Origin of the sequence: Nonomuraea sp. NPDC003709 (assembly GCF_040610775.1) — a bacterium.
GTDB classification, from domain to species: Bacteria; Actinomycetota; Actinomycetes; order Streptosporangiales; family Streptosporangiaceae; genus Nonomuraea; species Nonomuraea angiospora_A.
On sequence record NZ_JBEXMW010000020.1, the window covers coordinates 54,096 to 110,144 of the forward strand.

The window sequence follows — 56,049 nt, forward strand, 5'->3', positions numbered from 1 at the left end:
CCACACGGCGAACACGATCGCGGCGGAGTCAGGTGCGGGGCCTCAAGGGCCTGATGGTTCGGATGGGCCATGACAATGTGCGCGCCGCGACGATCTATCAGCATGCGGTGCGCGGGGCGGACCCAGATGATCACGCAAGCGATCGACAAGCACCTGATCGGGAACGAACGGGCACGCGGTGACGGCGAGGACGACCCGCCTGGCGTGCTGGTACCCGCTGAGTGATCACCGGTCCTAATGGCACGCTAATGGCACGAGAAGATCAATAAGCTCGAACAAGATCAAAGCTCGATCCTGTGCTGGTTGGCCTGGGCTTTCTGCCGTGGAGCGGGTGACGGGAATCGAACCCGCGCTGCCAGCCCGGGAAGCCTTTCAAGATCACACGGCTTGAGCTGGGGAAACGCTGACCTGGGCAAATGCCAGCCGAGCGACCATGAGTCTCCGTGACTCCCCGCTATGCACCAACCTGACGGACACGCAACGGGCACGGCCAAGGGCCCACGATCAGAACTCGCGTGCCACCGACGCGACCGTCCGCTTACCCACCGGCCAGCCGTCGACTTCGCTGGTCGCCACAACCGCCATCTCACCATGCTGGAGCACTGCTGACGCACACGCTCATGCCGCCGCTCGGCCTACTGCGTGCGCAAAAGTCGCACGTCGGATCGAGCGCGCCCGTGCGGCTGGCGGGCTTGGCATTCGCCGTTCAGCAACAGGAGAGTCAGTCGTCGAACTCGGAAACGTTCGCCTCGGCGGTTGCGACGAGCCGCCGCATGCGGTCGGCGTGCCTTCCAGGGCAGGGGCCTTACAGTCTCCCGGCCACCCGCTGAGCCACGGAGGCGATGCGCCCGCAGCGCTCGCGCGGATCAAAGCGCTGAACATCATTGGGCTGAGTCATCCACAGCGTCACCAGGAATCGCCCCTTCCGGAGCACCAGCGCGCCGGCCGATCGGGCATAGGGTCGGGTCACGCAGTACGACTCCTCGCCCGCAGGACGGGTCAGCGGCTGCCCGCCGTCGAGCGGCCTGGTGAACTCGATAGAGTGCGCGGGCGCGGCGTCGGCCATGTAGCTGATGACCTCTACCTGCAGTTTGTATCGGTCGGTGAGGTAGTTGTGCCCCGTGCTCCGCTCGCACCGTGTGTAGACGTAGGCGTACTCGTTCTGGTCGGGGATGCCCGTGCCGATGCTGAAGTTCGTCCTGCCGGCCGCGCTGCCGAACTCCTCCCCGACGAACGGCGCGGGCGGCCGGTGGAACAGCGTCCGGAAGTCCTTGGCCTCGATGAGGGCGCAGGCGGGCGCCGGCTTCGCGGTGATCAGAGGGCTGTCATAGGCGATAGAAGGGATGCCCGCCGGATCCGCCGAGCGTTCCACCAGGTTGCCGGCGATCGTCTCCAGCAGCGCCCGCTTGAGCTTCTCCTGCTGGGGTCCGCGCTGTAGCGACAACTCCACTTGAACGACCGTGTTCTTCAGCCGTAGAACGTAGTGCAGGTAGTCGATGGTCTCGTTCACTCGGCTCGAGCTGCGCTTGCGCTCCCGCACTGTTACGTCGCCGATCGCCGGCCTCGTGCTGTAGCGATCGAAGGAGTAGTCCATGGCGCGGGAACTGGTGTAGCTCTCCTGAAAAACCGCGATCTCCACTGGGGACTTCGGCCACAGCACGTACTTGCAGCTGTTCGGCGCGTCGGTCGGGACGAACAGCCCGCCCTTCTCGATCGGACCATTGCCCTGCCCGTCGAAGTAGGAGCGCCGGTACGATCCGACCAGGGGATTGGGGTGCAGAAGCAGCCCGAGCTTGTTCAGATCGGCGAACGTCAGCAGAGTGCAGGCTGAGATGACCGGTGAGCCGGCGTACCGGCGCGGCGAGCGGCCGGGTTTCGCCACCAGCGGCCCAGGATCGGCGATCCCCTCCGCCTCCTCCCCTTTCAGCTCGTCGTAGCCGTCACGCTCGACCGTCTTCAGCTTGGCGCCGCCTTCGGCGATGTCCCGCCCGGGCTCCGGCGAGGCGGTGCGGTCTCCCTGCGCGATCGGACGGACATCGCCTCGCAGCTTGGACACCGCCACGAAGCCGACGGCGATCACCAAGGCGGCTATCAGCAGCCCTGAGACGCCCAACAGCGCCGCCGTACACCCCGAATTCCTGCGCCGCCGCGGAGGCGGTGGCCCTCCGGGCGCATACGGCGGACCAAACGGGTAGGGCGGTTGCGGCTGCCGCGCATTCCCGTATACGCCCTGCGGCCCGCTTCTGGCATGGCGCGGTTGGCCCTGCGGCTGCCACGCACCGGGCCCGGCGCGGTAGGGCGGCTGCGCCATGATGCCTCCCTTCCCTGATCGCTACTGGCTCGGTCCACCGGCCTTCGTATAGGAGCCCGGCAAAGGGGGAGCGTAGCTCTCCAATGGCGACCAGCCGTAACACTTCCGGCTTTGGTGAAGCTTTCAGGCCAGGCTTTGCGGAGGAAGAACGAATAGCGGCGGTTTTCGCACCTCACACCCGTCCGCCGAGGACGTACGTGATGAACCGCCTGGGAGGTGCGCCACGAGGCGCCACCTTTCTCCCGCGACCTGGTCTTGTTCGCGCGACGCGCGCACCCCACGCGCCTGACGCTCCTATGTGCAAGGGCGTTGCGCGGAGTTTCGTCACAAGCTGCGCTTGCCGGGGGACAAGGCCGGGTGGGCGGCGCCAGCCGAGTTCAGGATGTTGATCCACTCAGGATGGTCGAGATTGGCGTTGTCCGGAGCGGTAGGGCTCATCCGGTAGGCCACGATGATGACGGGGACGTGGATGGTCTGCCTGGCCCGGTTGCATCTGGCCCAACAAAGATCAAGGCTCAGATTCCGACTTCGTCGGTCTACCTGGGCCTTCGTACGTGGAGCGGGTGACGGGAATCGAACCCGCGCTGCCAGCTTGGTAATTGCAGGGATCTCGCCTCATAAGAGCTTTGACCTGGGTCTGAGGCCGGTCATGAGTGACCGTGGTTGCCCCCTCGTCACCGCCTTTAATGGCACGCTAATGGCACGACGATCAAGGGCTTGGCCTCGGCATGCATAGCTCACTCGTCGTAGAGGAAGCTGCGAACCTCACGCGCGAGATTGGTCAAGGCCTCTCCAGGGAGAATCGGGGTGCGAACGGTGGCGGACCACATGTCGTCCGGATCCTCGCTCGGATTCGGAAAGCGAAGGGTCCAGCGGAGATCCACCCAGTAACCAGAGTGGATGGCTTCCAGCTGAAGATCAGCTCTATAGGACGTCCATGTCCGCGTTCCGCGCCACCCTTTGAAGTCGGTCACCAGGTTCTCGAGGAAGTCGGCGAGCCCGTCTCCCATGATTGTCTCCACAGTTACCTCGGCGTGAAGCGTGGCTGACTCGGCCTGAGCAAGGAAGAACATCAAGGCGTCGTCGTGTGGACGCTCGCACTGCGCGAGCCTGATGAAGGTCACTCCTGGGCCTGATATTTCGACCTCCGGAGTTGGACGTTCATCTGCCAAGCGCTCCACCATGACTGCTCCAACTCTGGTGAATCGAGGCGTTCAGTGTCTGTACAGGATCGTGATTAGCCGGGGATCCACCAGCAGTAGAGCAGTTGATCGCTCTCTTTGGCCCTTCGCGCTAGCGCGACGAACTCCTTGACCAGATCGAGCACGTGGTCACCGCCGTGGAAGCTGGAGGCATCTTCATTCATCCATCGCTGGGCCACTTCGGGCAGGCGGTCGTCATCGACCTCGGCCAGTGCGTCGCGGACGCTCACCGAGAGTTCTTCGATCTCTGGTCCCTCGCGATAGGGGGAGTCCTCCGGCAGCGCTAGCCATTCGTCTTCGGTCTTTGGAGCCCCTTCGGGCGGCGGGTACAAGGTGATGGTCTCGACCAGGTCGTTCGAGTAGGGGACGCCCTTGACGACGGCCACGAGTTCGCCGAAAGACCCGGTGGGATCGATCCACTTGGTTTCCACGACGTCGAACGCTGGAGCGTCGGGCAAGGGTTTGGCCGGTGCCCGTAACTGGCTCGGTCGCCAGGTTGCGGTGGCGCGATCGGGGGCGCGGTAGTAGTCGTGCATGGCGCTCATGCGTGCGCTCCTGTCGACGAGGGCATGATCGTGAGTCGGGCCGATGACAGGCTACGGGTGCGGGGATGAGGGTGGAAGTTCGGACAGGCGGCCGCTATCCGGTGAGCCGCTGCTGAGGAACGAAGCACTGGATCGTCGATCGCCCCCAACCATCAGCGGAGGCCGGCCCACACGTGGCGATCGTAGGGCTGCATCTGCGCGGCGGCGTGGTGCTGGGTCGGCGGGCTTGCTGGGTACGGCGGGTCCGACGGTCGGCGTGGCGGCCCGGTGCTGCTGCCGCCCGGGACCGGCCCCCAGGCCGCATGCTCGGGGCGGCGGGCAACGCGACGGGCCGCTGTGCGGGCCCTTGGGGTCGAGGAAGAGGCAGCGGATGCGGGTGCCGGAGTCCAGCAGGCGCCTTCGTCGAGCGCTCTGTGGGCGGACTGGTGCTGGGACCGCCCAAGTCCAAGGCCGGGAGACGGACGGTCGGCATTCCGCAGAGCATCGTCCGCGTCCTCCAAGAGCACATGGACACCTACGTCCAGGACGAGCCGGGCGCGCTCATGTTCCCAGCGGCCAAGGGCGGACCGATGCGCCGCAACGGCTTCAACACCCGCACTCGGTGCGGTGGATGTCGTCACGGAGATGGGCCTGCCGGGGTTCCATTTCCACGATCTGAGGCACACGGGCAACATGCTGGCCGCCGAGTCTGGCGCGGGGCTCAAAGAGCTCATGGCCCGCATGGGACATGACAACGTTCGAGCGGCCATGATCTACCAGCACGCTGTCAGGGGAGCCGACGAGGCGATCACCAACGCCATCGATCGGCAGCTCGAAGCGCGCGACGATGACGACGACAAGGGCACGGCGGGCGCGCTGGTCCCCACAGGGTGATCAAGAGCTAATGGCCCGCGAAGATCGAATCACTCCGCAAACAATCAAGGCCCGGGTCGGGATTCATATCCCCACCTGGGCCTTCACGATGAGAGCGGGTGACGGGAATCGAACCCGCGCTGTCAGCTTGGGAACTGGAAGGATCGCGGCACGTGAGGGTCCTGAGCTGGACGGAAAGCCGGTCGCGAGTGACCGTGGTTGACCCCTCGTTACCCTGTCTAATTGCACGCTAATTGCACGGTGATCAGCCAGCGACCTGGGGTTTCTCACGCGACGCGCACACCCTGCGCCCTGATCATCCCGTCTGCCGTCGACCCGCCCGAAGGGGAAGCGGGCCAGGGCCACGGGGACAAGGTGGAGCCCCCAACCGGAGGAACGACCTTGGCCCCGTGGCCCTGGTCTGCTCGGCTTGTCCCGGGTCGATGGCGGGCGGGATGATCAGGCTTCCACCTCAGCCACCCTCGGACCTCGTCTCACGCACCTCGATCATCCCGGAGCCGGAGTGCCCCGCCGGAGGCAACTTCTCTGTTTTGCTCGCAACGCGAATGGATCAGCTATATCTTGAGCCTTGGTTCGCGAAGCAATGCATAACTACCACCCTGCATCGCCATCTTCGACGTGGCATCTCGTTCAGGCTCGACGAGAGAAGCAGCGGGTGCATTGCGGAGCGAGTTTGTCTAAGCGCTACAGGTGTCTCGTCCGAGTGATGTCGAAGATCACTCGATTGGCGGGGTCCCTGGAGCGCTTTTTCGTTGTAAGGAAGGAGGGATAGTGAGCGCGTTCAGAGAACTCGGACGGACGGCCCGGTTCGCGGCATCGAACTGGGGCCGTACCGCCCGAATGTGCCTACTGCTGCTAGCGGTCGCTGTAGCAGTCGGCGCCTTCATCGCAGTCAGGAACTTGCCCTTAATCACTTGGTGACGAGTTCCATTCTGATGTTGCGTGCGTGCACGGAATCCGTGCACGCACGCAACGCACTGCTTTGAGGCTAGCGGAAGCGCTTGCAAGTTGGTCGCGAACCTCGCGAACTTCGCGACGCAAGACGGTACATCGCGAAGCAGGGCGATGCCCTGGCGGTCCGAGTGGCGGGCGCGCGCGAGAACGGCCCCCAGGCCGCACGCGCAGCGCGCGGCCCGCAAGCTCGGGCCGCGCGGCGGCGCGTGCGCCGCCGCCTTGATACCTACAAGAGCTATTCGGCAGTGTGCTGGCTATGCCTTGTGGCCTCGCGAGCTTCGGCGATGAGCTCCACGAGGTCGGCTACGAGCTTGGGGCTTGCGGCGATGGTCGCGTGAGCGGTCATGCTGTGTGGGCTGCCGTCGAGATCGATCACTGTGGCCCCGGCTTCGCGGGCGATGATGACGCCTGCGGCGGTGTCCCATGGGTTGTTGCTGAGCATGATGTTGGCGTCGATCTTGCCGTCTGCCACCCACGCGAGATCGATCGCGGCTGAGCCGAACATCCGTATGCGCTGGACGCGTGCGGCTAGCTCTTGGGTCAGAGCGAGTCGTGGTTTGTTTTGTTCCTGGGCGTTCTTGCCCACGGCGTAGTCGCCGATGGCGACGATGGCAGTTTCCAGGTCGCGGGCGTCGCTCACTTGAATGTGAGATCCGTTGGCTTGTGCGCCGGCCCCTTCGACGGCCGAGTAACTCAGGTTGAGGAACGGCAAATCGATCACCCCGAGCGTGGGCATGTCCTTGTCCACCAGGCCCAAGGACACCCCACACAACGGGATGCCGTGCAGGAAGTTCGCCGTCCCGTCCACGGGGTCCAGCGCCCACATCAGGCCATCGCCTGTCCGACTGACACCCTCCTCCTCACCAAGGAATCCGATCTCGGGTGTCTCACGAGACAGGAATTCCCGTATGGCGTGCTCGACGGCGTAGTCCACCTCGGTCGCCATGTCGCGGTCGCCCTTGGCGGTGACGACGCCTGGAGCCTTGGTTCTGATGATCGCGCTGGCGATCGATACAGCGCGTTCGGCGATGGGGAGAAGAGTTCGGGCGTCGATGGTCATACAGGTTTGCTCCGCTCCCACATATCCCTGAACACCTGGTCGAAGACGGGGAACAACCCCTCCGCGGCGGTGTTGTCTTTGATCACGAAGGTTGGCGAGTCGACTCCGCGGGACTGCGGTAGGTACGGCTGGACCACGCAGAGGGCCCGGTCAACGATCAGCAGGTTGAAGCGGATCGTCTCGTCGTAGACGTGGAGTTCGAGGCGCTGGGCCGAGGCGGTGTCGAGTCGATCGCGCAGCCTGGTCAGCATGGTGATGTTGAGGGCTGTGAGGGTCGTCAGAGTGTTGTCGGTATAGCGCTCTTCTGCTTCGCGGGCGCGGATCGCCTGGCCCTTGGGGTCGAGGAAGAGGCAGCGGATGCGGGTGCCGGAGTCCAGCAGGCGCCTGAGCTGATGGTCGGGGTAGCTCTGGCAGATGATGTTGAGCGACAGTCCCGCCGCGTTGATCTCCTTCGCGCTGTCGAACATTGTCGATGGGGGATACGCGGATGAGAAGGCGGAACGGCTGCTGAAGACCGCGGTTACGTCGGCCATCTGCGGCATCGCGCAGGCTGCAACGTCGGGGCCGGCGCTTCGGGCTGGCTCTGGCTGTGTCCTCGGCGTGGGGACTTCGACGGCGTTCGTGGAGAACAGCTCACGTGCCGACTTGCCCGGGAACATCGCTTCCAAGACGCGGCAGTGGCCGGAGTAGGGCAGACCCTTGAGTTCGCCGGTCAGCCATCGATGGAGCTGAGCGCGGCTCGGCCAACCACCCTGCAACGACGGGTCCACCTTCTTGGCGGCTTTGTCGTACTCCTTACAGAACGTGCTGTAGGTCTGCCAGTGGCGTTGCGTCAAGAGGGTCTTCAACAGGATCGGCTGGTCAGTCATGATCCGCGCCTCGGGCTGGGGTGCCATACATGCTCAGGTTAGCGACAGAGACGGGCTCGGACGAGACACAGAGGAGACGAACGGAGACGAGTCGATCACAGACGGTACTCGCGGGCGATCGAGACGTGACAGTCCCTCGGGCAATCCTCGTTGCATGACTGCGCGATGCGACTCTTGCTCGGGACGGGGCTGGAAATACGTCAGCCTTCGTCGGGCTGTTGTGGTGGCGGAGAACCCCGATGTCGCCGTCTCGGACGACAGGCACCAGGACGACTGCTGGCGGTGCAACGGGAGCGGAGAGGCCGGTGCGTTGTCGTGACGATGGACACCGACTGCTTCAGCTTCCATGTCGCTCCGCCGCAACCGGATCACATGCGCTTGGTCTGGCAACAGCCCCACAAGGCGGAGGACCTGGTTCGGGTGACCGCCTACACCTGTGACTGCAAGGACACGGTCTACGAACTGTGCCATGCGGCGGGCCACTCCTTCATCCGCCGGACTCGGCGAAGGGCCGGGACAACACAGGTCCATGAGACGTACCGATGGCTGCGCAAGGAGGCGCAAGGCGTCTGGATAGCCCTTCTCGAAGGTCGGGCCCGATAAGCGGGCGCGGCGAGGGGTGCGGAGGGGTGCCCATCTCGTCGTGCCTTGGGTTGGTGGGGGACTGCTGTCGCGCAGTCAGACAGTCCCTCACCAGTCCGTACGGTTCCTGTGCGCGAGGAGGAGACAGACCGTTCATCTCGAACTAGGCTTTACGACAAGTCGAGTTGTTGGATGGTCGTCATGTCCTCTGAAGAGTTCGCGCCACCGAAGTACGCCCAGATCGTGCAGACGATCAGGCAGAAGATCGCGGACGGGACCTATCCGCCCGGCTCTCTGCTGCCCTCCGAGACGCAGCTTGTCCGCGAGTTCAAGGTGAGCCGCCCGACGGTCGTCCGGGCCCTCCAAGTTCTTCAGCTCCGCGGGGTTATCGAACGAGAGCACGGCAAGGGGTCCTTCGTTAAGGCTGCCCCACCGGGCGCGTCCAACCAGAATCCCCGTCCGGGACGAGCCGTTCTGGACCGCGTGGAAGCCGACGAGAACTGCACGGTCATCGACGCTGGATCACTAGCGGCTACTGCTGGGATCGCGAAGCTGTTGGACGTACCGGAGGGGTCCACAGTGGTACGGCGCCGTGTTCTCTTTCGGGATGATGAGCGACCGACAGACCTGTTCACTGTGTGGTGTCCAGCGCATCAGGCCGAAGGAACGCAGCTCAGCGAGGCGCAGCCGCTCACTGCCGGCATCAGGCAACATCTCCAGGCGAGCAAGGGCCTCAAGCTCCAACATGTCGTCGAACGACTGACCGCTCGACACCCTTCGGCGGATGAAGCCAAGTTCATGGAAATCCGCAAGACTGCGCCAGTTCTCGGGGTGCTGGCCAGCGTCTTCAACGGCGGGGGGCGACCCGTGCTCGTCGTAGACCTCGTGCTGCCCGGAGACCTTCACGAGCTGGAAGACTCTTATTCGCTCTAGTTCAGAGCCCGTTTCTGCGGCGCTCCTGTTCCCTGCGCTCAGCCCGAGCCAACACGATTCTTCGCTTTAATGCGTTCTCTTCCTGCTGTGTCAGCTTATGTCTGGCTAGCTGTCGATTATGGGCTTTGATCTTGGCGATGTTAACCCCTCGACCGCCTGGTAATGGGCCTATGGGCTCATCGTCGGGTTCGCTTCTGAGCGACATGTCGCGGGCGTGATTGAGGTCGTACCGTAATTTCGAGATCTCGCACTCCTTGCACGGTCCCACATCGGCGCGACTGCCACATGGTCTCCGTGTGAGCCTTGGAGATCACGTGGAGTTGGTCGTCATTAAACCGGTCCATCCTCTTTGCCGCAATGGCTTATAGATGGATTTGTCATAGCCCATAAAAAGATCTTGAAGAAATCCCGCTAACTCATGTTGTCAAGTCCCTGACCTGCGGGTACCTTCATGACAACTCGACAAGACGAGTTAGCGACAAGACGACTAGCTAGGAGCAAGCCTCATGGCACTGCAAGGTCCCATCCCCGTCACGTTCGACATGGTCTTCCCGCACGGCTGCTACATCGTGGGCGAGGTCGAGCCCGTCAAGGACTTCGACGCCTCGACCAACGGGCGTTTCGTCCAGACCCGCGACAAGCAGAGCGGAGAGCTCGTCTGGCAGGTCAGCGTCATGGACGCCGACCCCACGCTCAAGGCGGCACAGAAGACCGTCTCCGTCAAGATCCTCAGCCCGGCGCAGCCGGTTCCTCCGGCTCCGATGGCTGGGCTGCCGTTCACGCCGGTCGAGTTCGACCACATGACCGCAACGCCGTACGTCAACCAGGCCGGGCGGCTGGCGTACTCGATCAAGGTCCGCGAGATGCGTGCTCCTCGTCCGGCCGGTAAGGCGACAGCCACTGCCAAGGACGCGGCGTGATGGGGCGGCGGAAGGCCCGTCCGGTCAGCACGATCGCTCTCAAGGTCGGACAGGGCGCTGATGTTCGGAACCATCCGTATCCGCAGCGGTCGCCGGTCCTGGGGCTTGTCTTCGGCGGCACACAGGTGCTCGTCACCACGTCGGCCAACGATCACGTCACCCTCGACGACGTCGAGTTCGCTCGGAGTCTGGCGCGGGAGGCTGCCATGTTCGCGGTTGCGGTGGAGCGCATGTTCCACGGTCTCCCGAACGGGCTGGGGGTGGCTGGTCGATGACGCTCAGCCCGTACACCTACGTCACCGTCTCCATGCGTCCCGATCGGCCCTCACGGGTCAGTGTCGCCTTCTGCTCGGCGGAGCTGCGGGCGCGCGCCTGGCTCGGAGACAGCGGCAAGCCCTGCTTCGACCTGGACGCCTCGGACGCCTCGGTGACCGTTTCGACCTCGGGGCCGGTGACCGACGACGACTTGGCCATCGCTCGCGAGATCTTCAACGCCGCCGCTCGATACCTGGCCGACTGCGAGCGGCTGCACTCCAGCCAGTCAGGCAAGGCCACCGCAGACGAGGCGGCCTGATGTTGAGCGGGGCCGCAGGAAGCGGCAACTTCCGGCGGCCCCTCGGTCTTCCGTACACGCGCGACATGCTTGGAAGGACTTCACCCTAATGCTCAAGAGGATGCCCGGCGACGAGCCGCACCGCATCGTCTCCACCACCCCTGACACGGCGGTGGTCTTCAAACCGGCCGTGGTGCAGACCCCGGCCATCATCACCCTGGTCATCTTCACCGCCCGGTTCGTAGCCGGCCTTTTCCGCCTCGTCTGGCGGCACCCCGTCGCGCTGGCTGCGATCTCCACTCCCGCAGGGCTCTGCCTCGTGTACGGGTGGCGCGTCGCGCTGCTGCTCGTCGTTCCGGCTCTCGTGGCCATGGGCGCCTGGGCGATCCTCGACAGGCCGACGTTCGCGCGGTGGATCGGCTGGCGGCTGGTCGCCTTCGGTCGCTGGTTCTGGATCTATCGGCGGCGCTGGCAACCGGTCATGACCGTCGCCGGGCTGGCTCGGCACATACGCGGGCGGGAGTACGTTCCGCGGCTGGTCAAGGTCACCTCCGACTCTTGGGCCGACAGGCTCACCGTCCGCATGCTCGACGGCCAGGCGGTCAAGGACTGGGCCGACAGGGTCGAGAACCTGTCCCATGGCTTCGGGTCGGAGACATGCCGCGTCTCGGTGGTCAAGGCCGGTCAACTCCTGCTGACCCTTCCGCACCACGATCCGCTGGCCACGCCGATGGCAGCGCTTCCGATTCCAGACACATCGACTGTCGGACCGGTCGAGATCGGCAGGCAAGAGGACGGCTCTCCGTGGCTACTCCGGCTGCATGGGACTCATGTCCTCGTCGCTGGGGCCACGGGGGCGGGCAAGGGCTCGATCATCTGGTCAGCGATTCGTGGGCTCATGCCTGCGATGCATGCGGGCCTGGTCGAGATCTGGGCGCTCGACCCGAAGCTGATGGAGCTGTCGTACGGCAAGGCACTCTTCGGCGGTCGGTACGCGGCCGATCCCGCCGACTGCGCTGACCTGCTCGACGAGGCCGTGAGTGTCATGCATAAGCGCGCGGCTCGTTTCGCCGGAGTACAGCGATCGCACACGCCTACCCTCGACGACCCCTTCGTCCTGGTCGTGGTCGACGAGGTGGCGTTCCTTACCGCTTACCAGTCCGACAGGCAGCTCAGGCAACGGATCTCCGCTGCCCTGGCCACGCTGACTACTCAGGGACGCGCGGTCGGCGTTGGCGTCCTGGCGGCTCTCCAGGACCCTCGCAAGGAGGTCATGAACATCCGCAACCTCTTCCCGGACAAGATCGCTCTTCGGCTCGACGAGTCGGAGCAGGTGGACATGGTGCTCGGTGACGGGGCGAGGGATCGGGGCGCGCTGGCCGATCGCATCTCTCCTCGTCCGGAGCAGGGCGCAGGAGTCGGATATGTGCGGCTGGAGACCAGTCCCGATCCGATCCGCGTCCGTGCGGCGTACGTCTCCGACGACGACATCCGCGCGATGGTCGGTGAGGCCCGATGACGCTGGCTCACTTCCTCGACGGCCTGCGCTGCGCTCTGTACGGCGCGCTGAATGTCCTCTGGCTCGACTCGCTGCGTGGCCTGGTCGAGTGCTCCGAGTGCGGACAGACCGCGCTCACGTTCCCCGAGATCGGAGAGGAGGTCCATTGACCGACCGCAAGACTCCGCGCGCCGTCCGCATGGCTCAACCGCTTGCCCGCGACGTGGCCGAGGAGATCGCCAAGCTCTACGGCGTCTGCATCCGGCCCGTGGCGCTCAAGCGGCTCGACATGACGACCGGCATGTCAGAGGTCGTCGATGTTCCGTGCGGCTCGCCGCTGGAGAGCAAGTGTCCTCCGTGCGCCAAGCGCAACCGGCAGCTCCGGATGGCGCAGTGCCGTGAGGGCTGGCACCTCGACGAGGAACCGATCATCACGCCCGACGAGACGACCGATGGACAGCGCTGGCTCGTCGAGTTCCGGGCCGACATGCAGGCCAAGCGCGACGAGGAGGAAAAGGCCGGCGGCGACACCTCCGACTTGGACGCCGTGCTCACCGGGCTCGACATCGAGATCAATGAGGCCGGGATGCGCGGCAACGTGCTGGGCCGAACGGGGTCCAAGCGGGTCCGCTCGACGAAACGCCGCCAAGACGCGCCCGACCTGCCCAAGCGGAAGATGGCCAGCACGACTCTGGGCCGGACCTTCGAGGCGGCGGACGGCAGGACCTACCGGCCCTCGCTGTTCGTCACGCTCACCCTGCCGAGCTACGGCAAGATCATGAACGGCGCTCCCATCGATCCAGACACGTACGACTACGTTCAGGCAGCTCGTGATGCGCTGCACTTCTCCAAGCTCGTGGACCGGTTCGTGCAGAACCTTCGCCGGGTCGCTGGCTATGACGTGCAGTACTTCGCCACGGTGGAGCCTCAGAAGCGGCTCGCTCCGCATCTGCACATGGCCGTCCGAGGCACCCTGCCGCGCGCCGAGATGAAGCAGATCGCGGCGGCGACCTATCACCAGATCTGGTGGCCCCAGGCAGATGAAGCGCGCTTCGAGGGCGAGCACCTGCCTGTCTGGAACGACGGCGTCGGCTACGTGGACCCTGACACGGGCGAGGTCCTGCCCACCTGGGACGAAGCTCTCGACCAGCTCGGCGACGAGCCCATGCACGTGATCCGCTTCGGCGATCAGGTGGACGTCAAGGGCGTGCTCGCTGGGTCGCCGGACGCTGACCAGTGCATCCGCTACCTGTCCAAGTATCTGACGAAGAGCCTCGGCGAGACCTTGGATGGTCAGGCTCAGCGGGAGCACGCGGCCCGCTTCGTCGATGCCCTGCGCTACGAGCCGTGCTCGCCGACCTGCCCGAACTGGCTGCGATACGGCGTGCAGCCCAAGAACGCCAAGCCGGGCATGGTCCCCGGCCAGTGCAGATCCAAGGCCCACAAGCCCGAGCACCTCGGCTACGCCGGTCGCCGGGTCCTCGTCTCCCGCAAGTGGAGCAACAAGACGCTCGCCGAACACAAGCAGGACCGCCGGACCTGGGTCCTTGAAGCGCTCGGCCAGGTCGACGAGCCCACCGATCCGCATCGCTACGTCTGGCAGCCGGTCAGACCGGGCGATCCCGATGTCGCTCCTATCGGCGTCCGGCTCCTCCGATCCATCGCCGAACGCCAGCGATGGCGCGCTCACCTGAGACAGCTCGAAGAACTTTCGGCAACTCCAAAGGCAGCCTGAGAGGAGGAGATCTTGGACCAACTGTTCACCGTTCCGGAAGCGGCCGAACTGCTCAGCACCTCGGTTCGCTTCGTCCGCCGACTGATCGCCGAACGCCGGATCGAGTTCGTGAAGGTCGGGCGGCACGTCCGCATCCGTGAGTCCGCACTGATCGCCTTCGTCGTCGCGGGCACCGTCGCACCGCTCACAAGCCATGACGTCACAGGGAGGGCTGCCTGATGGCCAAGGGCAACAAGCCGAACCACCGACGTTTCGGCAACATCCGTCAGCTTCCCTCCGGCCGGTATCAAGCGTCCTACCTTGGTCCGGACGGGCGGCGCCACAACGCTCCGGAGACCTACGAGCGGAAGGGCGACGCGGAACGTGCGCTCTCCCTCATCGAGGCCGAGATCGTCAAGGGAGACTGGATCGACCCCGAGCGAGGCAAGATCAAGCTCAAGGACTACGCCGAGATGTGGATCAAGGAACGTCCGGGCCTGCGTCCGCGGACCGTCGATCTCTACACCTGGACGCTGAACAAGCACATCACGCCCTACCTCGGCACTGTCCAGCTCGGGAAGCTCTCTACCGCCATGGTCCGGAGGTGGCGGGCCGACCTGCTCGGCAAGGGCGTGTCACCGACCATGCTGGCGAAGGCGTACAGGCTCCTACGGGCTGTGCTCATGACGGCTGCGGAGGACGACGGGATCATCCCTCGTAACCCGTGCCGGATCCGCGGGGCGGACGCTGAGCACGCTGAGGAGCGTCCAGTGCTGACCGTTCCTCAGGTCTTCGAACTGGCGGACCGCCTCGGCCGTCGTCCTTTCGGCAATGTGCGCAAGGTCAAGGACGGGGCCTACCGGCTACGGTTCCAGCGTCACGGGGAGATGCGGACGCATCCTGAGATCTTCCTGACCCGGGCAGAAGCTGAGCGGGCGCTGTGGGAGATGGCCCGTGACGGCAGGGCGGATTCCGATCAAGATCGCCGGTTCCGTGGCATGGTCCTGCTGGCCACGTTCGCGAGTCTCCGGTGGGGAGAGGTCAGCGCGCTGCGTCGGATGGACGTGGACCTCGTCGTCAAGGCCGTTCGCGTGCGTGTCGCCTTCGTGGAACGCTCCACAGGTGGGCTGCTCCTCGGGCCTCCCAAGTCCAAGGCGGGCCGGCGGACCGTGGGCATCCCCGAGAGCATCATCCCCGTCCTCAAAGAGCACATGGACACCTACGTCCAGGACGAGCCGGGGGCACTGATGTTCCCGGCAGCGAAGGGCGGGCCGATGCGGCGTAGTGGGTTCAACACCCGTACGCGCTGGGTGGACGTGGTCAAGGACATGGGGCTCCCCGGTCTGCACTTCCACGATCTCCGTCACACCGGGAACATGCTGGCCGCGATGTCGGGGGCCGGTCTCAAGGACCTGATGGCCCGGATGGGGCACGACAACGTCAGGGCGGCCATGATCTACCAGCACGCGGTCAGGGGCGCTGACCAGGTGATCACGAATGCCATCGATCAGCAGCTCAAGCAGCACGACGAGGGCGACGATGACGGCTCGGCGGGTGTGCTGGCTCCCGTGGGCTAATTGCACGCTAATTGCACGGAAGATCGAAGAGAGCCCAGAAACGATCAAAGCCAGGTCGGGAAACCATCCCTGACCTGGCTTTTCATAGTGAGAGCGGGTGACGGGAATCGAACCCGCGCTGTCAGCTTGGGAAGCTGATGTTCTGCCATTGAACTACACCCGCATGCGACCCGAAGCCGCGTCCCCCACTGTAGCGGAAACTTGGCGCACAACAGCAATCCCAACCCCACAGAGTTTCCGATCGGACGGTAGGTTGCTCACCGTGCTGCTATCTGACCGTGACATCCTTGCCGAGATCGAAGTCGGCCGGCTCGGGCTGGAGCCGTTCGACCGGGACATGATCCAGCCCTCCAGCATCGACGTACGGCTTGACCGATTCTTTCGGGTTTTCGAGAACCACCGGTACCCGCACATCGACCCCTCGGTCGAGCAGCCGGATCTGACGCGGATGGTCGAGCCCGACGGGGATGAGCCGTTCATCCTGCATCCGGGGGAGTTCGTCCTGGCCTCCACCTATGAGGTGGTGACGTTGCCGGATGATCTGGCGTCGCGGCTGGAGGGGAAGAGTTCGCTGGGGCGGCTCGGGTTGCTGACGCATTCGACCGCGGGGTTCATCGATCCGGGGTTCAGCGGGCATGTGACGTTGGAGCTGTCGAACGTGGCCACGTTGCCGATCAAGTTGTGGCCGGGGATGAAGATCGGGCAGTTGTGCGTGTTCCGGCTCAGTTCGCCCGCTGAGCACCCGTACGGGTCCGCGAAGTACGGGTCGCGGTATCAGGGGCAGCGGGGGCCGACGCCGTCGAGGTCGTTCCGGGACTTCCATCGGACCAAGGTTTGATATCGGTCCCCCGGTAACGTGACAAAAAAGACACCAAAGTACCCTCTGTCCCGGGTGTCGCACAACATACGCAGGGTAACCAGTAGGAGAAGGGGACATGAAGTTCGCATTTCGCCTGGTAGCCCGTACCCTTTCCACGGACCATCCCCGCACATCTGGAGAACGACGTGCGCCTGCGTCTCACGCCACGTGAGGACAGCTACTACGACCTGTTCGCAGACTCCGCGAACAACCTGGTCACCGCATCCCGTTTGCTGGTAGAGATCATCAGTGACGGATCGGACAGGGAGGCCCTGGCCGAGAAGATGCGTGCATGCGAGCACGCCGGGGACGAACGCACCCATGCGATCATGAACCGGCTCAATGAGAGCTTTATCACTCCGTTCGACCGTGAGGACATCTACCGACTCGCGTCCAACCTCGACGACGTGATGGACGCCATGGAGGCGGCCTCCGACCTGATCGTCCTGTACCAGCTCGACCACCTGCCGAAAGACGTGGTCAGGCAGGTCGAGGTGCTGGAGCGGGCCGCCGAGCTGACGGCCGAGGCGATGCCGCGGCTGCGGTCCATGAAGAACCTCAACGAGTACTGGATCGAGGTCAACCGCCTTGAGAACCAGGGCGACCAGGTCTACCGGAGGCTGCTGGCCAAGCTGTTCAGCGGTGAGTACGACGCGCTCACCGTCATGAAGATGAAGGAGGTCGTCGACGCCCTCGAAGAGGCGGCCGACGCCTTCGAGCACGTGGCCAACACCGTCGAGTCGATCGCGGTCAAGGAAAGCTAGGCCCAGTAGTGGACCTCACGCTCGCCCTCGTCATCGGCGTGGTCGTCATCTCTTTGGTATTCGACTACACCAACGGGTTCCATGACGCGGCGAACGCCATCGCAACCTCCGTCTCGACCCGGGCCCTGACCCCCAGGGCCGCGCTGTTCATGGCCGCGGCCATGAACTTCATCGGCGCCCACCTGGGCACCCAGGTCGCGCAGACGGTCGGCAAGGGGATCATCGACGCTCCGGACGGCCCCCACGGGCTGGTCGTCGTGGCCGCGGCGCTCATCGGTGCGATCTCCTGGAACCTGATCACGTGGTACTTCGGCCTGCCCTCCTCCTCCAGTCACGCGCTCATCGGCGGACTGGTGGGCTCCGCCCTGGCCTCGGCCAGCGTGGTGCACTGGGACGGCGTGGTCGAGAAGGTCGTCATCCCGATGGTGCTGTCGCCGCTGATCGGGTTCACGCTGGCGGCCCTGATCATGATCGCAATTTACTGGATCTTCCGCAACAGCCAGCCGGGCAAGACCAACCGCGGCTTCCGCTACGCGCAGACCGTCTCGGCCGCCGCCATGGCGCTCGGGCACGGGCTGCAGGACGCGCAGAAGACCATGGGTGTCATCTTCCTGGCGCTCACCGTCGGCGGGTTCGCCAACCCGTCCGACCCCATCCCGCAGTGGGTCATCCTGGCCGCCGCCGGGGCGATCTCGCTCGGGACGTACGCGGGCGGCTGGCGCATCATGCGTACGCTGGGCCGGCGCATCATCGCGCTCGACCCGCCCCAGGGCTTCGCCGCGGAGTCGGCGGCGGCGACGGTCCTGTACGGGGCGGCCATCGGGTTCGGGGCGCCGATCTCCACCACGCACACGATCACCACGGCGATCATGGGCGTGGGAGCCACCAAGCGGCTCAGCGCCGTGCGATGGGGGATCGCCGGGAACATCGTGACCGCCTGGATCCTGACCATCCCGGCCGCCGCCCTGGTGGCCGCCGTCTCCTACTTCATCCTTCACTCGATCGTGGAGTAGCCGCCTCTTCGGCGGGCGCGTACATCACGTCCACGTCCCAGCGGTTGAAGCCGAGGGACTCGTACAACCTGATCGCCGCCGTGTTGGCCTCGTCCACGTACAGCATCGCCTGGGCGAGGCCACGCGAGCGCAGGTGGCACAGCCCGGCCAGGGTCAGCGTCCTGCCCAGGCCGGTGCCCTGCTGCGAGGGGTCGACGCCCACGACGTACACCTCTCCCAGGGGCTCGTGGCCGTGGGAGGAGGAGCCGTGGATCTTCGTCCAGTGGAAGCCGGCCAGCCGGTCGCCGCGGAAGGCCAGGAAGAACCCCTCAGGGTCGAACCAGGGCTCCTGCTCGCGGCGGAGCAGGTCGTCCATCGTCCAGGCGCCCTGCTCGGGGTGGTGGGCGAAGGCGGCGGCGTTGACCTTGAGCCACGCCTCCTCGTCCTGACCCGGTACGAACGTGCGCAGCACGACCCCGTCGGGCAGGGCGGAAGCCTCAAGAGGGGCGAAGAGGGAGCGGCGCATCTGCCAGAGCGAGCGCACCCGCTCGAAGCCGAACGCGGCCGCCAGCGCCCCGGCGCCCGCGTGGTCGCCGTGCGCCCACAGGCGCGGCCGCCCGTCCGCCAGCTCCGCGACCGCGCTCAGCAGGCGCGCGCCGTGGCCCTGACGGCGGTGGGCGGGGTGGATGACGAGCTCGGCGCTCGGGCCCTCGACCTCGTCCGTCGGGTCGATGTGGGCGTAGCCCACGAGCGTGCCGTCCGCCTCCAGGAGCAGGGACCGGGCCTGCGGGTCGCCCCCGTAGCGGAGATGGAGCATCACGTGCTCGTTGAGCGGCCGGACGCCGTCGGCCTCCGTCGCCGCCTCCACCAGGCCGAGCACCGAGGCGACCTCGGTGTCATCGAGCCGTTCCCTGACCTTCACATGCTCGCCCACAGGCCCTCCTTCGCTGTGAGCGATCACGTGGCGCCAATCCCCCGTTCGCTCACAGAACGAACTCTAGGCGTATGACTGGCAAATAACGCCATGTGACAGCCTGGCAAATCGTTACCTTTGCGCCATTGGCTGCATAGGTTCCCAACGTAACGTCTTGGGCCATGACGTCTCGTTCCTTCCTCCGGCTGGCGCTGGCCGGAGCCGTCGCCTCGGGTGCGGTCATGCTCGCCACGCTCCCGGCGGACGCGAGCAAAGCCCCTCGTACGGTGCCCGTACGGCTGCTTGCGCTCAACGACTTCCACGGCAACCTCGAACCCCCCACCGGATCCTCCGGCCGCATGGTGGACGAGAACGGCCAGACCGTGGACGCCGGTGGCGCCGCGTACGTCGCCGCCCACATGAAGGCCCTGGCCGACAAGAACACCATCGCCGTGGCCCAGGGCGACCTCATCGGGGCGACGCCGCTGATCTCGGCGGCCTACCACGACGAGCCGTCGGTCGAGTTCATGGGCAAGCTGGGGCTCAAGGTGGCCGCGGTGGGCAACCACGAGTTCGACGAGGGCTACACCGAGCTGCGGCGCATCATGAAGGGCGGCTGCCACCCGGTGGACGGCTGCTCGCCCGCCGGCCCGTGGAAGGGCGCGAAGTTCGACTACGTGGGCGCGAACGTCCTGTTCAAGAACCGCAACGAGAAGACCGACGCGCTCGCCGCCCTCGGCGGCTCGGACTCGGCGCAGGTCAAGCAGGTCCTGTCGGACTGGGGCGTGCCCGCGCTGCCGCCGGTCAGCATCAAGTGGATGAACGGCGTGCCGATCGGCTTCATCGGCCTCGTCACGCAGACCACGCCGAACATCGTCACGGCCGAGGGGATCAAGGACCTCAAGTTCGTGGACGAGGTGAAGGCCGCGAACGTCGCCTCGAAGCTGCTCAAGCTCGTCGGGGTGAAGGCGCAGGTCGTACTGATGCACGAGGGCGACCAGGTGAACGCGGGCCAGTCGCCCGACGCCTGCAGCGCCGTCCCGGGTGCGGGCAACCGCATCGCCACGCAGGTGGACCCGGAGATCGACATCGTGCTCAGCGGGCACTCCCACCAGGCGTACCTGTGCAAGGTCAAGGACCCGGCGGGCAACGACCGCGTCTACTCGCAGGGCGGCTCGTTCGGGCGGGTCATCACGCAGGTGGACCTGAACGTGAACGTCAAGACGCGGGACATCGACCGCGCCTCGGTCGTCGCGGACAACCACGTCGTGACCCGGACAGTCACCCCGGATCCCGAAATTTCGACGTTCGTGCAGACGTGGAAGGACCGCGTCGCCCCCGTCGCCAACAAGCCCGTCGGCAAGATCACCGCCGACATCACGAACACGGCCGCGCCGTCCGGCGAGTCCGCGCTCGGTGACCTCATCGCCGACGGCCAGCTGGCCGGGACGAAGACCGGCGGCAACGCCCAGATCGCCCTGATGAACCCGGGCGGGGTGCGGGCGTCCCTGACGTACGCGACGTCCCCGGCGAACGAGGGCGACGGCGTCGTCACGTACGGCGAGGCGTTCACCGTGCAGCCGTTCAACAACCTCATGCAGGTCGTCACGCTCACGGGCGCCCAGCTCAAGACCGTGCTCGAGCAGCAGTTCACCGGCGGTCCCAACAACCAGCCGTTCGCCAAGATCCTGCAGCCGTCGGCGAACTTCACCTACACCTACAGCCGGAGCGCCGCCTGGGGCTCCAAGGTGTCGGACATGAAGATCGACGGGGTGCCGGTGACGGACACGCAGTCGATCCGGGTCGCCGCGAACAACTTCCTCGTGGGCGGCGGCGACGCCTTCGCGGGCTTCAAGGACGGCACCGACCTGTGGAGCGGGCCGCTGGACATCGACGCCTTCGTCGAGCAGCTCGGCAAGGACAACCCCATCGCCCCGCCGGCCACCAACCGGATCACCGCCGTCAACTGACCCCTCTGCCCTCCGGCCCGCCCGTTTCCTCCCGGGCGGGCCGCCCCTTTTCCCGCCGCACGTGGCGGGGCTCTTTCATCCTGTACGGCAGAGCACGGGCGGCACCACCCGCCGCACGTGGCGAAGGGCCTCCAGGGTGACGCCCGCTGACCCGCACGGGCCTGGCCGCCGTAACGGCGCACGCATCAGCGCTTCCAGGCCAGCCACTTGCGCGCCACCTCCGCCTCCAGGTCCACCCCGTGATGGTGGGCCAGGAGGACCACGTGGCACAGCACGTCGGCCAGCTCCTCCCGGAACCCCGCGTCCAGCTCGTCCGCCGTGCGCCCCTTGGTCCTGGCTCGGCCGGAGCGCATGAGGAACGCCTGGGTCAGCTCGCCGATCTCCTCCTGGAGCTTGAGCAGGAACCAGGCGTCGTCGCGCTCGATCCCGAGCTTGTCCGCGTACCGGCTGGAAATGGGTTCGATCTCGGCGGCGAGCTGGCGCAGATCCATGGGCGCGAGCCTACGGCAGACCGCGGCCGATCACGGCTCCCCGTAAAGGGGGAGGACGACCACGAAGCGGGCCCCGGGCGAGTGGTCGGCGACGGTGAGGGTGCCGTCGTGGGCCGCGGCGATGTCGCGGCACAGGGCCAGGCCGAGGCCGCTGCCGCCCTTGTCCTTGGCCCTGGCGGGGGCCAGGCGGGTGAAACGTTCGAAGACCCGCTCCCGGTCCTGCGGCGGGATGCCGTCGCCGTCGTCGGTCACGGTGACGATCACCTTGTCGCCTTCCACGGCCACCTCCAGGTCGATGCGGGTGGCGGCGTGCCGGGTGGCGTTGTCGAGCAGGTTCGTCAGCAGGCGGTCGAGCTGCATGAGGGAGCCGTGGACGGGCGCCGCGGCGCACACGTCGGGGATGATGGGCACCCGGTTGCCCTCGCGGCGGCGGACGTGGTCCATCGCCACGCGAGCCAGGTCCACCACGCGGCGCTCGCTGAGCGCGCCGGCGTCCAGCCGGGCCAGCATCAGCAGCTCGTCGATGATGCCGGCCAGGCGGTCGGCGGCGGCCAGCGCCTGCTCGCCGGTGGCCTGCCAGTCCGTCTCGTCGGGGTAGGCGTGGGCCACCTCCAGCTGGGCGCGCAGGGCCGAGATGGGGCTGCGGAGCTCGTGGGAGGCGTCGGCGACGAAGCGGCGCTGGGTCTCGGCGGAGCGTTCGAGGCGGTCGAGGGTGTCGTTGGTGGTGGCGGCCAGGTCGGTGATCTCGTCGCCGGTGTCGGGCACGGGCACGCGCCTGCTGAGGTCCTGGCCGGTGATCTCGGCCATTTCCGCACGGATGCGTTCGACGGGGCGCAACGCGGACCCGACCGAGACCCAGGTGATGCCCGCCACGCTCACCAGGACGAGCGGAGTGCCAATGAATACCAGGACATATATCCAGTTGAGGGCTCGGTCCACGTCGGTCAGCGAGGACGCCCCGTAGACCGTCACAGGCCCTTGAGGAGTCTGCGCCGCGATCGCCATGACCAGGTAGTGGGTCTCGGGCTCGTCGGGGCTGCGGGACACGGTGCGCTCGCCGACGCGGACGACCTGGGGCCAGGTGGGCTTGAGATCCGCCAGCCGCAGGCCCTGAGCCGGGCCGGGGCTGCTCGCGAGCAGCCTGCCGTCCGCCGAGACCACCTGGAGGATGCGGACGCGTGACGGCGTCTCCAGCACCGGGGGCAGGTTTCCGGTACGCGCCTCGGCGGCGACCCGCCGTGCCGCCAGCTCGACCCTCGTCTGGACCATGTTGCGCAGGTTGTCGGGCACGGTGGCGAGCGTGATGGTGGCGGTCGCGATGAAGACCACGGCCGCTATCAAGGTCGCGACCGTGGTCAGGCGTGCGCGGATCGAGCGTGGAAACAGCCGTCTCACCATCCCGTCCCGTCCCGACTTCATCACTGTCTGTGACATTTACCCGCGCAGGGCCGTCGCAACATGACCGGGCCCGCGTCCGCCCCGGCATATTCGCTGGTGGCGATTCCGCTGAGGGCGTGCACACCTACCGCGCCCGAACCCGGCAGGCCATGGTGGATGCCATGAGGCTTTTGGTGCTGGGCGGCACGGAGTTCGTGGGGCGGGCGTTCGTCGATGAGGCGGTGGCGCTGGGCTGGGAGGTGACGACGTTCAACCGTGGCACGCACGAGCCGGGGGCCGGCGTGACGGCGCTGCGCGGCGACCGCACGGCCCCCGGCGGGCTGGCGGCGCTGGAGCGCGGGGAGTGGGACGTGGTGGTCGACACCTGGTCGTGGGCGCGGGCCGCGGTCGGTGCGGCCGCGTCGCTCCTGGCCGGCCGGGCCGGCCATTACGTCTACGTGTCCAGCCGGTCGGTGTACGCGCCGCCGGTGCCGTTCGGCGCGGACGAGAGCGCCCCGGTCGTGGCGGTGGCGGCGGACGACGGCGACGGCGACTACGCCAAGGACAAGGCGGGGGCGGAGGCCGGGGCGGTCGCGGCGTTCGGGGACCGGGCGCTGCTGGCCCGTGCGGGCCTGATCCTGGGCCCGTACGAGAACATCGGGCGCATGCCCTGGTGGCTGAGCCGGATCGCCCGCGGCGGCCCGGTGCTCGCCCCGGAGCCGCGCGACCTCGGCCTGCAGTACATCGACGTCCGCGACCTGGCCGGCTGGTGCCTGGCGGCGGCCGGGCGCGGGCTCGGCGGGGCTTATGACGTGGTGAGCCCGCCGGGGTTCGCGACGATGAGGCAGCTCCTGGAGACCTGCGTCAAGGTGACCGGATCGGACGCGGAGCTGCGCTGGGTGGCGGCCGAGCGGATCCTGGCGGCGGGCGTGAAACCGTGGACGGACCTGCCGATCTGGCTGGTGGGCGAGGGCTACGACTTCATGCACGGGGGCGACGTGTCCAAGGCGGTGGCGGCGGGCCTGCGGTGCCGTCCGCTGGAGGAGACGGTGGCCGACACGTGGGAGTGGCTCCGGAGCATCGGCGGCCTGCCCCCGACGCGCCCGGACCGGCCGAGCGTCGGCCTCGCCCCGGAGGTGGAGGCGCGGCTGCTGGGCTGAGGGTGTCCGGGAAATGGTGACGGCCACCCCGGCCCCCTCCGCGGGCTCTCGTCAGAGAACGGAGAAAGGCTCGTGATGGCCGCGGCAACAGTCTGCCGTCCGGGCGGTGGCCTCCGCAGGCAATTCCGACAAATGCTCTCGACTTCCCGCAAGCCATCATGTGGTTATGAGTGCGTGGGTCTACATACGCGGCTGGCTGGAGTTCTCGGGTCAACGATCCGAGGCGGAGCGGATCATCCGGCAGGGCGAGACGGAGGGCTGGGCCTTCCCCGAAGGGGGCTGGCTCGATGCCGCCTGTTACGCGCGTGCCGTCCGCGAGAGCCGATCCGGCGAGGTTCTCGCGCTGATCCGCCGGATCGCCGCCCTGCCGCCCGCGGACGCGGACGGCGATCGCGTCTGCGGTCTCTTCCTCGTGTTCCACGAGGTCGAGGGGCAGCAGGAGTGGCAGGTCCGCGACGGCGGCGTCCTCGTCGGCCGGGCCTCGCCGCGTCACGACTATCTGTGGAAGTAGCTCAGCGTGCCGCGGCGCGGCCGGCCTGGCGGCCGGAGAAGAGGCAGCCGCCGAGGAAGGTGCCTTCGAGGGCGTTGTAGCCGTGGACGCCGCCACCGCCGAAGCCCGCGATCTCACCCGCCGCGAACAGGCCGTCGACGGGCTCGCCGGTCGACCCCAGGGCGCGGGAGTCGAGGTCGGTCTGGATGCCGCCGAGCGTCTTGCGCGTGAGTACGTGGAGCATGACCCCGATCAGCGGCCCGGCGGCGGGATCGAGGATCCGGTGCGGGGCGACCGTCCGGCCCAGCTTGTCGCCGAGGTAGCGGCGGGCGTTGCGGATGCCCTGGATCTGGGAGTCCTTGCTGAACGGGTTGGCCACCTGCAGGTCGCGGGCCTCGATCTGGCGGCGCACGAGGTCGGCGTCGAGCAGGGGTTCGAGCGTCAGCTGGTTCATCTTGGCGACCAGTTCGTCCAAGGTGGCGGCCACGACGAAGTCGGCGCCGTTGCGCTTGAACGCCTCCACCGGGGCCGGGGCGCCCTTCCCGAGGAGGCGCTCCCGGAGGAACGCCTTGCGGTCGTTGCCCGTGATGTCGGGGTTCTGCTCGGAGCCCGACAGGGCGAACTCCTTCTCGATGATCTTCTGGGTGAGCACGAACCAGGAGTGGTCGTGGCCGGTGCCGCGCAGGTGCCGCAGCGTGCTCAGCGTGTCGTAGCCGGGCAGGCAGGGGTCGGGCAGCCGCCGCCCCAGCGCGTCGAACCACATCGAGGAGGGGCCGGGCAGGATCCGGATGCCGTGGCCCGGCCAGATCGGGTCCCAGTTGCGCAGGCCCTCCGTGTAGTGCCACATGCGGTCGCGGTTGACCAGCCGCGCCCCGGCCTCGGCGCTGATGTCGAGCATCCGGCCGTCCACGTACGCCGGCACGCCCGTGACCATGCTCTCCGGCGCGCTGCCCATCCGCTCCGGCCAGTAGCGGCGCACCAGGTCGTGGTTGCCGCCAATGCCGCCACTGGTGATGATCACGGCCGGTGCCGTCAGCTCGAACTCGCCGATCCTGTCGCGGTTGGAGGCCACTCCTCGCGGCGAGTCGTCCTCGGCCAGCAGCGTGCCACGCACGCCCTGTACGGCTCCGCCGCTGACGATCAGCTCGTCCACCTGGTGGCGGTGGTGGAAGGTGACCAGCCCGCTGCCGACCGCCTGCCGGACCCTGCGGACGAACGGCTTCAGCACCCCCGGCCCCGTCCCCCAGGTCACGTGGAAGCGCGGCACGGAGTTGCCGTGCCCGTCCGCGCGCAGGTCGCCCCGCTCCGCCCAGCCGACCGTGGGCAGGAACTTGATGCCCAGGCCGTCCAGCCAGGCCCGCTTCTCCCCGGCGGCGAACTCGACGTAGGCCCGCGCCCACCGCACGGCCCAGGAGTCCTCGTCGTCCAGGCGGTCGAACTGGGCGCTGCCCTGCCAGTCGTTCCAGGCCAGCTCGAAGGAGTCCTTCACGCCCAGCCGCCGCTGCTGCGGGGAGTTGACCAGGAACAGCCCCCCGAACGACCAGAAGGCCTGGCCGCCCAGGTTGGCGGCGTTCTCCTGGTCGACCACGGCGACCTTCTTGCCCCGGGAGATCAGTTCGCAGGTCGCCACCAGGCCGGCCAGCCCGGCCCCGACGACGATGACGTCAGCGTTCATGCGCCGATGATTCCACCTGATCAGCACGCGCCATAAGCCGCCTGGGCCCTGATTTCGGGCGCCTGCCCCGGTCCGTCAGGCAGCAGGGCCCGGCCGCCGTCGCGGAGCTGTCGCCGGACGGCGGCCGGGCCCTGTCGCCGCGGCCGGAGACTCAGGTCTTTCTCCTGCTCGCCGCTCCTCCTTTGGCGGGGCTGCGCGTCGAAGCCATGCCGCTGGTCGGGCCGGGAGACAGATGATGTTCCAGGGACTTCATGATCTCGGGTGCCAGGACTTCTGCCAGCGCCGGCGCGAGCGCGTCCGCCAACGCGGACGACAGCACCTGCGTGAGCATGAGCCGTTCCATCGGCGACGCCTTCGACGCCGTACGCGAGGTCGACGACAGAGCCGATTCGATCAGGCTCGCCATGGGATCCACGCCGCGTGTGCGGGCTTTGGTGGTCTGGCCGGACTCGCTGAGGATGTCGCGGATGAGGTCGTCGATCATGGACTCCAGAGGGTTGTGCTCGGATGAGTTACCGGTTTGCTCCGGCGCCATGAGGTGCTCCTTTACGTCGGTGTGAGCCGTCTCCCGATTTCCCCTTGCCGGGAAACCAGGAGACGGCGTTCTTCCTTGCGGGCCGGCGGGCGCGGTCGTCGGGCGGTCGTCGGGTGGTTGTCGGGCGGTTATCCGGTGCTTATCGGCCCGCAAGGGCGGCCAGCATCAGCGGGTGCTCGATGCCGGCTTCTTCGCCTTCCGAGCGGCGGCGCATGAGCGCGGCGAGCAGGAGAGGGTGCTCGATGATGTTCATGCCGCTCTCCCTGCGGCGGCGCATGAGCGCGGCCAGCATCAGCGGGTGCTCGATGCCGGTCTCCTCGCCTTCCGAGCGGCGGCGCATGAGCATGGCGAGCAGGAGGGGGTGCTCGATCATGCTCGTCCCGCCTTCCTTGCGGCGGCGCATGAGCATGGCGAGGAGGAGCGGGTGCTCGATGCCCATCTCGGTGCCTTCTTCGCGGCGGCGCATCAGCATGGCGAGCAGGAGGGGGTGCTCGATCATGCTCGTCCCGCCTTCCTTGCGGCGGCGCATGAGCATGGCCAGCAGCAGCGGGTGCTCGATGCCCATCTCGGTGCTTTCCTCGCGGCGGGCCGCGAGTGCGGCGAACATCAGCGACTCGAACGCCTCCCGCTCTTCGGTGTCGCGCTCAGACGTCTCGGTACGCTCTGCGGTCGTGGTCATCTGACTCCCTTTCAGGCCTGTGGTGTTGCCGGAGATGCATGCGACCGATACCCGCGACCGATAGGCCCCATTCGCGCAAAGAGCGTGTCGCACGCTTCCTGACCTGGCCTTTTACGTGGATCGCCGCAGCGCTCACCCGGGTGCTAAGACCATTGGCGTAGAACGTCTAGGGCGGGCGGCCGATCCGCGACGGCACTCGCGCGTGCTGATACTCCTGCTCATGTCGATCGCCTCCGCGCAGCGCCAGTCGGGCGTGCGGCCGTTTCTCGTCGGGATGTTCGTGGACGCCCTGGGGAGCGGCCTGTACTACCCGCTCACCCTGCTGTTCATCCACCGGGTCACCGGCCTGCCCATGACCGTGGTCGGGCTGGGGGTGACGGCCGCGGCCGCGGTGGGGCTGGCCGCCAATCCGGTGGCGGGCGTGCTCATCGACCGGTTCGACGCGCGGCGGGTGCTGATGGGTACGTACGTGCTGCGCGGGCTGGGCTTCGCCGCGTACCCGTTCGTGGACGGTTTCGCCGCGTTGATCGTGGTCGCGGCGGTGGTCGCGTTCGGAGATCGGGCCTACTATCCCGCCTCCGGCGGCTACATCTCGGTCCTGGCCACGGGCGCGGACCGGGACCGGCTGTACGCGCTGATGTCGACCGCCAGGAACGTCGCGTTCGGTCTGGGCGGGCTCCTGTCAGCGGGGGTGGTGTCGCTGGGCGGCACGACCGGCTTCGTGATCATCGCGTCGGTCAACGCGGCCAGCTTCGTCGTGGCCACCGCCTGCCTGGTCCTGGCGGGGCGGCGCGCACCGATCGATCCGGTGCCCCCGGAGCGCGGCGGGTACCGGCGGGTCCTGGCGGACCGGCCGTTCCTCGGGCTGGTGGCGGCCGAGCAGGCGTTCACGCTGACACGCCTGGTCCTTCCGGTCGCGCTGCCGGTGTACGCCGTCACCGTGCTCGGCGCCCCCGCCTGGCTGCTGGGCCTGCTGTACACGCTCAACACGATCCTGGTGGCCGTGGGCCAGATCGCCGTCCGGCGACGGCAGGGCGCCGCCCGCCGTACCCACGCCATGGCCCTCGGCGGGGCGGTCCTGATCGTGTCGTGCGTCGCGTACGCCGCGGCGGCCGCGTTCCCCCCGGGACCACCGCGCGTCATCGCCCTGGTGACGGCCACCCTCGTCTTCACGGCGGGTGAGCTGATGCACGCCACCCCGTCATGGGCCCTGGCCGCGGCGACGGCACCACCGGCCCTCCGCGGCCGCTACCTGGCGATCCACCAGCAGACCTGGGCCATCGGCAACGTCGTCGCCCCGGCCGCCTTCTCGGCCCTGCTGGGCGCCGCGCCCGCGCTGCTGTGGGGCACGCTCACCGTCCTGCTCGCGCTGGCCGCCCTCACCCTCCTGCGCCTCTCCCACCACCTCCCACCCGACGCCGTCGCCCCACCGGGCGCCTGACTCCGGCCGCGCATGGCTACGGCGGCGCCCGGGGCCTGGTACGGCACCGGGCGAGGGGGTGAAGGCGTCCGGTTCGCCCTTACCCCGTCGCCCGTAGGAGCCGGCAGCTCCACGTAGCTCCTGATCAGGTTGCCTTGCCGCGGGCGATGTAGAGGTTCATGTCGGTGAAGTCGACGGTGATGTTATAGGGCTTCCAGAAGCAGTGGGAAAACCAGCCCATCGAGTCGAACCCTGTTCCATAGGGCCAGGGCACGTTGGCCGGCTGGTTGGGGTTCGTGTAGCAGTAGACCTCCTTGGCGACGGCGTTGCCAAGGCGGATCTCCTTCGGGTAGCAGGGGTAGACGACGGCCGGGTGGCTGCTGCCAAAAGTCCCGATCTCGCGGTCGTAGTCGCTGCGGATTCCCAACTGCTCGGCCGTTTTTCCCCGCAAGCCCGCCACGATCTCGCTGGTTCCGCCGAAGTTGACGCCCACCACCCCTGTGCGGGAGCCGGCGGTGCCGGCGAAGCTGCCCGTGCTGTGCAGGTATTGCTCACGGGCCAGCCAAATGGGAAGGGGCTGTGCGCCCGCCGATTTGGCGGCGGCGCGTGCCTTCCTGGCCGTTTCGGGGGTCCGGCGGCGCAGGATCAGTTGCCGGCCCGCATAGTCGAAGGTGGTCAGCAAGTGGTAGAAGACCCACGTGCCGATCAGGCCGTCGCTGTCAGTTCCGACATCCTCGCCCGACTCCGTCGACGACCAGCCCACCGGGACGTTGCGCAGTTCGATGCCACCCAGCTTGAAGGAGTCCAGTATCCCGTAGTACGCCCATATGATGCCGTTCTCGTACTCCACCTTCTGACTGGCAACGGGACTCAGCCCGGCCTCCTTGGCCACCGACGCCCGCATGCTCAGATTCGGGGCGCCGGTGTAGAACATGAAGCGCTTCGTCGGTCCGCCGTTGACCGAGGCCTCTACCAGTGGAATCGGATCCAGCTGCTTGATTTCCAGCCGCGCGATGTCGCCGTGGACCTGGTACGCCTCACCACTGACCGCCGCGAACCATTTGGCGTAGCTGTCCTCACCGGCCGCTTTCCAGTGCGGTGCGGACAGGCCGAACTTGTCCTGCCGGATGTAGCAATCGCCCAGGAGCCCGTTGGTTTGCTTGTCGTCGGGCGCCAGCTGGAGGGCCATCTTGAGGTATTTCTCGGCATCGGCGAACCGGTTGGACAGCAGCCCGACATAGCCGCGCCGGCGGGCCGCGTGCAGGTTCGCAGGGTCTGTCTTGAGGATCTCCTCGTACGCCCGGCCGGCCTGCTCGAACTTCCCGGCCTTGAACAGCGCGTCGGCGTCACCGCTGCCGGCCAGCGCCGTGGCTGCCTCGCCCATCAGCGGCGCGGCCGCGGCGGCACCGGCCAGCACGGCAGCGCCCTGAAACAGCGAACGCCGGTCCCATTTCCCGTCATTAGCCACGCCTTCTCCTTTTCGTGATCGCCTTCGTCGTAACGTTCTGTCCCGGCGGCTCCGGCCGGTTCGTCTCGCCCTGCTTGATGAGGGCGACGCCGTGGTGCCGGGGCCACCCGGGCCGTACGGCGTCGTCCCGATGCGGGCGGCCGGATCGCTTCGCAGCACGCTCCGTAACTCGCCCGCCGGTCAACCCCGTCCACTGTCGGCCGGCCGCGTCCCCGCCTCGTTCGCGCCGCGTCATGGTTGTGTCACAGTCGCGCCGGCGCTGGCCGCCGCCGAGAAACCGTGACATGCGGCGGACAACACGCGCATTCGCCGCCATCCCGGCCGCGCCATGGGTGTCCTGGGCGGCGTCTCCGGTCTCGCCACAGTCACCGGGCCGCTGCTCGGCGGTGTCCTCATCGACACCCTGGCAGTCGTCCTCGCGTGCCCGGGACTGAGCAGTCGGGAGAGCCGGAATCTCATCGGGTTGACCTTGACGCGACGTCAACGTGTCTAATCGGGATCGACCGGGCCCACAGAGCCGAAAGTGAGGGGACCGATGGTCAGAGCCGCGCTGCGGATCGTGGTGTTCGAGCTGAAAGGCCTGCTGGCCATCGGGCAGTGGATCGTCCGGCGTCGTGATGGCGTGCCGGCGGGGGCGACCGTCGTGACGTACACGAAGGCGCAGACGTTCATGCTGTCCCTGATGCTGTTCGCGATGGCGGTCGAGACCGTGGTGGTCGATCTGCTGCTGGTTGCGCTCGACGTGCCGGCGTGGCTGCGGTTCGCGGTGCTGATCGCTGACGTGTACGGGCTGCTGTTCGGGGTCATGCTGGCCGCCGCCTGCGCCACCAGGCCGCATGTCATCACCTCTGGTGAGCTGCGCATCCGGTTCGGCGTGTACTTCGACGTGCGCGTGCCGGTCGAGCGGATCGCCGCCGTGCGGACGAGTCGCAACTACAACGAGAGCGGCATGGTCACCGTCAAGGACGGGCGGCTCGGTGTGGCGGTCTCCTCGCAGACGAACATGACGGTGGAGCTGAGCGAGCCGGTCGCCTTCGTGCGCCCGTTCGGCCGCCGGGGGGAGGCCACGTCGATCCGGTTCTTCGCCGATGAGCCGGAGAAGGTGGTGGCGGCGTTGCGTACTGGACGGACCGCTGAGCGCGCCTGATCTGGGGGCGTTGCGTACTGGACGGACCGCTGAGCGCGCCTGATCCGGGGTGTTGCGTACTGACCGGACCGCTGAGGCCGCCTGATTCGGGGGCGTCGCGGGCCGGGCCGTGGAGCCCGGCCCGCGAGGGAGCAAAGGGCCGGGCCGTAACGGGCCCGGCCCTCCGCGCGGTTAGCGGGTGATCTTGACGTCGTCCACGCCGGCCTCCACCAGGGAGGCGCCGGAGGCGTCGGCGGCGTCGATGAGGATGCGGACGGTCTGGCCCGCGAACGCGTTCAGGCCGGCCGTGGCCGTGGTCCAGGCGCCGTTGCGGTTGGACGCGGCGCCCGCCTGGTTCAGGACCGTCGTGGTGGTGGTGCCGACCACGCGGACGCGGAAGTAGTCGGCGCTGGAGGCGTTCGAGCCGTGCGCCAGGTACCACGAGAACGACAGGTTCAGCGGACCCGTGGACGGGAGCGTGATCGGGGGCGACTGGATCGAGGTGATGCCGCCGTCGATGTCGAAGTCACCGGCGGCCGAGCCCGCCAGACGGCCCGTGACCAGGTCGTTCGTGCCGCTGACCGTGGTGCCGAGCTGCTTGGCGCCGCTGGAGTTGGTGTCCTCGGGGTCGCCGCGCTCCCACTGGCCGGTGGTGGCGGTGTCGGTGCTCGACGGGTTGACCGTCCAGCCGTTGGCCGTCTCGAACGTGTCCTGCCAGACCACGGCGGGTGGTACGGCGGTGGCGATCGTCCACACCGAGTACGCGATCGCGTCGGCGTTCCGGTCGAGCGCGGTGTCGTTGATGTTGGAAGTGGTGTCGCACGAGCGGTGGTAGCAGGCGTCGAACGCCTGACCGGCGGTGCCGCCCCACAGCGTGGCCTGGGCCGAGCTCTTGATGCCCTCCGCGCCCGTGAACGTGCCGCCCGCCGGGATGCCGACCGCGATGAACGGGCCGTAGTCGGAGCGGCCGTCGAAGTCGGTGCCCCGGGTCGGCACGCCGATCGACGTGAAGTAGTCCTGGATGACCTTCTCCAGCTCCGCGGATCCGGCCGGGCCGGGACCGGAGCCGGTGCCGTCCGAGTTGTCGCCGTCGTACACGAAGTATCCGGGGTTCGGGGAGCCGACCATGTCGAAGTTCAGGTACCCCTTGATCCGCGCCCGGTCCGCGGCCGGCAGGTTGTTCACGTAGAACTGCGACCCGCGCAGCCCCAGCTCCTCCGCGCCCCACCAGGCGAAGCGCAGATGCTTGGCCGGCTGGAGCGCCTGGCGCGACACTTCGAGCGCGGTCTCCAGGATGGACGCGCTGCCCGAGCCGTTGTCGTTGATGCCGGGACCCGCGGTGACGCTGTCGAGGTGCGCGCCGACCATGAGGATGTCGTTGGGGTCCCCGCCGGGCCAGTCGGCGATGACGTTGTAGCCGGTGGCGCCGTTGTAGGTGAACGACTGGAGCGTGGTGGTGAAGCCTGCGGCGTCCAGCTGGCCGCGTACGTAGTTCGCGGAGGCCAGGTAGCCCGGGCGGCCGTGTGCGCGGTTGCCGCCGTTGGCGGTGGCGATGGACTGGAGCTGGGTGAGGTGGGCCTTGACGTTGGTGAGGGAGATGTTCGGGGCTGCTGCGGCCTGCGCCGGCACGGCCGTCAGGGCGGTGATGGCCAGGGATAACGCTGTTGCCGCGACGATGATCGATCGCATTGCGGCGCCTCCATCCGAGGGTCGAGGGTGGAAGATCCCGAGATGGTGCTCGTTGGAACCGGTGGTGCCGTGGTGCCGTGGTGCGAAGGTTCGATGGTGCGGTGGTGCCAAAGTGCCGTGGTGCCTAGGTGGTGCCCGGGTGGGCAGGGGTGCTGCCCACCCGGTGTGGAGCCGTCAGGCGGCCGTCTTGGCGGCCAGGGGCGCCGCCGCGGGGGCGGTTCGCGGCGGGATGGAGCGCAGGTTGAAGGCGAAGCGGGCGACGGAGTCCGCGATCGCGTCCAGGTCCACGTCCAGCGCGGTGTCGTTGATGTTGGCGGTCGTGTCGCACGCCTGGTGGTAGCAGGCGTCGTACGCGACCCCCGCCGTGCCACCGAACTTCGCCGCCTCCTCGGGCGTCTTGATGCCCTCGGCGCCCGTGAAGATCCCGCCCGCCGGGATGCCGACGTCGATGAACGGGCCGTAGTCGGAGCGCCCGTCGAAGTCGGTGCCGACGGTGGGCAGGTTGCGCGAGCCGTAGAAGGCCTCGAGCTGCTTCTCGATCCGGTCGGATCCGGGCGGCCCGGCCGGGGAGCCCTCGTTGTCGGAGTTGTCCCCGTCATACAGCTTGTACGCGTAGTTGGGCGAGGCCACCATGTCGAAGTTCAGGTAGACCCGGATCCGGTCGCGCTGCGTCTCCGACAGCGACGCGACGTACTGGTCGGACCCGAGCAGCCCGATCTCCTCACCCGCCCAGAAGCCGAAGCGGACCTTGTTCTTGACCGGGTAGAGCGCCATCTCCTCGGCGACCTCCAGGATGGAGGCGGAGCCCGAGCCGTTGTCGTTGATGCCGGGACCGGCGGGCACGCTGTCGAGGTGGGCGCCGACCATCACCACGTTGCGCGGGTCACCGAAGCGGGACTCGGCGATCACGTTGTCGTTGGTGCCGAGCACGAGGGTGGAGTCGACCTTGAGCCGTACGGTCGCCCCGGCCGTGGCCGCCAGCTCGTTGCCGACCGCGAAGTCGGCGAAGACCATCGGGACCCCGGCCCGCCACTCGCCGATGTCGAGCGGGAAGGCGTCGGTCCGGCCCGGCTGGCCCTCGTTGAACACGATGATCCCGGACGCCCCGGCGCGTCCCGCGTTGCGGATCTTCAGAGCGAAGGCGCACGTGCCGCGCTGGATGAGCGCGATCCGCCCGGCCACGAACCCGGCGAAGTCGGACGCTTCGCAGCCGCTGGTCGAGGTGGGTGTCGGGGTCGGCGGCAGGGTCAGGTCCACGGCCTGGACCTGCGCGGTCACGTCACCGGCGGGGGAGGGCTCGAAGGAGAAGAAGTCGTCGTTAGGCACGTACGTCTTCGAGCCCGGCGCGGTGAGGTTGAGCGTGGGCGGGGAGTTCTCGGTCCAGCTCTGGACGAAGTTGATCGGCTGGAGCGTGACCTTGTATCCGGCCTTGCGTAGTTTGCCCGCCACATAGTCGCGGGAGGCGTTGTAGCCGGGGGTGCCCGCGGCGCGGGTGCCGCCGTTGGCGTCGGCGATCGCCTGCAGGGCGTCGAGGTGCTTCTTGGCGTTCGGGCCCTTCACCTGCTTGACGAGCAACTTGGCGAAGAGGTCGTCAAGGCCGCCGGCGTTGGCCGGGGTGGTCAGAGCCAGTGGTAGGGCCAGTGCGGTGATCAGTGCGATGGCGATTCGACGCATAAGGGTTCCCCTGGTGGACGAATGCGATGATTCCCCCGAGCCGCCACGTGAACGTAACCCGGCAGAGGATCACTGAGAAGGCCCACTAGTGCGTCAATATCCGGACATATCCGGTTGGTTCACTCGGCCCGGCGGGCGCGGGCGCGCCGCTTGCCCTCGTGCATCGCCTGTACGCGGGCGATCGGGATCGTGTGCCCCTCCTCGACCAGGTCGACGGGCAGCCGCTGCGGCTCGGGCATGGACTCGGCCCACGGGTCCGCGTCCTTGAGCAGCCCGGCCGCCGTGTGCACGGTGAAGTCGGCGGGCACCACCTGATCGAGCGACTCCCACGCCACGGGGAACGACACGGGCGTGCCGGGGCGTACGCGAGGGCTGTAGGCGGCCGCCACCGTGGCCCCGCCCGCCCTGGTCGAGTCGATGAACACCTTGCCCGCGCGGTCCTCGCGGATGAACGCCGTGGTGGCCAGCGCCGGGTCCACCCGCTCGGCCCGGGCCGCCAGCGCGCGCGTGGCCGCGGCCAGGTCCTCCACGCCCGTCCCCTCGGCCACGGGCACGAACACGTGCACACCCTTCGCCCCGCTGGTCTTCACCGCGCCCGCCAGGCCGGCGTCGTCCAGGGCCTGGCGCACCAGGAAGGCCCCGCGCACGGCCAGCTCGAAGGCGTCGCTGCCGTCGGGCGGGTCGAGGTCGAGGATCATGTGGGTGGGATGGGAGCCCACGAACAGCCCGGGGTGGTACTCCACCGCCCGCTGGTTGGCGAACCAGAGCAGCGTCCTGCGGTCGTTGCACAGCGCGTACGTCACCTGCCTGCGCGACGCCTCGGCCCACACGGAGACCGACTGCACCCATTCGGGGGCGTACTTGGGCAGGTTCTTCTGCATGAACGGCTCCTGTCCCGGCCGCACGCGGATGACCGAGAGCGCCCGGTCGCGCAGGACCGGGATGATCCGGTCGCCGACCGCGTCGAGGTAGTCGACCAGGTCGCGCTTGGTCGCGCCGGCCCCGTCGAACAGGGGCTGGTCGAGGTTGGTGAGCGCCACCCCGTCACGTGTCTCATCGCCGGCCACCCGCCCTACGATGCCCATGACGTGTGTCCGAGGTCAACAACTGGAGCCCGATGACTCGCTACCTCTACCTCACCCGCCACGGCGAGGCCACGCCGGACGAGACCGGCCTGACCGCGAACGGCCGCCGCCAGGCCGCGCTGCTCGGCGAGCGGCTGAAGGACGTCCCCCTCTCCGCCGTCCACCACGGCCCGCTCCCGAGGGCCGCCCAGACCGCGCGTCTGATCGCCGAGCATCTTCCCGGCGTGCCCGTGCGCGTCTCGGAGGCGGCAGGAGACTACCTCCCGTACGTGCCGGCGAAGGAAGAACTTCCCCCCGAGCACGCGGACCGGTTGCTCGGCTTCCTCGCCAACTTCCCGGCGGACGGCGGCGCGCGGCTCGTCCGCCAGGCCGAGGAGCTCTTCACAGGTCCGGTGGAGGAGACGCGCCACGAGCTCGTCGTCACGCACAACTTCCTGATCGGCTGGCTCGTCCGCGCCGCCCTGGACGCCCCCGGCTGGCGCTGGCTCGGCCTCAACCACTGCAACGCCGCCCTGACCGTCATCCGGTACGCGTCCGACCGCCCGTCCTCCGTGCTCTTCTTCAACGACATGGCGCACCTGCCGCCCGAGCTCAGGTGGACCGGATTCCCGCCAGAGCTGCGCCTGTAGCTCCTCTCAGGCCGGGCAGCGCGGCCGGCCGCCCGCTGATCAGCAGGAGCAACGCCTGTACGGGCCCCTCGACCACGTCCCCTTCGCCCACCGACCAGTCCACGTCCGTGGCCACGAGCCGCAGCCCGCGCAGGCGGCGCTGCGGATGGAAGGGGAAGCCGCGCTCCCAGATGTGCACGGCGCAGGCGCGGGCCGCCTCCAGCGGCATGGCCCGGTCGAGGCCGAGCGGCACGGCGATGTCCTGGGCGTGGACCAGCACGTCGAAGAGCGGGTCGAGCGGCTTGGTCGTCGGCGCCCGGCGGTGCGAGGTGGCCGACTCGCGCACCTGAGCGACGAGCTCGCCGACCGGCAGCCTGGCGTGACGTACCGCCGTGTCGCGGACGAAACGATCGAAGCTCCCGCGGGCCCGGACGAAGTCCACCAGCGCCCGCGGGACGTTCACGTTGGTGGCGAGCGCGAGGTGGGCGGCCACGTCGCGGACCCGCCAGCCCTCGCAGAGCGACGGCCGCTCCCAGTCGTCGGCGGGCAGCGAGCCGAGCAGGTCGGCCACGCCGCGCCGCTCGATCTCGAGGGCGGCCCAGATCTCTTCCTGGTTCATCGCACCCTCCCATTGCTAAGGTGGCCTTAATATAAGGCTTCCTGAGCGATTGGAGAAGGGGTTTGGCCGCCACACATCCACCGCACGTCATAGCCCTGCTGTACGAGGCGTACCTGCGCCTGCAGGACGTCGTGCTCGAGGTCGGCAGGTCGTACGACGCCCGCATCCGGCCCGCGCACTCGGCGGTGTTCTTCCACATGGAGCACGACGGCATCCGGCTGAGCAGGCTCGCGGAGAAGGCGCAGATGACCCCGCAGGCGATGGGGGCGCTGGTCGACGACCTGGAGGAGCTGGGCTACCTGCGCCGGGTGCCCGACCCGGCCGACCGCCGCGCCAAGCTCATCGAGTTCACCGAGCGCGGCGACGAGGCGCTGAGGGTCGGCTACACCGCGATCGACGACGTCGAACGACGCCTCGCGGCCCTGCTCGGCGAGGACGGCCTCGCCGAGCTGAACACCACGCTGAGCCGCGTCATCAACGCGTTCTAGGGGGCCGCCTTGGCCATCGTCTCCCGTTCCTCGCGGGTGGGGATCAGCCCGGCGGGCGCGAGGATCTTCGACTCCTCGAACGGCGCCTCCGTGGTCGGCAGCGGCTCACGCGATCTGACTGCCTTCACCCACACGCGCAGCGCGTCGAGGATCACGATGATGATCAGGACCGCGAACAGCGCCGCCAGGATCCCGTCCACGGTGGAGTTGAGCACGACCTGCTCCATCGCGTCCCGGGTCTTGGCCGGCGCGAGCAGCTTCCCCTGGTCCAGCGCCGTCTGGTACCGGTCGCGCTGGGCGAAGAAGCCGAGCGTGGGGTCGGAGGAGAACACCTTCTGGTAGCTGGCCGTCAGCGTGACGGCCACGTCCCAGGCCAGCGGCACCCCCGTCACCCAGGCCCACCTCAGCCGGCCGCTCTTGATCAGCAACGTCGTGGCGACTGTGAGCGCCACCGCGGCGAGCAGCTGGTTGGCGATGCCGAACAGCGGGAACAGCTGGTTGATGCCGCCCAGCGGGTCGTTGACGCCCACGTACAGGAAGTATCCCCAGGCCGCCACGACGACCGCGCTGGCCGCCACCAGCCCCGGCCACCAGCTCACCCTGGAGATCGGCTTCCACAGGTTGCCCAGCGTGTCCTGCAGCATGAACCGCCCCACCCGGGTGCCCGCGTCGACCGTCGTGAGGATGAACAGCGCCTCGAACATGATCGCGAAGTGGTACCAGAACGCCTGCAACCCCGCCCCGCCGATGAACCCGGAGAAGATCTGCGAGATCCCCACCGCCAGCGTGGGCGCGCCGCCCGTCCGGGCGATCAGGGTCTGCTCCTGTACGGCTGCCGCCGCGGCCTGCAACTGCTCCGGCGTGATCACGAAGCCCATGTCGGTGACCGCCTGCGAGGCGCTCTGCACGGTGGCCCCGACGACGCCGGCCGGGGAGTTCATCGCGAAGTAGAGGCCGGGGGTCAGCACGCAGGCCGCGGTGATGGCCATGACGGCCACGAACGACTCCATCAGCATGGAGCCGTACCCGATCATCCGGACCTGGGTCTCCTTCTGGATCATCTTGGGCGTCGTGCCGGACGAGATCAGCGAGTGGAACCCCGACAGCGCGCCGCACGCGATGATGATGAACACGAACGGGAACAGCGACCCGGCGAACACCGGGCCCTTGCCGCTGAACGCGAAGTCCGTGAAAGCCGTCGTCCTCAGTGTGGGCATCGTGACGGCGATCCCGATCGCGATCAGCACGATGGTGCCGATCTTCATGAAGGTCGAGAGATAGTCGCGCGGCGCGAGCAGCATCCAGACGGGCAACACCGCGGCGACGAACCCGTACGCGATGAGCCACAGCGCCAGCGCGGACGGGCTCAGCGTGAAGAACGGCGCCCAGCTCGACTCCTGCACCCAGCCGCCGGCCACGATCGACAGCAGCAGCAGCGCGACCCCGATCACGGTGGTCTCGACGACCTTGCCCGGCCTGAGCACCCGCAGGTAGAAGCCCATGAACAGGGCGATCGGGATGGTCATGGCGATGGAGAAGACGCCCCACGGCGACTTGGCCAGGGCGTTGACCACGACCAGCGCCAGCACGGCGAGCAGGATGATCATGATGGCGAAGACCGCGACGAGCGCCGCCACCCCGCCGATCGGCCCGATCTCCTCGCGGGCCATCTGGCCGAGGCTGCGGCCGTTGCGCCGCATGGAGAAGAACAGGATCACCATGTCCTGCACGGCCCCCGCGAAGATCACTCCCGCGACGATCCAGATGGTGCCGGGGAGATAGCCCATCTGGGCCGCCAGCACGGGCCCCACCAGCGGCCCCGCCCCGGCGATGGCCGCGAAGTGGTGGCCGAACAGGATCCGGCGGTCGGTCGGCTGGTAGTCGATGCCGTTGTCGAGCCGCTCGGCCGGCGTGGCCCTGCGGTCGTCCGCGCCCAGCACCCTGCGGACGATGAAACGGGCATAGAACCGGTAGGCGATGGCGTACGAACCGAGTGCGGCGGCCAGCAGCCAGACCGCGTTGACGTTCTCCCCTCTGGACAGGGCCAGCACGGCCCACCCCACGGCCCCGACGAGCGCGACCGCCGTCCAGATGATGATGGAACGTAACTTCACCGGTTACCTCCCATATGTGAAGGGCCATACAGAGGTCGCCCCAGGCAGCAGCGCAGTCCGGCGTCCGGCGGCAGATCGGTCGTGAAACGCCGCCAGCGCCACAGCGGGCGGCAGTCGATCGTGACGGGGAGTTCGGCGAGATGCACCCAGGCGGTCGGGTGGGCGTAGACCTTTTCGTCCTCGTCGCCGAGCCGGCGCGCTCGCCGTGGGAGCCGGGAGCGGGATAACGGCCGGACCGAGAACTCACCCGCGTCGGCGCAGCAGAGGCCGGTCACGTGCCAGTCGAAGAACACCACTTCGTCGTCGCGCAGTGCTTCACGGGCGGCCGGCGTGAGCGTGACACGGGGCATCTGTGGCTCCTGAAGACCAGGTAGCTCAGAAATTACCGACGGCCTTACCCGCTGCCACCGCTCCCGAAACGTCGCCCGGCGTCCACGTCCCGCCGTACTTCGGCCGGGGATCCGTGGCGGCTCAGTCGACCAGGCGGCGCTCCCAGGCCCAGGCGACGATCTCGACCCGGTTGCGCAGGCCGAGCTTGGTCATGATGCCGGACACGTGGCCTTTGACGGTGCTCAGCGAGATGAAGAGCTCGGCGGCGATCTCCTGGTTGGTACGGCCCCTGGCGACCGCCCGGACGACCTCGAGCTCCCGGTCCGACAGCGGTTGCGCGGGCGCATGGGTGACCGGGGCGGCGGTGGCCGTGAGGTGGCGCAGCAGCCGGAGGGTGAGCGAGGGGGAGATCAGGGCGTCCCCGGCGTTCGCGGCCCGGACCGCCTCGACGAGCAGGTCGGGGCCGACGTCCTTCAGCACGAAGCCGGTCGCCCCGCCGCGCAGGGCGCCGTGGACGTACTCGTCGAGGTCGAAGGTGGTGACGACGACCACCCGCAGCGGGTCGGCGACCTCCGGCCCCGCGAGGGCCCGCGTGACCTCGATGCCGTCGAGGCCGGGCATCTGGATGTCCACGAGGCACACGTCGGGGCGCAGCCGGCGGGCCAGGGCGACCGCCTCGGCGCCGTCGGCGGCCTCGGCGACGACCCTGATGCCGGGCTGGTCCTCCAGGATGAGGCGCAGGCAGTCACGGATCATCGCCTGGTCGTCGGCCAGCATGACGGTGATGTCCGCGGCGCTCATGGGTGCTCCCGCGCCGGGACCGGGAGGGCGGCGACCACGGACCAGCCGGCGCCGGGGCGCGGGCCCGCGCGCAGCGTCCCGCCGAGGGCCTCGACGCGTTCGCGCATCCCGACCAGGCCGTATCCGCCGGATCCGCCATATCCGGAGCGTCGGAGCCGCCGGGCCGGGGCGGGAGGGGCGTCGTCCGCGACCTCGACGGTGACCGAGTTCCGGGCTCGCGTGACGGTGACGGTGACCGAGCGGGCCTGCGGGGCGTGGCGGGAGACGTTGGTCAGCGACTCCTGCACGATCCGGTAGACGGTGGTGGCCACCTCGGGCGGCCAGAGCGAGGTGTCCTCGCCTTCGGGGAGCCGCAGCCGTACGGCGGGTCCGTGGCCGCCGAAGCGCCTGACCAGCTCGTCGAGGCCGTCGAGGGAGGGCAGGCCCCGGGCCGGGTCGCGGAGCAGGCCGACGACGCGGCGGGTGGCGGCCAGGGCGTCGGAGCCGGCCGTCTCGATGTCCGCCAGCGAGGTCGCCAGCCGCTCCGGCTGCTTGTGCGCGAGCAGCCGCGCGGTCTGCGCCTGGAGCACGACGCACGTGACGTGGTGGGCGACGACGTCGTGCAGCTCCCTGGCCAGCTCCATGCGCTCGCCACGGCGTACGCGCTCCTCGACGGCCCGGCGGCGGCCGGCCAGCAGCCGCGGCCACAGCCCGGCCACGACGGCGCCCGCCCAACCCGCGGCGCTCATCGTCCCCACGGCCGCCTGGGAGCCGGCGGCGAAGGCACCCGCCACCACCACGAGCCCGCCACCGGCGACGGCGCAGGCCGGACGGGGCGGAAGCACCCGGACGGCGGACCCGACGAGGACGGACAACCCGAAGGTCACGCCGGGACCGGGCTCGGTGGGCAGGTGGGCGACCCGGGCGACCACGATGGCGGCCGCCGCGACGCCCATCCCCGCGAACGCCGTCCACAACCGGCTCCGCCGGCGGACGAGCGCGAGCGCGCAGACCGCCGCTCCGGCGGTGCACCCGGACACCCAGTACGCGCCACCCCAGCTCGCGCCGATCCGGTAGCCGTAGAAGGCGAGCACCGCCGCGGACACCGCGCCGATCACCACGTCGGCCGCGACCCCGGCCCGCCACTCCAGCACCCGCACACCGCCCAGGCTAGGAGCCGCCGCCCGCCCGCCGCACCGGCCGAAAGTACGGTCATGCGGCTCCGCACCCAACAAGTAGGAGTCACCGATCGCGATGGGACTTCACCGGCGATCGGCCAGACAGCAGACTGTCCCTGCGGCCATCGCCGGTTCTCCGCGAAACGTGAAGCGTGGCTCTTTCGCGGGAGCGTTCATGCGATGGCCGTCACCATTGCGGACATGACACCCGCAAACCGGCGAGGTCATCCGGCCCGGGGTCGAATCTGCACGTCCCGGGAGGACAGCACGCCTGCCGGCGGAGAAAAATCCGTACCCGCTTCGACGATCGATCACTCCTGATCATGAACGGCTTGCCATCATGTGCTCACACAAAGCAAGGGCCCCGGCCACCTGGGCCGGGATCCCTTCCGACCGCAGCGAAGGTAGGTGTGCGTGAACGTAGAGGCGGAGATCCTCGACCTGAAGCTCCGGGTGGAAGCTCTCGAAGCGGCCCTGCGCTCCAACGCCCGGTACGACGACATCATCCCCGCCCAGGCCGGCCCCTACCGGTCCGAGCTGCCGGCCCTCGTCGCGCAGGTGTCGATCGGCGTGGCCGAGCTGAGGGCCGAGATGGCGGACATCCGCACCGAGGTGAGCCAGGACTTCGAGGCTCTGATCGTGGAGGTCGCCGGGGTCCGCGTGCAGATGACCGAGAACTACAAGGCCATTCATTCGGACCTGCTCGGGAAGATCGACTCGCTGCGCTGCGAGATGATCGACCTCGGCCTCAGGCTCGACCGGCTCACGGAGACGGGCGGAGCCTGAGACCTCCGGGGGCCGGGGATCAGGCGCCGAGGTCGTCGGCCAGCCGGCTCAGATAGGTCGCGAACCGCCGCCGGTCGCGCTCGTCCCAGGAGGCGGTCAGCTCCTCGAAGGCCCGGCGCTGCCACTGCCTGGCCCCGGCCAGCAGCGCGTGCCCGCTGTCCGTGAGCCGCAGGGAGGCGCGGCGCCGGTCCCGCTCGGAGGTGTCGCGGGCCAGGTAGCCCGCCTCGACGGCGTCCCTGACCATGCGGCTGGCGCCCGAATGATCGAGGCCGAGCTGGTGCGCCACGGTGCCGACCGTGGGCGGCTCGGGCGCCTCTCCGCCGGCGCGCGCGTTCGTGTGCACGGCCTCCACCACCAGGATGTGCTGCACGTGACGCTGCTCCCCGGTCAGCTCTTCCGACGCCCGCCCGGCCCACCGGCGGGACCAGAAGCGCACCAGGTGGAACAGCGCCGGTCCGCCGTCGGCCTCCTCGCTCATGCCCCAACCCTACGACAGGTTGCATGCGATACGCACGTATGATTATGTGCGTTTCACATACATCTTCTCCGGAAGGGATGCCGTCATGGCCATCGTCATGAACCACCTGATCGTCCCCGCCGCCGACCGCGAGGCGGCGGCGGCGTTCTTCGCCGGCCTGCTGGGGCTGCGGGTCGGCCCGCCCGCCGGGCCGTTCGCGCCCGTCAGCGTCAACGACGACCTCACGCTCGACTTCGACGACCGCCGCGCGCCCCAGTCCGGCCACTACGCCTTCCTGGTCGACGACGGCACCTTCGACGCGCTCATGGAGCGGCTCGAGAGGGACCCGGCGATCGAGTACGGCTCCGGCCCGATGAACGGCTGGGACCGCGAGATCAACCATCTGGCGGGCGGCCGCGGCGTGTACGTGCGTGACCCCAACGGCCACAGCTACGAGCTGTTCACCGCCGAGCCAGAAGATCACTGAGCCGTCGGTCTGCGGGGTCGCCGCAGGTGGGCAAAGCATGATTTAGGCGGTAAATCCACCGAAGCGGTGAGAAGGGAAAACTGCCAGCATCTGGCCCCCTCCGTGGCTAGAGTGATGATTCCAATATCGGCGGGATATTCCCTGGTATCCGCAGCGCGAGGAGTCGCGGGTGAATCACCGCGTGACCGACGAGGCCATGGTCCGAGCCCTGTACCGCGAATACGGCGCCCCCCTGATGGCCTTCGCCGTCCGGCTGACGGGTGGTGATCGGCGCTGGGCCGAGGACGTCGTGCAGGAGACCCTGGTACGCGCCTGGCGCAACCTCCCCGACCTGCGTACCGACTCCGGCTCCCTGATGCCCTGGCTGGCGACCGTCGCCCGCCGCGTGGTCATCGACAACCGGCGCCGTTCCGGCTCGCGCCCGCTCGACACCGTCGAGGACGTCCCGGAACGCCTCAACTCGGTGGCCGCGGAGGACGAGCAGCTGTTACGCGAGATCGTCGTGACCGACGCGATGATGTCGCTCTCACCGGCCCATCGGCAGGTGCTCACGGAGACGTTCCTCCTGGACCGCACGGTCCAGGAGGCGGCGGAGATCATCGGGGTGCCCGTGGGCACCGTGAAGTCCCGCGTGTACTACGCCATGCGCGCGTTACGCGTGGCGCTGGAGGAAAGGGGGGTGACGCTGCCATGACGTGGGAGGCGCGTCACGATGAGAGCCACACCGAAAGGGGGGTGACGCTGCCATGACGAGGGAGGCGCGTCACTACGGAAGCCACCGCGAAAGGGGGGGTGACGCGCTCATGTCGGAGATGCGTCACGCAGCAAGGGGGGTGACGCTCTCATGACCGAGGTGCGTCACGAAGACGTGGCCGCATACGCGCTCGGCCTGCTCCGCGGGGAGGAGAAGGCCGATTTCGAGCGCCACCTGAGGGGCTGCCCGAGCTGCGCGGAGGAGGCCGGGGCGTTCGCCGCGATGGGGGAGCTGATCAAGACCGTCCACCCGGACGACCTCCTGCCCAGCCCGCCCGACCCCGAGGTCGAATCACTCCTGGTGCGCCGCGCCGCCACCGAACGCCGCCGCCGGAGCCTGCACCGCACGTTCATGTCCGCCGCCGCCTGCGTGCTCGTCGCGGCCGGCGTCTTCCTCGCCGTCAGCTCGGTCACGAGCGGCCCCAACCCCGACAGCGTCCACAGCCCGGCCCGCGCGCTCCTCATGACCGGCCACACCTACTCCGCCACCGACAAGAGCACCGGCGTGTCCGCTCTCGTCGGGCTGGAGGACAAGGGCTGGGGCAGCCACGTCGCGCTGGAGCTCAAGGGCGTCAAGGGCCCGCTGCAGTGCCGCCTCCTGGCGGTGGGCAACGACGGCCGCTCCGAGGTGGTGGCGAGCTGGGGCGTGCCCGACAAGGGGTACGGCGTGCCCGGAGCCCCCGACCCCCTGCTGCTGCACGGCGGCACCAGCCTCCCGGAGTCCGAGCTGAACCACTTCACGGTCGAGACCTTCGACGGCAGGAGCCTGGCCACGATCCCGGTGTGAGCTCACAGCTCCGACAGGCTCGCGCGCAGCTCGCGGACCTGCCGCGGCTCCGCGATCCCGTCCCAGGGGGAGAGCGCCGCCAGCCCCGCGTCGCGGTGCTCGGCGGCGCTCCCGGCCCGCAGCCGGGCCAGGTGGAGGTGGGCCAGCGCCGTGCTCACCCCCGTCGGGGGCAGCCGCGGCTCGGCCTCCGCCAGCAGCGCGACGACCTCCTCGGGACGGTGATCGGGCTCCTCCAGCAGCACCCCGGCCCGCTGCACGAGGCAGCGGGCCCGCCCGATCTCGTCGGCGGTCTCCGCGTAGAGCCGCTCGGCCTCCTTCAGGTTGGACCTCGCGTCGAAGCGCAGCCCCAGGTAGTGGTGCGCGAGCGCGAGCAACTCCTGCGCGTGCGCCGCCGCGCCGTCGTCGTCGGCCCGCGTGGCCAGGTCGAGCGACTCGAACAGCACGGCGCGGGCGTCGGCGTACAGGCGGCGCGCCTCGGGGTCGCGCCCGTCGCCGTCGAGCGTCTGCCCCTTGCGCAGGAGCAGCGCGGCCACGTTGATCAGCCGGAGCGAGTGCCCGGCCAGGTCGCCGCCGGACAGCGCCTGGCCGTACCGTACGAGCGCCGACTCGACGGCGGTGAACTCGTCGCCGGCGGCCAGGAGGATGGCCGCGTGCTCCAGGTGCAGCTCGGCGGGCCACGACTCCACCCTGACCCGCAGCCTGGCCGCCCGGTTGAAGTGCTGGCGGGCCGTGGTCGGGTCACCCCAGGTGAGCAGGATCGCGCACTGGCGCAGCTCGGCCGTGGCCTGCACGTGCTCGTCGCGCAGCGCCTTGGCCGCCTCGGCCAGCGCCTCCGCGGCCCGCAGCCGGTCCTCGTGCCGCTGTTCGAGCCGGAACCAGGTCTCCAGCCCGTCCGCGATGCGCGCCAGCGCCCGGGCCGTCTTGGGCGCGGGGCTCCCGTGCGCCAGCACCTCCAGCAGCACCCTGTCCTCGATCGCGAACCAGGCGCGGGCCTCCTCGCCGGGTAACAGGGCGGCGAACGAGTCGGCCTCGTCGGCGAAGTGCTCGACCAGCCGGCGCCAGGCCGCGGCGTCCTTCGGGGAGGGAGGAGGCCCGGGCGTGCCGCTGGGGAACGCGCCGGTCACCCTGACGCGCGTCATCCGTACGTTCTCCACCAGGCCCAGGTCGGCCAGCTCCCCGATCGCGTCGGCGGCGGAGGGCACCCCGAGCAGCGCGGCGGCCGCCCGGTGGTCCACCTCGGCGATCGGCAGGCTCGCCAGCAGGACGAACAGCTGCTTGGCCGTCGGCCTGAGCTGCCTGATGCTGAGGTTGAGCACGAAGTCGAGGGTCTTGACGACGGACAGGTTTCGCAGGTCGTCGACCAGGGACTGGAGCGCGACGCCGGGGTTGCGGGCCAGCCAGCGGCCGATCCTGACGATCTCCAGCGGGCTGCCCAGGCAGGCGTCCACCAGCAGCCCGAGCGCCTTCGGGTCGCGGTTGACGCGCTCGTCGCCGATGTGGCGGGCCAGCAGCGCCTGCCCGGCCGCGGGCGCGAGCGGGCCGAGCTGGATCGGCTCGATGTGCTGCGGCAGCTCGTCGGTGAACGTGCCCGCCACCACGATGTGCGCGCCCGGCACCCGGGGCGGGAGCCAGGCGATCTGGCTCCAGGTGCTGACGTTGTCCAGCAGGAGCACCCGGTCCGTGCCGGTGAGCGCGTCGATCACCTGCGCGGTGGCGTCCTCCGGCTCCTGGATCGCGCCGGGCGGCCGGTCGAGGGTGCGCAGGACCCGCTGGGCCACGCTCAGCGGCGTCTCCGCGTGGTCGCGGTCGGGGCCGCGCAGATCGGCGTAGCGCTGCTTGCGGGCGTCCGCGGTCAGGTCCCACGTGGCCAGGGTCGCCACCGAGGACGTGCCCATGCCCATCGCGCCCTGCACGACGACGATCCCGCGCTCCTTCGCGCGCTCCTTGACCTGCTGGACCTCGGCGTCCCTGCCGACGAGCCCGTCGATCCGGTCGGGGAAGGGCAGGCGGTGGAAGATCGTCTGGGGTGGGGCCTTGCGGCGGCTGCGTACGAAATGGGTGAGCCAGCCGGCCACGACCGGGAGGGAGACGATCAGGATGACGAGCAGCCAGACGGGCAGCCACTCCGTCACCCGTTCGATCAGCTTCTCCTGCAGCAGCAGGACCGTGCCGCCCGCGGTCAGCAGCCCGCCGAGCCCCAGCTCGGGCAGGTGCGCCCCGGCCTGCCGGGAGAGCTGGGACAGGCGGAAGCGCAGCCGGTCCTTTCGCGAGATATCCGTCATCGGCGTACTCCTCGCGTCAGCCCCCGGTACAGCCAGCGCCCGGTGACGACCACCAGCAGCACGGGCACCGCGGTCGCGATCACCGACTGCGCCGCCAGCGGCCCGGCGGCGCTCATGAAGTGGCGGGCCTGCTCCAGCAGGATCAGCGGCAGGTGGTCGCCCGACGGCCAGTTGAGCAGCAGCCCGACGACCGTGTCGTTCCACACCAGGACGAAGGCCAGGACCGCGGCCAGCACCAGGGCCGGGCGCGCCTCGCGTACGACGTGGAACAGCTCCCAGCGGTCCCGCGCCAGCATGGGAGCCGGCACGCGGACGAACGCGTTGTACAGCACCAGCACCGCCAGCGGGATCACCAGCGCCGCGTGCACGATGGCCAGCGCCGGAGCGGTGCCGACGACCGGGCTGAGCCAGCGCTGCAGCGGCACCGCGAACGCCTGCGGCGGCAGCACGGCCAGGGCCACCGCGACCAGCAGCACCGGCCGCCAGGCCCGGCGCGGCAGCAGGTGCTCGTGCGCCAGCACGTACGCGGCCGGCACGGCGGCCAGCAGCACCAGGCACACCACCACGACGGCCCGCAGGAACGTGGTCCCGAGCGCGCCCGCGAACCCGCCGTCGGCCAGCGCCTCCGTGTACGATCCCAGCGTCCAGGGCCCGCCGCCCCACCACCCGGACAGCGCCGCGGCGACCGGGTCGCGCAGCGAGGTCAGCACGAGCACCAGGAACGGCAGCACCCAGAGCACCGACACCGCCGCGCACAGCAGCCAGATCCGCCAGCCCTTCCTGGGCGGCGGCGAGACCACCGGCTCGGCCCAGGTCACCCGCCCGCGCAGCCCGAACAGGGCGGGCACCGCCATCACGGCCACGAGGACCGACAGCCCCACGGAGAGCGCGGAGGCCCGCGTGTCGCCCAGGTCGCCGTGGTGCCGCCACCAGAACAGCCCGCCGCCCTCGATCTCGGCCTGCATCGAGCCGGGCGCGCCCATCAGCACGACGTCGAACACGCGGGCCGCCGCCGCCAGCGCGAACAGGTACGCCAGCGCCGCCGGCCCGGCGAGCGCCGGGACCACGACGGACCAGAGCCTGCGCCGCCGCCCGACGCCGAACGCCCTGGCCATCCGCAGCAGGTTGGTGGGCAGCCGGGCCAGCGCCTCGTGGAAGACCAGGAACGCGACCCCGGCCCACTGCCAGACCAGCGCCAGCCCGAACACCAGCCAGATCCACACGGGGCCGAGGAAGGCCACCTCCGTGCCGAACAGGGCGTTGACCAGGCCGCGGCGCGGGTTGGTGTCGAACATCAGCCGGAAGATCGCACCCGTGGTGAGCGGGGACACCGCGGCCGGCAGCACCAGCAGGAAGCGCAGCACGCCGCCGAGCACCGGGCCCGCGTTCCTGGCCAGCCAGGCCAGGCCGAGCCCCACGGCGCACACGACCACGGCCAGCACCAGCCACATGAACGAGTTGCCGAGCGACTGGAGCACCCGGCCGTCGAGCAGCACGTCGTACGCGCCGGGCCCGGCGGAGAGGCTGAGCACGACCGTCGCGCAGAGCGGCACCAGGATGACGCCCGCCGACAGCAGGACCGCCAGGAGGAGGTAGAGCGAGGCGCGCAGGCGGCCGATCCCGTGCCCGACCAGCGGGATCCTGGCGTCGTGGTGCGAGGCGGCCTCGAACAGGAAGGCGTTCCGCCGGCTCACAGGGCCCCCTCCTTGCTGCCCGCGACCAGCTTGTCGCGGGCCGCAGCCGCGGCAGTGGCGGGATCGACCGCGTTGACGGCGACGTCGGTGAACAGCTCGGTGAGCACCCGCCACAGCCCGCGCCCGTCGCCGCCCTCCAGGCCGCCGATGAGCCGGTCGGACAGGTCGTAGTGGGCGTTCACGGCGGCGTTCAGCTCCTGGGCGGGGCCGCGCAGCAACTGGTGGGAGGGCGGCGTGAACGGCGTCAGGAAGCCGCCGTCGGCGATCCAGCCGGTCAGCGCGTCGCGCTCGCCGCTCGCCCGCGGCCTGGTCAGCCAGTTGACGAAGTCGATCGCGTGCGCCGGGCCGGCCCGCATCGCCACCGCCACGTCGCCGCCGACGACCAGCGGGGGCAGGTTGCTGCCGTAGGCGGGGAAGCGGAAGTGCGCCCCGACGCCCTTGCCGCCGTAGTGCTCGATGACCGGCAGGGCGAAGTCCGGCGCGGCCACCACGCCGGCGGTGCGGTAGGCGAAGACGTCGAAGATCGAGTCGTGGAACTGCATGGTGAGCGCCCGCCGGGCCTGCTCGGGGGTGAACGCGCCGCGCCAGATCGTGCCGAGCAGCTCCAGCGCGTCCGCGACCTGCGGCACGCTCCACCAGTCGGGATTGCCCGGCAGGCCGGGCGGGAAGAGGCCGCCGTAGACCTCTGGGGCGAAGGCGAGCAGCACGTTCTCGAACCAGTCGCTGAGCACCCACCCGTCGGCCGCCCCGATCGCCAGGCTGCCCGGGGTGGGCTGCCAGGAGGTGAGGTCGGCGGGCGGCGTGTACTCCCCGGCCCGGTGCCAGACGAGCGACTTGTGCGCGAGCTTGAACCAGGCGCCCAGCTCCTCGTGGCTCCCAGGCGGCGTCACGAGCCCGCGCCAGAACTCCTGCTGCCGGTGGTCTCCCGTCCACGGCCGGATGCGCGGCCGGATCATCGGATCGAAGAGCAGGCCCAGCCTCGGGATCACGGCCACGTCGGGGACGACCTCCTCCGCGGGGCCGCGCAGCACGGCGGCGATGTTGTCGCCCGCCGAGAAGACGTGGACCGGGCGCCCGTACTCCTTGACCACGCCGAGGAAGCGCCGCAGCTCGTCGCCGCTCCAGACCACCGCCACCTGCAGCGGCCGCTCGCGGGCGCAGCCGGCCAGGGCCGCCGCCGGCAACGCGGCCAGCAACGCTCTACGGGTCAGGGGCATCGGCGATCTCCCAGAAGCGCGAGGGGGAGGCGAGGCTGGCCACCCTGGTCCGGTCGTCGGTGACGACCAGCACGGCCAGGCTCGGGTCGGTGCCCAGCGCCGCGCTCACGGCCGCGTGGCAGGGCCCGCAGCCCGTGCGGTCCTCGACCACCATCACCTTGACCGCCGTCCGCCGGCACAGGGCCCGCGCCAGCGCCACGTGCAGCCGCTCGTCGTGGGCCAGCTCGTGCGGCCGCGACCGCAGGAAGCCCTGGATGTCGGTCTTCTTGGCCATGTACGCGACCATGCCGCGGATGGGCGGGGACGCCTGGTCGTCGCGGGCGGTCAGCGCGAGGTTCTGCTCGACGGTCAGGTGCGGCAGCAGGCCCGCCCCGGCCGGGACCAGCCCGATCTCGCGCTCGGCGGGCAGCCGCATGGTGATCTCCTGGCCGTGGATGCGGATCTGGCCGTCGTCGGGCATCTCCAGGCCGATGAGGACGTCGGTGAACGCGTCGGCCTCGGCGCAGTCGGCGGCCACCACCACGGCGGTGCGGCCGGGGCCGACGGTCAGGGGATCGGGCGCGAGGGCGCGGCGCGTGCCGTGCGCCTGCCAGGCGAGGCCGGACAGCTCAAGAACCGGCGCGACCTCGACCACCATTCGACGTTTTCACAAACAGTGGATCACGGCAACGTAATTGACCGCTTCCGCAACGTGTCGATCCGGCGCTACCCGCTCACCCAGAGGCAGAACGGGTGCCCTGCCGGGTCGAAATGCACGCGTACGTCGTCCTGTGGCTGGAAATCGGCCACGGTCGCGCCCAGCTCGACGGCGCGGGCGCTGCTCGACTCGAGATCGTCGACCTCGATGTCCAGGTGCATCATCATCTGCTGGCCGCCGGGCGGCGCGGGCCAGGCCGGGCGGACGAAGCCGGGGTCGCTCTGGAAGGCCAGCCCGGGGCCGCCTTCCGGCGCGGCGAGCAGCACCCAGTCGGTCTCCTCGTCCTTGACCCGCCAGTCGAGCAGTTCGCGGTAGAAGGCGGCCAGCGCCGGCCCGTCGAGCGCTTCCAGACAGACGGTCGACCACCTGAACCTCATGCGGGACTCCTGAAATGGGTCGTGAACCAGTTTCTGGCGTGCTCGGCCACTGTCTCCAGCGCGCCGGGCTCCTCGAACAGGTGGGTGGCCCCGGGCACGACGGTGATGCGGCTCTCGGCGCTCAGACGCTGCTGGGCCTCCTCGTTCAGTTTCACCACGATCGGATCCCGGCCGCCCACGATGAGCAGCGTGGGCGCGCGTACCGCCGCGAGCCGAGGCCCCGCCAGGTCGGGCCGCCCGCCGCGCGAGACGATCGCGGAGACCGCGTTGTCCGGCTCGGCCGCCGCCCACAGCGCCGCCGCCGCGCCGGTGCTGGCCCCGAAGTAGCCGATGGGCAGCCCCGCCGCGTCCTCCTGCTCGCGCAGCCGGCGCGTACGTTCCAGCAGCCGCTCGGCCAGGAGCGCGATGTCGAAGACGTTCGCCCTGTCGGCCTCCTCCTGGGGCGTGAGCAGGTCGAACAGCAGGGTGCCCAGCCCCGCCTTGTTGAGCGCCCCGGCCACGTAGCGGTTGCGCGGGCTGAGCCGGCTGCTGCCGCTGCCGTGCGCGAACACCACCACTCCATGAGCGGCGTCGGGAACGACCAGATCGCCGGACACGTGCCCCACCTCCCTCCCCGTCCACCTGCCACTGCCCGTGCAAGCCCTGGTCTATCCGCGCCGGTATGGCGTGATCAGGCATACTGCACGGATGTCCGATTTCGCCGACTTCCGGATCGAGGGGCGGGCGGCTCTGCTGGCGGGCCGGGCGACCCACGACAGTCCCATGGTGGAGGGCGCGAGGCGGTGGGGAGCGGCGGCCGTGCTCCGTCCCTCGGGTGAGGTGCTGGACCGGCTGGCGGCGCTGGCCGGGACCATCGAGGCGCCGGGGCACTGGGTGCACGGCAGGCGGACCCTGCACGTCACGCTCAGGTCCCTGGAGCCTTACCGCGACCGGATCCCGGCCGGCGACCCGCTCCGCGCGGTCTACCGGGACGCGCTGGCCGAGGCGGCGAAGGGGGTCCCGGCCGCGCGGGTGCGGCTGGCGGGCGTGAGCCCCCATCCCGGCGGCGTCCTGGTCTGCGGCCATCCCGAGGACGACACGCTGGTCAGGCTGTGGGAGCGGTTCGCGGCGGCGATGGCCTCGCGCGGGGTGCGGGACCTGGAGCACGGACGCGTACGCGACCGCTGGTACGTCAGCCTCGTCCACTTCGCCGGCCCGCTCGCCAGCCCCCGCCCGATCGTCGACTGGTGCGACGCCCACGCCGACGTCGACCTGGGCCTTGCCGAGTTGGGCACGGCGGAGATCGTGCAGTTCGTGCTCGCGGACACGAGCATCCACGTCAAGGCGCTGGAGGAGGCCCGGCTGGGCCGGGCGTGACGGCCCGAGCATGACGGCGGGGCGCCACCCGGCCCCATTCCGAGGGTGGCGCCCCGCCGTCGTCCAGGTCAGCCCAGCACCACCGCGGTGACGAACTGCAGCAGGTGCCAGGCCACGTAGGCGCTCAGCGAGCAGAAGGCCCACTCCTTGCCCCGGCTGATCCTGGAGATCCACCGGAGCTCCTCCGCGGGCTCCCTGCGCGCTTTGAGGGTCCTGGTGACGAAGTACGCCGACATCAGCCAGGCCGCCCCCGATCCGCCGAGCAGCCCCAGGGAGAGGGCCAGCAGGATCGGGGAGCCGCCCAGGAGGTCCGACGGCGGGAGCTGGCGGACCCAGGCGGCCGGCACGCCGGTGAGCAGGACAACAGTGATCCGCCGGTCCTTGCGCGCCTGGCGTTTGAGCCACTGAAGGTCTCGACGCAGATGGTTCTTGAGCATCCGGATCACCCCCGTTGGAGTAGCTGGTAGCACCAGCTAACGGAAATTTCCGGAGAAGATCTGCGACCTCACATCCGAGATTTCACGACTTTTAGCGATATTTCAGGACGTGGGGCTGGTCCCCAGCTCGCGGAGATCCTCCGACACCCGCCGTACCTCGAAGACGTCCCCCACCTCCTCCAGCAGCCGCAGCGCCTCCCGCAGATAGCCGCCGGCCGGGCCCCGGTTCCCCAGCCTGGCCGAGATCAGCCCCAGCGCCCGCAGCGCGCACCCCAGGTCCCGCCTGGTCCCGCACTCCAGATGGACGTCCCTGGCCTGGCGCGCGTGGACCAGCGCCTCCCCGGCCAGACCGAGGTCCAGCAGCACCATGGCCAGCGTAGTGAGCGCCGCCGCCCACCGGTCCTTCGTGCCGGTCTCGTTCTGCAGCTCGACCGTCTCCCACGCGAGCTTCAGCGCCTCCTGCGGCTCGCCCGCCGTGTGCAGCGCCTGCGCCATCGACAGCAGCGCGCTGGCCCGGTTGTCCCGCAGCTCCTCCCTGATCGCCAGCGACGACTTGGCCGCCCGCAGCGCGGGCTGGTGCTGCCCCAGCGACAGGTACGTGTTCGCCAGCGTCTCCTGCACGTCCGCCTCGGCCCGCCGGTTGCCCATGCCCTGCACGATGTCCAGGGCTTCGAGCGCGTACACGAACGCCACGTGCGGCAGCCCCTGCCGCCGCCGCACCCTGGCGAGCCGGTTGAGCATGCGGGCCTCCACCGGCTCGTCGCGGATCACCCGGCTGATCGTCAGCGCCTGGTTGAGGTAGTCGTCGGCCCGCAGGTAGTCGGACAGCCGCCAGTGCACCAGCCCGATGTCCCCGAGCGTCTCCGCCTTGCCCTGCTCGTGGTGGAGCTCCACCTGCACGGCCAGCGCCTGCTCGTAGTAGGCCAGGGCCTCGTCGTACCGGGAGCCGTTGCGCGCGATCCGGCCGAGCGCGCACAGGGCGCGCCCGCAGCCGTGCTGGTCGCCCGTCGCCGTGTACCCGGCCAGGGCCCGCTCGGCGTCCCGCTGCGCGTCGTGCGGCAGCCGCAGCAGGTCGTAGATCTCGGCCAGGCAGAGCAGCGTCTCGGCCTCGGCGTGCTCGTCGCCCAGCTCGTGGCAGATCGACAGCGCCTCCAGGCCCTCGGACAGCGCCGCGTTGGGCTCGCCCAGGTCCCGCTGCACCGTGGCCAGGATGATCAGGCTCTGCGCCGTGCCCCTACGGTCGCCGAGCTCCTCGCGTACCTCCAGGGCCTGGCCCGCGTGCTGCAACGCCAGTTCGTAGCGCTCCTGCGAAAGGTGCAGCCGCGAGAGCGTGTGCAGGCAGCTCGCCACCCCGGCCAGGTCGCCGATCTCGCGGTAGAGGTCGAGCGCCTCGCCCGCGCACCGCAGGGCCTCCTCGTTGTGGCCCGCGATGCCGTGCACCTCGGCCAGGTCGTTGAGCGCGCGGGCCCGCCCTTCGGCGTCGCCGAGCGAGGCGAACTCCTCCAGCGCCTCCCCGATGAACCTGGCCGCGAGCGTCGAGGGCCCGATGTCCCGATGGATCGAGCCCAGGTTGCTGCGCATGCGCGCGATCGCCCGCCGGTTGCTCACCTGCATCGCCGAGGTCAGCCCGGCCTGCTGGATCTCCAGGTTGATCTCGTTGTACCGCAGCTTCCTGAACGGCTCGAACACGGCCTCGGCCAGCCGCCACGCCATCCCCTGGGCGCCGCTCTCCTCGGCCAGCCGCACGGCCGAGACCAGCGAGCGCCGCTCGGCCTCGAACCACTCGGGCGCCGTCGCGGGGTCGGTCGCCACCGCCAGGTAGTGGTCGAGCAGCCGCGCCCTGGCCTCCCGCACGCCTGCCTCGGCATGCCGGCCCAGCTCCCTGGCCAGCCGCTTGACCAGGTCGTGCACCCGGTAGCGCGGCCCGGCCAGCGGCTCGACGAGATACGCCCGGTGCAGCCCCTCCACCGCCACCACGGCCTCGCTGACCGGGGCGCCGAGCGCGGCGGCCAGCACCTCGGGCGTGAAGTCCCGGCCCGGCAGCAGCCCCACGTGCCGGAACGCGCGCCGCTGCCCCGGGCTCAGCGACTCGTACGCCAGGTCGAGCGCCGACCTGAACGCCTCCTCCGGATCGCCCACCAGGAGCGTGCCCGGCCTGCGCAGCTCCTGGACCCGCTCCTGCACGCTCAGCCCGGGGCTCTCGGCCAGCTTGGCCGCCGAGATCCGCAGCGCGAACGGGTGGTACGAGCACACCCTGGCCAGCTCGGCCAGCGCGTCCCGGTCGGCGGCCCGCGGGGATTGCTCCCCGAGCACGGCCACCAGCAGCGCCACCGCGTTGCCGGGGTCGAGCACCGGCAGGTCCATGAGGTCGGCGTGCCCGGTGGCCCGCAGCGGCGCCATCCGCGTGCGGCTGGTCACCAGCACCACGCAGTCCTTGCCGCCCGGCAGCAGCGCCCGCACCTGCGCCGGGTCGGCGGCGTTGTCGAGGATGAGCAGCAGCCTGCGCCCGGCGATCCTGCTGCGGTAGAGCAGCGTCAGCTCGGCCTCGTCGTCGGCGGGCATGTGCTCGCCGACCCCGAGCGAGCGCAGGATCTGCCCGAGCGCCTCGGCCGGGGTCATCGGCGGCTGGCTCGGCGACTGCCCG

At 69.5% G+C, this 56,049-nt stretch carries 54 protein-coding genes and 1 tRNA gene (1 of these 55 cut by a window edge); 25 read left to right on the forward strand and 30 right to left on the reverse strand.

Annotated elements, in window-relative coordinates; all coding sequences use genetic code 11:
* Window positions 1-805: 805 nt before the first annotated feature.
* From ABZX61_RS45320 to ABZX61_RS45330, 3 genes are all read right to left on the reverse strand, one after another.
* Entirely contained in the window at window positions 806-2,311 is a 1,506-nt protein-coding gene (locus tag ABZX61_RS45320; protein WP_355204131.1) for a hypothetical protein, read from the reverse strand.
* Between the two features lie 737 nt (window positions 2,312-3,048).
* A complete protein-coding gene (locus ABZX61_RS45325; protein ID WP_355204134.1) occupies window positions 3,049-3,495 on the reverse strand; it encodes a DUF6228 family protein in 447 nt (148 codons plus the stop codon).
* Between the two features lie 53 nt (window positions 3,496-3,548).
* Window positions 3,549-4,058 carry a hypothetical protein gene (locus ABZX61_RS45330; protein WP_355204136.1) on the reverse strand — a complete coding sequence of 170 codons (510 nt, stop codon included), beginning with the start codon at window positions 4,056-4,058 and terminating at the stop codon, window positions 3,549-3,551.
* A 606-nt stretch (window positions 4,059-4,664) separates the two neighbouring features.
* On the opposite strand from ABZX61_RS45330, the gene ABZX61_RS45335 reads away from it, so the two are divergent.
* Entirely contained in the window at window positions 4,665-4,931 is a 267-nt protein-coding gene (locus ABZX61_RS45335) for a tyrosine-type recombinase/integrase (RefSeq protein WP_355204139.1), read from the forward strand.
* Between the two features lie 1,189 nt (window positions 4,932-6,120).
* On the opposite strand, the gene ABZX61_RS45340 is transcribed toward ABZX61_RS45335, so the two are convergent.
* Entirely contained in the window at window positions 6,121-6,945 is an 825-nt protein-coding gene (locus ABZX61_RS45340; protein WP_355204141.1) for an inositol monophosphatase family protein, read from the reverse strand.
* Window positions 6,942-7,841, reverse strand: coding sequence for a DUF5919 domain-containing protein (locus ABZX61_RS45345; protein WP_355204143.1), 900 nt, complete (start codon window positions 7,839-7,841; stop codon window positions 6,942-6,944). Before ABZX61_RS45345 ends, ABZX61_RS45340 begins: the two co-directional genes overlap by 4 nt.
* Before the next feature lie 756 nt (window positions 7,842-8,597).
* Between ABZX61_RS45345 and ABZX61_RS45350 the strand changes: the two genes are divergently transcribed.
* From ABZX61_RS45350 to ABZX61_RS45390, 9 genes are all read left to right on the forward strand, one after another.
* Window positions 8,598-9,329, forward strand: a complete 732-nt coding sequence (locus ABZX61_RS45350; protein ID WP_355204145.1) for a GntR family transcriptional regulator — start codon at window positions 8,598-8,600, stop codon at window positions 9,327-9,329.
* Between the two features lie 506 nt (window positions 9,330-9,835).
* Window positions 9,836-10,249 carry a plasmid replication, integration and excision activator gene (locus ABZX61_RS45355; protein WP_355204147.1) on the forward strand — a complete coding sequence of 138 codons (414 nt, stop codon included), beginning with the start codon at window positions 9,836-9,838 and terminating at the stop codon, window positions 10,247-10,249.
* Entirely contained in the window at window positions 10,249-10,524 is a 276-nt protein-coding gene (locus tag ABZX61_RS45360) for a hypothetical protein (RefSeq protein ID WP_355204149.1), read from the forward strand. Before ABZX61_RS45355 ends, ABZX61_RS45360 begins: the two co-directional genes overlap by 1 nt.
* Entirely contained in the window at window positions 10,521-10,823 is a 303-nt protein-coding gene (locus tag ABZX61_RS45365) for a hypothetical protein (protein ID WP_355204152.1), read from the forward strand. The genes ABZX61_RS45360 and ABZX61_RS45365 overlap by 4 nt, the downstream gene beginning before the upstream one ends.
* 88 nt (window positions 10,824-10,911) lie before the next feature.
* Window positions 10,912-12,321, forward strand: coding sequence for an FtsK/SpoIIIE domain-containing protein (locus tag ABZX61_RS45370; protein WP_355204154.1), 1,410 nt, complete (start codon window positions 10,912-10,914; stop codon window positions 12,319-12,321).
* Window positions 12,318-12,470 (forward strand): hypothetical protein, encoded by a 153-nt coding sequence (locus tag ABZX61_RS45375; protein WP_355204157.1) that lies wholly within the window; start codon window positions 12,318-12,320, stop codon window positions 12,468-12,470. Before ABZX61_RS45370 ends, ABZX61_RS45375 begins: the two co-directional genes overlap by 4 nt.
* Before the next feature lie 29 nt (window positions 12,471-12,499).
* Window positions 12,500-14,035, forward strand: coding sequence for a replication initiator (locus ABZX61_RS45380; RefSeq protein ID WP_355204548.1), 1,536 nt, complete (start codon window positions 12,500-12,502; stop codon window positions 14,033-14,035).
* A 12-nt stretch (window positions 14,036-14,047) separates the two neighbouring features.
* Window positions 14,048-14,254, forward strand: a complete 207-nt coding sequence (locus ABZX61_RS45385; RefSeq protein WP_355204159.1) for a helix-turn-helix domain-containing protein — start codon at window positions 14,048-14,050, stop codon at window positions 14,252-14,254.
* On the forward strand, window positions 14,254-15,591 hold the full coding sequence (locus ABZX61_RS45390) for a site-specific integrase (protein WP_355204162.1): 1,338 nt from the start codon (window positions 14,254-14,256) through the stop codon (window positions 15,589-15,591). The genes ABZX61_RS45385 and ABZX61_RS45390 overlap by 1 nt, the downstream gene beginning before the upstream one ends.
* Window positions 15,592-15,683: 92 nt before the next feature.
* Here the strand turns inward: ABZX61_RS45390 and ABZX61_RS45395 are convergent.
* Window positions 15,684-15,754, reverse strand: a tRNA-Gly gene (locus tag ABZX61_RS45395).
* 99 nt (window positions 15,755-15,853) lie between these two features.
* Here ABZX61_RS45395 and dcd point away from each other — a divergent pair.
* The 3 genes from dcd (at window position 15,854) to ABZX61_RS45410 (ending at window position 18,227) form a co-directional block, all read left to right on the forward strand.
* Window positions 15,854-16,429 (forward strand): dCTP deaminase, encoded by a 576-nt coding sequence (gene dcd / locus ABZX61_RS45400; RefSeq protein WP_350733098.1) that lies wholly within the window; start codon window positions 15,854-15,856, stop codon window positions 16,427-16,429.
* Window positions 16,430-16,596: 167 nt separating this feature from the next.
* Window positions 16,597-17,214, forward strand: coding sequence for a DUF47 family protein (locus ABZX61_RS45405; protein ID WP_043625094.1), 618 nt, complete (start codon window positions 16,597-16,599; stop codon window positions 17,212-17,214).
* 8 nt (window positions 17,215-17,222) lie between these two features.
* Complete coding sequence (locus tag ABZX61_RS45410) at window positions 17,223-18,227, forward strand: inorganic phosphate transporter (protein ID WP_355204167.1); 1,005 nt, start codon at window positions 17,223-17,225, stop codon at window positions 18,225-18,227.
* Here ABZX61_RS45410 and mshD read toward each other — a convergent pair.
* Complete coding sequence (gene mshD / locus ABZX61_RS45415) at window positions 18,202-19,140, reverse strand: mycothiol synthase (RefSeq protein ID WP_350733102.1); 939 nt, start codon at window positions 19,138-19,140, stop codon at window positions 18,202-18,204. The genes ABZX61_RS45410 and mshD overlap by 26 nt on opposite strands.
* Window positions 19,141-19,301: 161 nt before the next feature.
* On the opposite strand from mshD, the gene ABZX61_RS45420 reads away from it, so the two are divergent.
* On the forward strand, window positions 19,302-21,089 hold the full coding sequence (locus tag ABZX61_RS45420; RefSeq protein ID WP_355204170.1) for a bifunctional metallophosphatase/5'-nucleotidase: 1,788 nt from the start codon (window positions 19,302-19,304) through the stop codon (window positions 21,087-21,089).
* 185 nt (window positions 21,090-21,274) lie between these two features.
* On the opposite strand, the gene ABZX61_RS45425 is transcribed toward ABZX61_RS45420, so the two are convergent.
* Window positions 21,275-21,580: a pyrophosphatase gene (locus ABZX61_RS45425; RefSeq protein ID WP_355204173.1), complete on the reverse strand. Its 306-nt coding sequence runs from the start codon at window positions 21,578-21,580 to the stop codon at window positions 21,275-21,277.
* Window positions 21,581-21,610: 30 nt separating this feature from the next.
* Window positions 21,611-22,978 carry an ATP-binding protein gene (locus ABZX61_RS45430; RefSeq protein WP_355204175.1) on the reverse strand — a complete coding sequence of 456 codons (1,368 nt, stop codon included), beginning with the start codon at window positions 22,976-22,978 and terminating at the stop codon, window positions 21,611-21,613.
* A gap of 161 nt (window positions 22,979-23,139) precedes the next feature.
* Between ABZX61_RS45430 and ABZX61_RS45435 the strand changes: the two genes are divergently transcribed.
* Together ABZX61_RS45435 and ABZX61_RS45440 are read left to right on the forward strand one after the other, a co-directional pair.
* On the forward strand, window positions 23,140-24,117 hold the full coding sequence (locus tag ABZX61_RS45435; RefSeq protein ID WP_355204178.1) for an NAD-dependent epimerase/dehydratase family protein: 978 nt from the start codon (window positions 23,140-23,142) through the stop codon (window positions 24,115-24,117).
* 166 nt (window positions 24,118-24,283) lie between these two features.
* Entirely contained in the window at window positions 24,284-24,628 is a 345-nt protein-coding gene (locus ABZX61_RS45440; RefSeq protein WP_355204180.1) for a hypothetical protein, read from the forward strand.
* Window position 24,629: 1 nt separating this feature from the next.
* Here the strand turns inward: ABZX61_RS45440 and ABZX61_RS45445 are convergent, their stop codons facing one another.
* The 3 genes from ABZX61_RS45445 to ABZX61_RS45455 form a co-directional block, all read right to left on the reverse strand.
* Window positions 24,630-26,282 carry an FAD-binding dehydrogenase gene (locus tag ABZX61_RS45445; protein WP_355204182.1) on the reverse strand — a complete coding sequence of 551 codons (1,653 nt, stop codon included), beginning with the start codon at window positions 26,280-26,282 and terminating at the stop codon, window positions 24,630-24,632.
* 151 nt (window positions 26,283-26,433) lie between these two features.
* Window positions 26,434-26,817: a hypothetical protein gene (locus ABZX61_RS45450; protein WP_355204184.1), complete on the reverse strand. Its 384-nt coding sequence runs from the start codon at window positions 26,815-26,817 to the stop codon at window positions 26,434-26,436.
* A gap of 139 nt (window positions 26,818-26,956) precedes the next feature.
* Window positions 26,957-27,496: a hypothetical protein gene (locus ABZX61_RS45455; RefSeq protein ID WP_355204187.1), complete on the reverse strand. Its 540-nt coding sequence runs from the start codon at window positions 27,494-27,496 to the stop codon at window positions 26,957-26,959.
* A gap of 220 nt (window positions 27,497-27,716) precedes the next feature.
* On the opposite strand from ABZX61_RS45455, the gene ABZX61_RS45460 reads away from it, so the two are divergent.
* Entirely contained in the window at window positions 27,717-28,937 is a 1,221-nt protein-coding gene (locus ABZX61_RS45460) for an MFS transporter (RefSeq protein ID WP_355204190.1), read from the forward strand.
* 124 nt (window positions 28,938-29,061) lie between these two features.
* On the opposite strand, the gene ABZX61_RS45465 is transcribed toward ABZX61_RS45460, so the two are convergent.
* Entirely contained in the window at window positions 29,062-30,384 is a 1,323-nt protein-coding gene (locus ABZX61_RS45465) for an aspartyl protease family protein (RefSeq protein ID WP_355204193.1), read from the reverse strand.
* A gap of 535 nt (window positions 30,385-30,919) precedes the next feature.
* Between ABZX61_RS45465 and ABZX61_RS45470 the strand changes: the two genes are divergently transcribed.
* Window positions 30,920-31,531: a hypothetical protein gene (locus ABZX61_RS45470; protein ID WP_350733129.1), complete on the forward strand. Its 612-nt coding sequence runs from the start codon at window positions 30,920-30,922 to the stop codon at window positions 31,529-31,531.
* A gap of 171 nt (window positions 31,532-31,702) precedes the next feature.
* On the opposite strand, the gene ABZX61_RS45475 is transcribed toward ABZX61_RS45470, so the two are convergent.
* From ABZX61_RS45475 to ABZX61_RS45485, 3 genes are all read right to left on the reverse strand, one after another.
* Window positions 31,703-33,199 carry a M28 family metallopeptidase gene (locus tag ABZX61_RS45475; RefSeq protein WP_355204196.1) on the reverse strand — a complete coding sequence of 499 codons (1,497 nt, stop codon included), beginning with the start codon at window positions 33,197-33,199 and terminating at the stop codon, window positions 31,703-31,705.
* 174 nt (window positions 33,200-33,373) lie between these two features.
* A complete protein-coding gene (locus ABZX61_RS45480; RefSeq protein ID WP_350733133.1) occupies window positions 33,374-34,873 on the reverse strand; it encodes a M28 family peptidase in 1,500 nt (499 codons plus the stop codon).
* 119 nt (window positions 34,874-34,992) lie between these two features.
* Window positions 34,993-35,940, reverse strand: coding sequence for an ATP-dependent DNA ligase (locus ABZX61_RS45485; RefSeq protein WP_355204199.1), 948 nt, complete (start codon window positions 35,938-35,940; stop codon window positions 34,993-34,995).
* A gap of 50 nt (window positions 35,941-35,990) precedes the next feature.
* Here ABZX61_RS45485 and ABZX61_RS45490 point away from each other — a divergent pair, with 50 nt between their 5' ends.
* The gene (locus ABZX61_RS45490; RefSeq protein ID WP_350733136.1) at window positions 35,991-36,587 is read left to right on the forward strand and encodes a histidine phosphatase family protein; all 597 of its coding nucleotides are present in this window, start codon (window positions 35,991-35,993) and stop codon (window positions 36,585-36,587) included.
* On the opposite strand, the gene ABZX61_RS45495 is transcribed toward ABZX61_RS45490, so the two are convergent.
* Window positions 36,550-37,185, reverse strand: coding sequence for a maleylpyruvate isomerase family mycothiol-dependent enzyme (locus tag ABZX61_RS45495; RefSeq protein WP_355204202.1), 636 nt, complete (start codon window positions 37,183-37,185; stop codon window positions 36,550-36,552). The two genes, ABZX61_RS45490 and ABZX61_RS45495, sit on opposite strands and share 38 nt — an antisense overlap.
* Window positions 37,186-37,247: 62 nt before the next feature.
* On the opposite strand from ABZX61_RS45495, the gene ABZX61_RS45500 reads away from it, so the two are divergent.
* Window positions 37,248-37,673 carry a MarR family transcriptional regulator gene (locus ABZX61_RS45500; RefSeq protein ID WP_355204205.1) on the forward strand — a complete coding sequence of 142 codons (426 nt, stop codon included), beginning with the start codon at window positions 37,248-37,250 and terminating at the stop codon, window positions 37,671-37,673.
* On the opposite strand, the gene ABZX61_RS45505 is transcribed toward ABZX61_RS45500, so the two are convergent.
* From ABZX61_RS45505 to ABZX61_RS45520, 4 genes are all read right to left on the reverse strand, one after another.
* A complete protein-coding gene (locus tag ABZX61_RS45505) occupies window positions 37,670-39,787 on the reverse strand; it encodes a carbon starvation CstA family protein (RefSeq protein ID WP_355204208.1) in 2,118 nt (705 codons plus the stop codon). The two genes, ABZX61_RS45500 and ABZX61_RS45505, sit on opposite strands and share 4 nt — an antisense overlap.
* On the reverse strand, window positions 39,784-40,137 hold the full coding sequence (locus ABZX61_RS45510; RefSeq protein ID WP_355204211.1) for a hypothetical protein: 354 nt from the start codon (window positions 40,135-40,137) through the stop codon (window positions 39,784-39,786). Before ABZX61_RS45510 ends, ABZX61_RS45505 begins: the two co-directional genes overlap by 4 nt.
* 121 nt (window positions 40,138-40,258) lie before the next feature.
* Entirely contained in the window at window positions 40,259-40,918 is a 660-nt protein-coding gene (locus tag ABZX61_RS45515) for a response regulator transcription factor (RefSeq protein WP_355204214.1), read from the reverse strand.
* Window positions 40,915-42,057: a histidine kinase gene (locus ABZX61_RS45520; protein ID WP_355204216.1), complete on the reverse strand. Its 1,143-nt coding sequence runs from the start codon at window positions 42,055-42,057 to the stop codon at window positions 40,915-40,917. Before ABZX61_RS45520 ends, ABZX61_RS45515 begins: the two co-directional genes overlap by 4 nt.
* A 432-nt stretch (window positions 42,058-42,489) precedes the next feature.
* On the opposite strand from ABZX61_RS45520, the gene ABZX61_RS45525 reads away from it, so the two are divergent.
* The gene (locus ABZX61_RS45525; protein WP_355204218.1) at window positions 42,490-42,861 is read left to right on the forward strand and encodes a hypothetical protein; all 372 of its coding nucleotides are present in this window, start codon (window positions 42,490-42,492) and stop codon (window positions 42,859-42,861) included.
* Between the two features lie 19 nt (window positions 42,862-42,880).
* Here ABZX61_RS45525 and ABZX61_RS45530 read toward each other — a convergent pair whose 3' ends face one another.
* Window positions 42,881-43,339, reverse strand: coding sequence for a MarR family transcriptional regulator (locus ABZX61_RS45530; protein WP_350733156.1), 459 nt, complete (start codon window positions 43,337-43,339; stop codon window positions 42,881-42,883).
* A gap of 85 nt (window positions 43,340-43,424) precedes the next feature.
* Here ABZX61_RS45530 and ABZX61_RS45535 point away from each other — a divergent pair, with 85 nt between their 5' ends.
* The 3 genes from ABZX61_RS45535 (at window position 43,425) to ABZX61_RS45545 (ending at window position 45,345) form a co-directional block, all read left to right on the forward strand.
* Window positions 43,425-43,805 carry a VOC family protein gene (locus ABZX61_RS45535; RefSeq protein WP_355204221.1) on the forward strand — a complete coding sequence of 127 codons (381 nt, stop codon included), beginning with the start codon at window positions 43,425-43,427 and terminating at the stop codon, window positions 43,803-43,805.
* Between the two features lie 169 nt (window positions 43,806-43,974).
* Window positions 43,975-44,499: a sigma-70 family RNA polymerase sigma factor gene (locus ABZX61_RS45540; RefSeq protein ID WP_350733159.1), complete on the forward strand. Its 525-nt coding sequence runs from the start codon at window positions 43,975-43,977 to the stop codon at window positions 44,497-44,499.
* A 150-nt stretch (window positions 44,500-44,649) separates the two neighbouring features.
* Window positions 44,650-45,345: a zf-HC2 domain-containing protein gene (locus ABZX61_RS45545; protein ID WP_350733161.1), complete on the forward strand. Its 696-nt coding sequence runs from the start codon at window positions 44,650-44,652 to the stop codon at window positions 45,343-45,345.
* A 2-nt stretch (window positions 45,346-45,347) separates the two neighbouring features.
* On the opposite strand, the gene ABZX61_RS45550 is transcribed toward ABZX61_RS45545, so the two are convergent.
* From ABZX61_RS45550 to ABZX61_RS45575, 6 genes are all read right to left on the reverse strand, one after another.
* Complete coding sequence (locus tag ABZX61_RS45550; RefSeq protein ID WP_355204225.1) at window positions 45,348-47,627, reverse strand: hypothetical protein; 2,280 nt, start codon at window positions 47,625-47,627, stop codon at window positions 45,348-45,350.
* On the reverse strand, window positions 47,624-49,321 hold the full coding sequence (locus ABZX61_RS45555; protein ID WP_355204228.1) for an ABC transporter permease subunit: 1,698 nt from the start codon (window positions 49,319-49,321) through the stop codon (window positions 47,624-47,626). Before ABZX61_RS45555 ends, ABZX61_RS45550 begins: the two co-directional genes overlap by 4 nt.
* A complete protein-coding gene (locus tag ABZX61_RS45560; RefSeq protein WP_355204231.1) occupies window positions 49,318-50,538 on the reverse strand; it encodes a hypothetical protein in 1,221 nt (406 codons plus the stop codon). The genes ABZX61_RS45555 and ABZX61_RS45560 overlap by 4 nt, the downstream gene beginning before the upstream one ends.
* The gene (locus ABZX61_RS45565) at window positions 50,522-51,175 is read right to left on the reverse strand and encodes an ATP-binding cassette domain-containing protein (RefSeq protein ID WP_350733168.1); all 654 of its coding nucleotides are present in this window, start codon (window positions 51,173-51,175) and stop codon (window positions 50,522-50,524) included. The genes ABZX61_RS45560 and ABZX61_RS45565 overlap by 17 nt, the downstream gene beginning before the upstream one ends.
* A 68-nt stretch (window positions 51,176-51,243) precedes the next feature.
* Complete coding sequence (locus ABZX61_RS45570; protein WP_355204235.1) at window positions 51,244-51,612, reverse strand: VOC family protein; 369 nt, start codon at window positions 51,610-51,612, stop codon at window positions 51,244-51,246.
* A complete protein-coding gene (locus ABZX61_RS45575) occupies window positions 51,609-52,208 on the reverse strand; it encodes an alpha/beta family hydrolase (protein ID WP_350733170.1) in 600 nt (199 codons plus the stop codon). Before ABZX61_RS45575 ends, ABZX61_RS45570 begins: the two co-directional genes overlap by 4 nt.
* A 91-nt stretch (window positions 52,209-52,299) precedes the next feature.
* On the opposite strand from ABZX61_RS45575, the gene ABZX61_RS45580 reads away from it, so the two are divergent.
* Window positions 52,300-52,968 (forward strand): hypothetical protein, encoded by a 669-nt coding sequence (locus ABZX61_RS45580; RefSeq protein ID WP_355204238.1) that lies wholly within the window; start codon window positions 52,300-52,302, stop codon window positions 52,966-52,968.
* A 68-nt stretch (window positions 52,969-53,036) separates the two neighbouring features.
* Here ABZX61_RS45580 and ABZX61_RS45585 read toward each other — a convergent pair whose 3' ends face one another.
* Both ABZX61_RS45585 and ABZX61_RS45590 read right to left on the reverse strand, forming a co-directional pair.
* Window positions 53,037-53,405, reverse strand: a complete 369-nt coding sequence (locus tag ABZX61_RS45585) for a hypothetical protein (protein ID WP_350733174.1) — start codon at window positions 53,403-53,405, stop codon at window positions 53,037-53,039.
* Window positions 53,406-53,507: 102 nt separating this feature from the next.
* Window positions 53,508-56,049: the 3' portion of a tetratricopeptide repeat protein gene (locus ABZX61_RS45590; RefSeq protein ID WP_355204241.1), read on the reverse strand. Its footprint extends 920 nt past the window's final position; only the last 2,542 of its 3,462 coding nucleotides appear in the window; its start codon lies off the right edge, out of view; the stop codon is at window positions 53,508-53,510.

Coding starts and splice junctions, on each gene's coding strand:
- ABZX61_RS45345 (WP_355204143.1), bottom strand. CDS start 7,841: ATGGCACCCCAGCCCGAGGCGCGGATCATGACTGACCAGCCGATCCTG.
- ABZX61_RS45495 (WP_355204202.1), bottom strand. CDS start 37,185: ATGAACCAGGAAGAGATCTGGGCCGCCCTCGAGATCGAGCGGCGCGGC.
- ABZX61_RS45545 (WP_350733161.1), top strand. CDS start 44,650: ATGACCGAGGTGCGTCACGAAGACGTGGCCGCATACGCGCTCGGCCTG.
- ABZX61_RS45370 (WP_355204154.1), top strand. CDS start 10,912: ATGCTCAAGAGGATGCCCGGCGACGAGCCGCACCGCATCGTCTCCACC.
- ABZX61_RS45390 (WP_355204162.1), top strand. CDS start 14,254: ATGGCCAAGGGCAACAAGCCGAACCACCGACGTTTCGGCAACATCCGT.
- ABZX61_RS45585 (WP_350733174.1), bottom strand. CDS start 53,405: ATGCTCAAGAACCATCTGCGTCGAGACCTTCAGTGGCTCAAACGCCAG.
- ABZX61_RS45515 (WP_355204214.1), bottom strand. CDS start 40,918: ATGAGCGCCGCGGACATCACCGTCATGCTGGCCGACGACCAGGCGATG.
- ABZX61_RS45425 (WP_355204173.1), bottom strand. CDS start 21,580: ATGGATCTGCGCCAGCTCGCCGCCGAGATCGAACCCATTTCCAGCCGG.
- ABZX61_RS45445 (WP_355204182.1), bottom strand. CDS start 26,282: ATGAACGCTGACGTCATCGTCGTCGGGGCCGGGCTGGCCGGCCTGGTG.
- ABZX61_RS45460 (WP_355204190.1), top strand. CDS start 27,717: ATGTCGATCGCCTCCGCGCAGCGCCAGTCGGGCGTGCGGCCGTTTCTC.
- ABZX61_RS45475 (WP_355204196.1), bottom strand. CDS start 33,199: ATGCGATCGATCATCGTCGCGGCAACAGCGTTATCCCTGGCCATCACC.
- ABZX61_RS45455 (WP_355204187.1), bottom strand. CDS start 27,496: ATGACCACGACCGCAGAGCGTACCGAGACGTCTGAGCGCGACACCGAA.
- ABZX61_RS45355 (WP_355204147.1), top strand. CDS start 9,836: ATGGCACTGCAAGGTCCCATCCCCGTCACGTTCGACATGGTCTTCCCG.
- ABZX61_RS45565 (WP_350733168.1), bottom strand. CDS start 51,175: ATGGTGGTCGAGGTCGCGCCGGTTCTTGAGCTGTCCGGCCTCGCCTGG.
- ABZX61_RS45530 (WP_350733156.1), bottom strand. CDS start 43,339: ATGAGCGAGGAGGCCGACGGCGGACCGGCGCTGTTCCACCTGGTGCGC.
- ABZX61_RS45580 (WP_355204238.1), top strand. CDS start 52,300: ATGTCCGATTTCGCCGACTTCCGGATCGAGGGGCGGGCGGCTCTGCTG.
- ABZX61_RS45360 (WP_355204149.1), top strand. CDS start 10,249: ATGGGGCGGCGGAAGGCCCGTCCGGTCAGCACGATCGCTCTCAAGGTC.
- ABZX61_RS45330 (WP_355204136.1), bottom strand. CDS start 4,058: ATGAGCGCCATGCACGACTACTACCGCGCCCCCGATCGCGCCACCGCA.
- ABZX61_RS45535 (WP_355204221.1), top strand. CDS start 43,425: ATGGCCATCGTCATGAACCACCTGATCGTCCCCGCCGCCGACCGCGAG.
- ABZX61_RS45430 (WP_355204175.1), bottom strand. CDS start 22,978: ATGGTGAGACGGCTGTTTCCACGCTCGATCCGCGCACGCCTGACCACG.
- ABZX61_RS45375 (WP_355204157.1), top strand. CDS start 12,318: ATGACGCTGGCTCACTTCCTCGACGGCCTGCGCTGCGCTCTGTACGGC.
- ABZX61_RS45570 (WP_355204235.1), bottom strand. CDS start 51,612: ATGAGGTTCAGGTGGTCGACCGTCTGTCTGGAAGCGCTCGACGGGCCG.
- ABZX61_RS45340 (WP_355204141.1), bottom strand. CDS start 6,945: ATGACCATCGACGCCCGAACTCTTCTCCCCATCGCCGAACGCGCTGTA.
- ABZX61_RS45560 (WP_355204231.1), bottom strand. CDS start 50,538: ATGCCCCTGACCCGTAGAGCGTTGCTGGCCGCGTTGCCGGCGGCGGCC.
- ABZX61_RS45365 (WP_355204152.1), top strand. CDS start 10,521: ATGACGCTCAGCCCGTACACCTACGTCACCGTCTCCATGCGTCCCGAT.
- ABZX61_RS45320 (WP_355204131.1), bottom strand. CDS start 2,311: ATGGCGCAGCCGCCCTACCGCGCCGGGCCCGGTGCGTGGCAGCCGCAG.
- ABZX61_RS45490 (WP_350733136.1), top strand. CDS start 35,991: ATGACTCGCTACCTCTACCTCACCCGCCACGGCGAGGCCACGCCGGAC.
- ABZX61_RS45420 (WP_355204170.1), top strand. CDS start 19,302: ATGACGTCTCGTTCCTTCCTCCGGCTGGCGCTGGCCGGAGCCGTCGCC.
- ABZX61_RS45450 (WP_355204184.1), bottom strand. CDS start 26,817: ATGGCGCCGGAGCAAACCGGTAACTCATCCGAGCACAACCCTCTGGAG.
- ABZX61_RS45325 (WP_355204134.1), bottom strand. CDS start 3,495: ATGGTGGAGCGCTTGGCAGATGAACGTCCAACTCCGGAGGTCGAAATA.
- ABZX61_RS45380 (WP_355204548.1), top strand. CDS start 12,500: ATGGCTCAACCGCTTGCCCGCGACGTGGCCGAGGAGATCGCCAAGCTC.
- ABZX61_RS45435 (WP_355204178.1), top strand. CDS start 23,140: ATGAGGCTTTTGGTGCTGGGCGGCACGGAGTTCGTGGGGCGGGCGTTC.
- ABZX61_RS45550 (WP_355204225.1), bottom strand. CDS start 47,627: ATGACGGATATCTCGCGAAAGGACCGGCTGCGCTTCCGCCTGTCCCAG.
- ABZX61_RS45470 (WP_350733129.1), top strand. CDS start 30,920: ATGGTCAGAGCCGCGCTGCGGATCGTGGTGTTCGAGCTGAAAGGCCTG.
- ABZX61_RS45480 (WP_350733133.1), bottom strand. CDS start 34,873: ATGCGTCGAATCGCCATCGCACTGATCACCGCACTGGCCCTACCACTG.
- ABZX61_RS45510 (WP_355204211.1), bottom strand. CDS start 40,137: ATGCCCCGTGTCACGCTCACGCCGGCCGCCCGTGAAGCACTGCGCGAC.
- ABZX61_RS45440 (WP_355204180.1), top strand. CDS start 24,284: ATGAGTGCGTGGGTCTACATACGCGGCTGGCTGGAGTTCTCGGGTCAA.
- ABZX61_RS45350 (WP_355204145.1), top strand. CDS start 8,598: ATGTCCTCTGAAGAGTTCGCGCCACCGAAGTACGCCCAGATCGTGCAG.